Origin of the sequence: Porcipelethomonas sp. (assembly GCF_051893655.1) — a bacterium.
GTDB lineage: Bacteria > Bacillota > Clostridia > Oscillospirales > Ruminococcaceae > Porcipelethomonas.
On record NZ_JBJFHN010000078.1, the window covers coordinates 1 to 44,970 of the forward strand.

Annotated in this window: 30 protein-coding genes and 1 pseudogene; 24 read left to right on the forward strand and 7 right to left on the reverse strand. The window is 37.6% G+C overall.

What is annotated here, in order from left to right; genetic code table 11:
* The 5 genes from ACI4WO_RS04550 to ACI4WO_RS04570 form a co-directional block, all read right to left on the reverse strand.
* A partial coding sequence (locus ACI4WO_RS04550) for a sensor histidine kinase (protein WP_439806375.1) occupies positions 1-1,122 on the reverse strand: 1,122 nt, incomplete at its 3' end.
* The gene (locus tag ACI4WO_RS04555) at positions 1,109-1,777 is read right to left on the reverse strand and encodes a response regulator transcription factor (protein ID WP_439806376.1); all 669 of its coding nucleotides are present in this window, start codon (positions 1,775-1,777) and stop codon (positions 1,109-1,111) included. The genes ACI4WO_RS04550 and ACI4WO_RS04555, both read right to left, overlap by 14 nt.
* 36 nt (positions 1,778-1,813) lie before the next feature.
* Positions 1,814-2,581 (reverse strand): ABC transporter ATP-binding protein, encoded by a 768-nt coding sequence (locus ACI4WO_RS04560; RefSeq protein WP_439806377.1) that lies wholly within the window; start codon positions 2,579-2,581, stop codon positions 1,814-1,816.
* Between the two features lie 11 nt (positions 2,582-2,592).
* On the reverse strand, positions 2,593-4,962 hold the full coding sequence (locus tag ACI4WO_RS04565; protein WP_439806378.1) for an ABC transporter permease: 2,370 nt from the start codon (positions 4,960-4,962) through the stop codon (positions 2,593-2,595).
* Between the two features lie 198 nt (positions 4,963-5,160).
* Positions 5,161-5,784, reverse strand: a complete 624-nt coding sequence (locus ACI4WO_RS04570) for a TetR/AcrR family transcriptional regulator (protein WP_439806379.1) — start codon at positions 5,782-5,784, stop codon at positions 5,161-5,163.
* Between the two features lie 161 nt (positions 5,785-5,945).
* Here ACI4WO_RS04570 and ACI4WO_RS04575 point away from each other — a divergent pair, with 161 nt between their 5' ends.
* From ACI4WO_RS04575 to bsh, 9 genes and pseudogenes are all read left to right on the forward strand, one after another.
* The gene (locus ACI4WO_RS04575) at positions 5,946-6,908 is read left to right on the forward strand and encodes an alpha/beta hydrolase (protein WP_439806380.1); all 963 of its coding nucleotides are present in this window, start codon (positions 5,946-5,948) and stop codon (positions 6,906-6,908) included.
* 22 nt (positions 6,909-6,930) lie between these two features.
* Positions 6,931-8,340, forward strand: coding sequence for a condensation domain-containing protein (locus tag ACI4WO_RS04580; protein ID WP_439806381.1), 1,410 nt, complete (start codon positions 6,931-6,933; stop codon positions 8,338-8,340).
* 13 nt (positions 8,341-8,353) lie between these two features.
* Complete coding sequence (locus ACI4WO_RS04585) at positions 8,354-8,581, forward strand: acyl carrier protein (protein ID WP_439806382.1); 228 nt, start codon at positions 8,354-8,356, stop codon at positions 8,579-8,581.
* Positions 8,582-8,591: 10 nt separating this feature from the next.
* Positions 8,592-10,142 (forward strand): AMP-binding protein, encoded by a 1,551-nt coding sequence (locus ACI4WO_RS04590; protein ID WP_439806383.1) that lies wholly within the window; start codon positions 8,592-8,594, stop codon positions 10,140-10,142.
* Between the two features lie 17 nt (positions 10,143-10,159).
* The gene (locus ACI4WO_RS04595; protein ID WP_439806384.1) at positions 10,160-10,522 is read left to right on the forward strand and encodes an SCP2 sterol-binding domain-containing protein; all 363 of its coding nucleotides are present in this window, start codon (positions 10,160-10,162) and stop codon (positions 10,520-10,522) included.
* Between the two features lie 166 nt (positions 10,523-10,688).
* Positions 10,689-11,390 (forward strand): annotated as a pseudogene (locus tag ACI4WO_RS04600) (amino acid ABC transporter substrate-binding protein); the annotation flags it as partial.
* A gap of 129 nt (positions 11,391-11,519) precedes the next feature.
* Positions 11,520-12,170, forward strand: a complete 651-nt coding sequence (locus tag ACI4WO_RS04605; RefSeq protein WP_439806403.1) for an amino acid ABC transporter permease — start codon at positions 11,520-11,522, stop codon at positions 12,168-12,170.
* Between the two features lie 13 nt (positions 12,171-12,183).
* Positions 12,184-12,945: an amino acid ABC transporter ATP-binding protein gene (locus ACI4WO_RS04610; RefSeq protein ID WP_439806385.1), complete on the forward strand. Its 762-nt coding sequence runs from the start codon at positions 12,184-12,186 to the stop codon at positions 12,943-12,945.
* 75 nt (positions 12,946-13,020) lie between these two features.
* Positions 13,021-13,998: a choloylglycine hydrolase gene (bsh, locus tag ACI4WO_RS04615; RefSeq protein ID WP_439806386.1), complete on the forward strand. Its 978-nt coding sequence runs from the start codon at positions 13,021-13,023 to the stop codon at positions 13,996-13,998.
* A 96-nt stretch (positions 13,999-14,094) separates the two neighbouring features.
* On the opposite strand, the gene ACI4WO_RS04620 is transcribed toward bsh, so the two are convergent.
* Positions 14,095-15,228 carry a suppressor of fused domain protein gene (locus tag ACI4WO_RS04620; RefSeq protein WP_439806387.1) on the reverse strand — a complete coding sequence of 378 codons (1,134 nt, stop codon included), beginning with the start codon at positions 15,226-15,228 and terminating at the stop codon, positions 14,095-14,097.
* Positions 15,229-15,488: 260 nt separating this feature from the next.
* Between ACI4WO_RS04620 and rpoB the strand changes: the two genes are divergently transcribed.
* Positions 15,489-19,268, forward strand: coding sequence for a DNA-directed RNA polymerase subunit beta (gene rpoB / locus ACI4WO_RS04625; RefSeq protein WP_439806388.1), 3,780 nt, complete (start codon positions 15,489-15,491; stop codon positions 19,266-19,268).
* 61 nt (positions 19,269-19,329) lie between these two features.
* Entirely contained in the window at positions 19,330-23,061 is a 3,732-nt protein-coding gene (gene rpoC / locus ACI4WO_RS04630) for a DNA-directed RNA polymerase subunit beta' (RefSeq protein WP_439806389.1), read from the forward strand.
* A 288-nt stretch (positions 23,062-23,349) separates the two neighbouring features.
* Here the strand turns inward: rpoC and ACI4WO_RS04635 are convergent, their stop codons facing one another.
* Positions 23,350-24,165: a glycosyltransferase gene (locus ACI4WO_RS04635; RefSeq protein ID WP_439806390.1), complete on the reverse strand. Its 816-nt coding sequence runs from the start codon at positions 24,163-24,165 to the stop codon at positions 23,350-23,352.
* Between the two features lie 218 nt (positions 24,166-24,383).
* Between ACI4WO_RS04635 and ACI4WO_RS04640 the strand changes: the two genes are divergently transcribed.
* From ACI4WO_RS04640 to ACI4WO_RS04700, 13 genes are all read left to right on the forward strand, one after another.
* Positions 24,384-25,181 carry a glycosyltransferase gene (locus ACI4WO_RS04640; RefSeq protein WP_439806391.1) on the forward strand — a complete coding sequence of 266 codons (798 nt, stop codon included), beginning with the start codon at positions 24,384-24,386 and terminating at the stop codon, positions 25,179-25,181.
* A complete protein-coding gene (locus ACI4WO_RS04645) occupies positions 25,174-26,211 on the forward strand; it encodes a glycosyltransferase family 2 protein (RefSeq protein ID WP_439806392.1) in 1,038 nt (345 codons plus the stop codon). Before ACI4WO_RS04640 ends, ACI4WO_RS04645 begins: the two co-directional genes overlap by 8 nt.
* A gap of 13 nt (positions 26,212-26,224) precedes the next feature.
* Positions 26,225-28,060 (forward strand): hypothetical protein, encoded by a 1,836-nt coding sequence (locus ACI4WO_RS04650; RefSeq protein WP_439806393.1) that lies wholly within the window; start codon positions 26,225-26,227, stop codon positions 28,058-28,060.
* Positions 28,057-30,381 (forward strand): polysaccharide pyruvyl transferase family protein, encoded by a 2,325-nt coding sequence (locus ACI4WO_RS04655; RefSeq protein WP_439806394.1) that lies wholly within the window; start codon positions 28,057-28,059, stop codon positions 30,379-30,381. The genes ACI4WO_RS04650 and ACI4WO_RS04655 overlap by 4 nt, the downstream gene beginning before the upstream one ends.
* Entirely contained in the window at positions 30,381-31,481 is a 1,101-nt protein-coding gene (glf, locus tag ACI4WO_RS04660) for a UDP-galactopyranose mutase (protein WP_439806404.1), read from the forward strand. Before ACI4WO_RS04655 ends, glf begins: the two co-directional genes overlap by 1 nt.
* A gap of 357 nt (positions 31,482-31,838) precedes the next feature.
* Positions 31,839-36,035, forward strand: coding sequence for a carboxypeptidase regulatory-like domain-containing protein (locus tag ACI4WO_RS04665; protein ID WP_439806395.1), 4,197 nt, complete (start codon positions 31,839-31,841; stop codon positions 36,033-36,035).
* A 432-nt stretch (positions 36,036-36,467) separates the two neighbouring features.
* On the forward strand, positions 36,468-38,750 hold the full coding sequence (locus tag ACI4WO_RS04670) for a glycoside hydrolase family 44 protein (protein ID WP_439806396.1): 2,283 nt from the start codon (positions 36,468-36,470) through the stop codon (positions 38,748-38,750).
* Between the two features lie 77 nt (positions 38,751-38,827).
* The gene (locus tag ACI4WO_RS04675; RefSeq protein ID WP_439806397.1) at positions 38,828-39,511 is read left to right on the forward strand and encodes a response regulator transcription factor; all 684 of its coding nucleotides are present in this window, start codon (positions 38,828-38,830) and stop codon (positions 39,509-39,511) included.
* Entirely contained in the window at positions 39,504-41,195 is a 1,692-nt protein-coding gene (locus ACI4WO_RS04680; protein ID WP_439806398.1) for a sensor histidine kinase, read from the forward strand. The genes ACI4WO_RS04675 and ACI4WO_RS04680 overlap by 8 nt, the downstream gene beginning before the upstream one ends.
* A gap of 128 nt (positions 41,196-41,323) precedes the next feature.
* On the forward strand, positions 41,324-42,085 hold the full coding sequence (locus tag ACI4WO_RS04685) for a helix-turn-helix transcriptional regulator (RefSeq protein WP_439806399.1): 762 nt from the start codon (positions 41,324-41,326) through the stop codon (positions 42,083-42,085).
* A 328-nt stretch (positions 42,086-42,413) separates the two neighbouring features.
* Entirely contained in the window at positions 42,414-42,674 is a 261-nt protein-coding gene (locus tag ACI4WO_RS04690) for a PqqD family protein (protein WP_439806400.1), read from the forward strand.
* Positions 42,667-43,098 carry a S24/S26 family peptidase gene (locus ACI4WO_RS04695; protein ID WP_439806401.1) on the forward strand — a complete coding sequence of 144 codons (432 nt, stop codon included), beginning with the start codon at positions 42,667-42,669 and terminating at the stop codon, positions 43,096-43,098. The genes ACI4WO_RS04690 and ACI4WO_RS04695 overlap by 8 nt, the downstream gene beginning before the upstream one ends.
* On the forward strand, positions 43,095-44,795 hold the full coding sequence (locus tag ACI4WO_RS04700) for an ABC transporter ATP-binding protein (RefSeq protein WP_439806402.1): 1,701 nt from the start codon (positions 43,095-43,097) through the stop codon (positions 44,793-44,795). Before ACI4WO_RS04695 ends, ACI4WO_RS04700 begins: the two co-directional genes overlap by 4 nt.
* Positions 44,796-44,970: the final 175 nt, after the last annotated feature.

The window sequence follows — 44,970 nt, forward strand, 5'->3', positions numbered from 1 at the left end:
GCTGCCTTTTTCGTTTTCAGCATTTTCACCTCTCCAGAAACTTTCAAAAATGTGGGGCAGTTCGTTTGTGGAAAGGGTACAGCCGCTGTTTCTGACAGTAATAAGCAAACTGCCGTCCTCTTCAGAAAATTGCAGCCTTATGCTTTTTCCGTCACCATATTTAATCGCATTTTCTATTACATTCTGCAAAACCTCAACACTTCGCTCAAGGTCGCCGAACAATATACAGTCCGTATAGTTTTCAACGTTAAAATATGTCTTTATCAGCGAAAGCTTTTCGCTGTAATATGCGTTGATTTTACTGATAAGTTCTGATAAATAAAACTCATCATTGCTGACATCAAGACATAGAAAATCCTCCCTTGATGCAGTAATGATCTGTGAAACATAGCTTTCTATCTCATCAGCTTTGATATTGATGCTTTCAGCAATTTCAATCTGTTTCTCTCTGTCATCATATAGTCCCTTTGAAAGTGCCTTTGCATAAAGCTTTATGGCGGACAGCGGCGTTTTAATATCATGTGACAGGGATAAAAGCAGCATTTTCTTATCTCGCTGCAAATCAAGTTCACGCTGCTTCTGCTGTTCCATATTTTCACGAAGCAGGTCAACTCCCCAGATAAAATTGCCAAAAAAGCGGCTTTTATTTTCTTTTATCGGAGGCGTAAGATTACCTTTTGACAGTTCGTAAGGAACATTTGTCAGCTTTTCAAAAGGTGACAGAATCTTTATTCGTATAAATATCAGAACTCCTGTAATTACTGCAGACATAATACCCAGAATTATATTTACCATAAGTATCACGCCGTTTTTATCAGGCTTTCTATCCGCTCTGTAGTCGAAACGATAAAGCTCATCGTTTATTTCACGTACTACATAATTACTGTCGGTATCATAAAATCTGTTGCTGTATTTTTCAATATGCGTGACGTATTCGCAGTCTGACATGTCCATACTGTCAAAGCCGTTCTGTTCAATTTCAAATGCAAGTCTGTTTATCTCCACACGATAGGGTCTGCCGCAGTTTGTATGATCCAAAGAGGTAAGTAACAGATTGGCTCCCGCAAAAATCAGTATTATCGTTGCAATTACAGCAGCAAATATCTTGTTAAACGCTTTCATATTTGTAGCCTATGCCCCACACAGTCAGAATTTTTCGTGGATTTTTCGGATCATCTTCAATTTTCTTACGAAGCCATTTGATATGTACTGTTAGGGTCTGCTGTTCCGAAAAGCTGTCACTGCCCCAGATCTGATTGAAAATATATTCCTTGCTCAGAACCCTGCCCTTGTTTTCCACAAGAAGCACAAGCAGGTCGAATTCCTTTGAGGTCATGTCAAGGAGCATATCCTTTTTATACACCCTGCGGGTGATTTTATTTATGCGGATATCGCCGTCGATAAATTCGTCAACAGCATATCGTCGCTTGAAAATGCCGCCTATCTTTGCAAGCATGATGTCAATGTCATATGGCTTTTCAATGTAATCGTCCGCACCAAGAACAAGTCCGTTCAGCTTGTCCTCCTTTTCAGTTTTTGCACTTACAATAAGAATAGGTGTGTTGCTTTCCTCACGTATCTTTCTGCACACCGCAAAGCCGCCAATACCCGGCAGCATAATATCCAGTACAATAAGCCTTGCGCCGTACTTTTCATACAGCGACAAGGCTTTTTCACCGCTTTCCGCAACAGATACTGTATAATTTTCCGCACGGAGAAAATCACACAGTAATCCGCTCAGTTCCTTGTTGTCTTCCACGATCAGAATATCGGTCATAACAGATCCTTTCCAAGATGTGACCGCTGATAATACTTACCACCCAAGTTCCAGCAGCCAGTTGTTCAGCGCCCGTTCACGCTCTCTTATCTGAGAGCCATTTTCATACTTATCTAAATTATACTCTCCTTTTATGTTTCCGTCAACTATGTAAAGCACTCTTGTACATTTGGCCGCAACCTTTACGTCGTGGGTAACAAGCATAATCGTTGTACCCTCACTGTTGAGCTTTGCAATCTCCTCCATTACCTCATCGGAGGAAGTGCGGTTTAATGCTCCCGTCGGCTCATCTGCGAAGATTATCTTTGGTCGGTTTATCATGCTGCGGCAGATGCAGGCACGCTGAAGCTGTCCGCCGGAGACTTCATTGATGTCATTGTCGGCAATGTCGATAATGCCTAGTTTGCGCATAAGCTCCTGACCATGCTGTGCTGTTTCCCTGCGGCTCTCCGTATTCTTTTTCGACTGGCAGGCAGGAAGAATAATATTGTCCAGTACGGTCAGATTTTTCAGCATATACATCTGCTGAAAGATAAATCCCATTTCGTCAAGCCGGAGACTTGCAAGTTCCTTTTCATTCATTCCGGCAATGTTTTTTCCGCAGAAGTCCACTTCGCCGGCAGTAATACTGTCCATTCCAGAAACTGCATAGAGCAGCGTAGACTTGCCTGAACCCGAAGGTCCCATTATGGCGACCATTTCCCCCTCCGAAACGGTGAAATTTATATTTTTCAGAATGTTATTCTGTCGCTTGTTTACTATATATGTTTTGCAAAGATCCTTTACTTCAAGAATTTTTTCCATTTTGTTTCCTCCTATTCAATGTTGGAAATATCCGATGATTTTATTGTTTTTGTATACAGTGCAGTAAAGAATGTACCAAGAAGTATTGCCGCTGTTATAAAAACTGGATATATCACAAATATCTCTAAAGGTCTGATTTCATATTCTACTCCGTTAATGGCGCCCATCATTGAAAATACAGGGTCTATACAGAGTTTCGTCAAAGGTATATTTACCAGCAGAGAAATTACAGCAGCTATAATGCCTGCAACTGCAAACCTGAGTATATGTATCATAATAACTGAACGGCTTTTTATTCCCGTAGCTTTCATAAGTGCAATTTCAGATTTTTCCTTTGTGATGAACGAGCGTTCCATAAGTATGCCTATCATTGCGGTGATTATAAGGGATAAAACAAGCACCATATTTTTTACGTTACTTACAATATCCGCAGCACCTGTTGAATCTTTTACAAATTCCTCAGTATTGAATACCTTTTCTGTATCAAAAATCTCTTTTAGCTTTTCTTTCCTTATTTCTATTTCAGCCTTGTCAGGATTGTCGTCAAAATCTATCTGGAAAGAAAATGCGCTTGAAATCTCATAATCAGGTATGCTTACACTTTCGTGAAGTCTGCCGCTTTCGCCTAACTGACACATACTTTGAAAAAATGCGGTTACAATATATGTTTTCTCCTCTCCGTCAATACCTATTTGAACTTCATCACCGATCTCTGCACCAAGCTTTTCGGCAAGCTGTTTTGTAAGTGCAATTTCATTTTCGTATTTTGGCGCAGTACCTTCGCTGTATGTATAATCACTTGCCTTTGTACTTTTGCATTGCTGAAAAGTAGTATTAACTTTTTTATTGCCTTTAGTAACCGGCAGTATAAACATCCGTTCGATCGTAACTTCTCCCGGCATATTATTTTCCGCAAGGATAGTTTCTATATCGTCAAATACTTCCTCAAAGGTTTTGCTTTTACCTATTACCTCAATGATACGTGAGGTGTTTGTATAATACAGATCACTTTTCTGTGTTCCGAAAAGGAACAGAAGCTTTTCACTGTTTAAGGTGTTGGCTGTGTTTGCAAGAATCATTACAAGCAGCATACATATTGTAAATACAACAGTAATTACAGAAAACTGTTTCGGACTGCTTACAACATCATTAACAGCCATAAATACCGTAGAATTCAATCTGCTTTTTCCAAGATTCAGAAAATTTTTTCTTGAAAACCTTTCACCAGTCTGACCGTTTCTTACTGCATCAATGGGTGAAAGTTTTTTAATTTTTCTTGTACAGTTCCAGCAGAAAAGCATTATTACAAACACAACAGCAATGGCGCATAATATGCCTGTAAGCATGGAATTATCGTTACTTAAAACCATATTCTCACTTACATCTGAAAGCAGCATCTTTCCGAAAGGAATATTTGCAAAATATCCGATAAATGCTCCGACTACAGAAATGCTAAAATATTTCACAAGATAAAGCATGCGTATGTAATCATTTCGTATGCCCAGTGCTTTCATTACTCCTATTTCTCTGAATTCTTCGCTGATAGTAAAATTAATTGTAAATTTAAGCACCACAAAAGATACAAGTATAAGACATACACTTACAATAAGCAAAAGTCCTGCAACGATCATATTCATTACATAAGTCATTTTTATTGTGGACTTTGTTCCGCTGAAAAGAATATTTTCGGCATTAGCCATAGTTTTTTCCAGAGAGGAAATATCGCTTGAATTTACATAATATGCTTCTCCAAAAAGACCTTCGCTGATATTTTCATAAGAATAAAGCTTGCGGTAATCTTTATCATTAAGAATGCAGCGAGGGTTGCTCATCATATCACTGCCAAGAAAAGCATCCTTTGCAATTCCTGCATATTCAAGGTCAAGCGTGGTATTTCCAAAACTGATACAAATTTTATCCCCCACTTCTTTTGAAATATCCTTGGCAAGGGGCCCCGATAAATATACTTTGCCTTCCGGAACATTTTTTATTACGTTATCCTTGCTGTCAAAATAATTGAGTTTTGCTTCGCTAATTGACATAATAATTGCCATATTTGAAAAATCAGAAATTTTTTCTCCTTTTTCATCGGTAAAATTATCCGAATAACCGCAAAGAAATTTTTCACTCTTAATTTCTGAAACAGACTTTTCTTCTTCCAGAACAGACTTAATGTTATTAGTTTCATCTGTGCTGTTTGCAATTATATAATAATCCGTCATACCAGCTTTTTCAAAATAATTATCCAGTCCGCTTACAACAGTGATAATATTATTCACACTGCTTGCCATGAACATCGCCGCCATAGTAATAAAAATCAACAGAATGACATTCATGGTCTTTTTTCGTTTAAGGTCTTTTTTGAGTATTCGCAGATACATTTTTATACCCCTTTCATTGTTGTAATTCCATTGTAGCATTAAAATTATTAAATAATCCTTAAATCTGATCTCAGGGAAAAGGAATGTAAAAACTGTAAGATGTTATTCCAATCCAGGGAGAAACTCTGTGACAATGAACTTTTGAAGTGTGATTATGCATATAAAAAAGGAGGTTTTGTAAAAAACCTCCTTTCAGCATCAAGAACTACTGCTCATATTATATAGAAAATCAAAACTTCCGGGTTCAGTTTTCAGGCAGACTTCTAATACTCCGGCGAATATTTTCAGCTTGTTTTTCATGCTTACACTGTCCTCAGGAAAACTGTTGTCATCCAATAAAAAAGTCAGGACAGCCACAATAATTTCAGCACTTTCTTTGGGCGTATCAGTTTTTATAGAACCTTCCTTGATGCCCTGCTGTAAAAGTTCAGTAAGTATAGGAGATACCTCCTGTATTGCAAAATATTTCATTTTATTATGAAGCAGTATATCATTATTCAGATGAAGGGTTACAATCAGATTTTTTTCATTGTCCTTAAAATCTTTTTTTATTATACTTTGAAATAGTTTCTGGATTTTTTCAAGAGCCGGTACTTCCGACTGGGATTTGACACTTTCAATATATTCATGAACAGCCCGTCTGTAACTGCGTTCAATGACTGCATAAAGAATTTCATCCTTGCTTTTAAAGTAATAATATATACTGCCTTTTCCGATTCCGGCTTTTTTCGCAATAGTATTAACGGATATGTCCTTGTATGGTACAGAAGACATCAGCTGTTCCATTGCGTCAAAAATTAATTCCTTTTTATCACTTTTCATAGGATACACACTACCTCTGCGTACTTTTTTTCAATTATATCACAAACTTGCACCTTTGACAATAAAAATTTTTTCAAATACTTGACCGCCGGTCGAATTTATGTTAAAATTATTATAAACCAATTTCGACCGTTGGTCGAAAAAACAGAAGGAGCGGTCAGATGAAATCATTATTAGTCGCAGCCGGAATTGCCGGAGGTATTGCCGCAGCAGGTTGTGCAGCAGCAGTCGGGGCAGCAACGCTGTTTAAACGTGTTATACCCAGACAGGATGAAGTCAGAGTAGATCTGAACGAAATGGCAGATATGGCAAAGTGGGAGGAATATAAAAAAATCATTCACCCAAATAAAGAATGGCTTATGCAGAGAAATATGGAGGAAGTAACAATCAGATCCAGAGATGGCCTGACCTTGCATGGATATTATTTTGCATCAGACAATCCGACGGATAAGCTTGTTATAGCATTTCACGGCTATACCAGCTGCGGACTGAATGACTGCTCATCCATATCGGCTTTTTTATTAAAACAGGGCTTTGATTGTCTTATAGTAGATAATCGTTCCCACGGCAAAAGCGATGGAAAATATATCGGTTTCGGAATACTTGACCGGTATGACTGTATGTCATGGATAAAATATGTAAATAATCGGTTTGAAGGAAAAAAACAGATTTTGCTTTTTGGAATTTCAATGGGTGGAGCAACTGTCCTTATGGCTTCCGGATTTCCTGATCTGCCTGATAACGTAAAAGCAGTTATTGCAGACTGTGCTTTCACTTCTCCATATGATGTATTTGCACATATTTTAAAAAGAGACTATAAAATGCTGCCGTTTCCGGTAATGAATATAAATGACGCTTTATGCCGCAGAAAGGCAGGCTATGGATTTAAGGATTATTCTACGCTTACTGCCATGCAGACTAATAAATGCCCGACGCTGTTTATTCATGGAAAGGATGATAATTTTGTTCCTACATGGATGAGCGAAAAGAATTATGAAGTGTGTGCAGCACCTAAAGAGCTGCTGATTGTGGAAAATGCTGGACATGCGGCAAGTTATTATGAGAACGTTCCTCTGTACGAAAAAAAGGTATCGGAATTTTTAGGCAAATATATGTCAGAATGATGTTGATCGAAAGGAAATCCATATGAAAGAATTTACTGTTAATGGTGCAAGTTTAAAATGCTATCCCCTTACAGCAGCACAGAGAATGCATAATTATACTATCAAGTATTGTCCCTGCCATCAGGTACTGAACATAGGAACAGGTCTGTATGTTCAGCAGGATGTGGACTTTAAGCTTCTGAAAGAGGCAATTTATCAGGCATATGAACGGTTTGACTCAATGCGTCTGCGTTTTATCAAAGATGAAGACGGCACTGTTTATCAGTATGTTATGCCGTTTGAAGAAAGAGAAATTGGTTTCTGTGATTTTTCAAAGTGGAATGAAGAAACTGCACATAATGAAATGAGGAAATGGACAGCAGAACCTTTTGAACGTTACAATTCGCCTATGAATAAAGTGGTTATGGTAAAGCTTCCGGGAGGATATAACGGTATTTATCTTAAGGTTGATCACATGACAATGGATTCCAGTTCCATTATTGCTTTTGACCGTGATGTGCTGGAGCTTTATTGTGCAAAAAAATACGGTACTGAAATGCCTAAACCGACTCAGTCATACATAAAGGCAGTAGAACGGGATCTGACTTATGAAGCAGATTCGGATGCACGTAAGAGAGACGAAGAGTTCTGGATGAATGAACTGTCCAGAGATGAACCTATGTATACTGACTTTACCGGAATGGGCAGACTTCTTACTCAGCGCAGGGAAAACGGAAATCCGAATCAAAGAAGTGCAGTAATAACATCAAAAAGTCTTGAAGCGGCAATTTCCGTATATCACCTTGAAGCGGAGCCGTCTGAACGACTGATGAAATTCTGCCTTGATAATAATGTGCCTATGGCAAGCCTTTTGCTTATGGGACTGAGGACAGTTCTGTCACAGTTCAACAACAATGAAAAGGATGTATCAGTAAAGACCAATGTTGCCAGACGAGGTACTTTGCTGGAAAAACGTTCAGGAGGTACACGAATACATTTCTTCCCTTTGCGTACTATTTTAGAGCCTGAAATGACTTTCCTTGACGGAATACGTGTTATCCAGACTGAACAGAACCGAATTTTCCGTCATGCAAATTTTGATCCTATAGAGCTTACCATGCGCCGTTCAAAGCACTGGAAGCTTGCTCCCGGTGCAAGCTATGAAAGTATAAGCCTTACATATCAGCCGCTGACGCTAAGACAAAGAGATACCACTCTTCCGGATATAGACTATAAAAGCTACTGGTATTCAAACGGTGTTGCCGCACAGCCTCTTTATCTTACAGTTATGCATCGTGTGGAGGATAACGGACTGAATTTCAATTTTGAATATAAAAAGGATGTCGTTACCGCACAGGAAATGGAGTGTCTTTATTATTACCTTTGCCGTGTTCTGTTCCGTGGAATTGAAGATAAGGACCGTACAATAGGTGAAATTCTTGAAATGATTTAAAGGAGAATCTGAAATGTTTGAACAGTTAAAAGAGCTTATCTGCAATTATGTTGACGTGAATCCGGATGATATTACTCCGGAATCAAGATTTATTGAGGATCTGGGCTTTAATTCATTTGATTTTATGAGCCTTTTGGGAGAGGTTGAAGAAACAATGAATGTTCAGGTCGATGATCAGGAGATAATTAATCTTCATACAGTGGAAGAAGCGGTTAAATATCTGGAATCAATCAGGAAGTGAGGGACAGCTAATGGATAAAAGCTCAGTTAAAACTCTGCTGGATTTAATAAAACAGTCAAGTAATGAATATAATGATAAAATATTTTTAAAAGAGAAAAACGGAAAGGAAATTAATGAAAAATCATTTTCCTGCTTTTATGAAGACAGTCTTCGTGTATGTGCATTTCTGAACGGAATCTCAAATGACGGAAAGCTTCATGCAGCAGTTATCGGTCCCACAAGCTATGCTTATCTTGTAAGCTATTTTGGTACGGTAATTGGAGGCAATGTAATTGTTCCCCTTGATGCTCAGCTTGCCTGTGATGATATATGCGAACTGCTTAACAGGTCTGATTCGTCTGTATTTTTCTATGATTATCGTTATGAACCAATGCTTCCTGTAATCAGAGCTTCATGTCCCGGAGTAAATACGTTTATATCTTTGCAGCAGACTGAAACCTGCGAAAATTCAATTTCCTCTATACTTGAGAATTTTTCACCTGAGGAAATTCCGCCGGTTTCACCGGAATCACTGGCAGCAATTGTATACACTTCCGGTACTACCGGAAAAAGCAAAGGTGTTATGCTGTCACATGGAAATCTTATTGATAACACTATGTGTCAGGATAATGAAAGCTCTCCGGAGGATACTCTTCTTACCGTTTTGCCTGTTCACCATGTTTACTGCTTTACGTGTGATATTCTGCTGTCCCTCAGGTATGGCGCAACAGTATGCGTAAATGATTCAATGATGCGTATTTCTCAGAATCTTAAACTGTTTCAGCCGACTCTTATACTGCTTGTTCCAATGATTGCGGAAACTATTTATAAACAGATCATGGCGGCGGCAAATGCCAAAAAGGATATACCGCCTGCGGCTATTGCAAAGGCAGTATTCGGCGGAAGACTTAAAGGAATTTACAGCGGAGGTGCTTATCTAAGCCCGGAACTTATTAAGGAATATAAGGCTTTTGGAATCCCAATGGCTCAGGGATACGGCATGACAGAGTGTTCACCGAGAATTTCTACCGGCACTCTTGACAGTGAAAGCTGCGGAGATGTAGGTGCAATTGTAAACGGATGTGAAGTTAAAATTCAGGATGGAGAAATAATGGTAAAAAGTCCGTCGGTTATGATGGGGTATTACAAGGACACTGAAGCTACATCAGAAGCTCTGACAGAGGACGGATGGCTTCATACCGGAGATTTAGGTTATGTTGATGAACAGCGCCGTATTTTCATTACTGGACGAAAGAAAAATCTTATTATTTTAAGCAATGGGGAAAATGTATCTCCTGAGGAGCTTGAAAATAGATTTGCATTAGTAAATATGGTATCTGAGGTACTTGTATATGCCGAGGACGGAGTTATTACAGCAGAAATATATCCGAATAATGATATATGTGCTGAAATGAATACAGAAGAAATCGGTAAAGAGCTTAATGATGAAATTCAGCGTATCAATCAGACTTTGCCGTCTTCCAAAACTATCCGCAGACTGCGTATACGTGATAAGGAATTTGAAAAGACTACATCTAAGAAAATAATTCGCCGACAGTCAGACAAAGGTGTTATTGTTTAAGAAAGGACTTTTATATTATGACTTATGAAGAAGTTTTTAGTAAATCAAAAGAGATTATAATGAACAGTGATGTAAGCGGCATTGACAGCAATCTTGCTATTGAAATTGATATTGTCGGAGAAGGCAGCGGTGCGTTTTATATTGAACTGAAAAATGGTGTTTTGTCTGTTGAACCGTATGAATATTATGACAGGGACTGTAAATTTATAGTAACTGCTGAAAATTTTTTAAAGCTTGCAGATGGCTCTCTTGATTCAGTTTCTGCATTTATGACAGGCAAACTTAAGGTTGAGGGAAATATGGAAAAAGCTTTGGAATTCAAAAAAATTGCTGATTCTGTTAAGAATAATAAGAATAAGAAAAAAAGAAGAAAAGCTTAACTGACAAGAAAGCCGAATTGAGTTGCCGGACAATTTAACTGTCCGGCAGCTTTTTTATAATCTGATTGTAATATTGTCTTGAAAAGTCAGGGCTTATTTGATATAATTAATTTATCAATTCACAAGGAGCATGAAATTAATGAAAAGACATAAGAAGCATTTTATTATGCTGATCGCAGCGGCGTTGCTTTGTACTTTTGTACTTGCGGCTCTGACCGGATGTTCTTCCAAAGAAAATGAAGATTTTATTGTAGGATTTGACGCTGAGTTCCCTCCATATGGTTATAAGGATGAAAGCGGAGAATATGTAGGGTTCGACTTAGACCTTGCAGAAGAGGTTTGTAACCGCAGAGGCTGGAATCTGAAAAAACAGCCTATTGACTGGAATTCAAAAGACATGGAACTTAAAACCGGTTCTATTGACTGTATCTGGAATGGTTTTACCATGAACGGAAGAGAAGATAAATATACATGGAGTACACCATACATAGACAATTCTCAGGTTGTTATTGTGAAAACTGATTCAGGAATTGAAAAACTGGAAGATCTGTCCGGAAAGATAGTTGCCGTCCAGACAGACAGTTCCGCACTTGCGGCACTTACTGGTGATGATGCTTCTGAGGAGAATGTAAAGCTTTGCCAGTCATTTGCAGAACTTCAGCAGGTAAGCGATTATAACAGTGCTTTTTTGAATCTTGAGTCAGGTGCGGTAGATGCTATTTGCATGGATATCGGCGTAGCAGCTTATGAAATAGAATCAAGGGGAGGCGGATTTAACGTTCTTGATGAACATATTTCATCTGAAGAATATGGTATTGGATTTTTAAAAGGAAATACTGAGCTTCGTGATATGGTTCAGGAAACTCTGATACAGATGCTTGAGGACGGTACATTTAATGAGATTGCGCAGAAGTGGAATCTTCAGTCAAGTGTCTGTCTTTCTGCTGAAGATGAGGTTATGGATAATGACGCAGATTATAACAATGAATCACTGGCAATGAAAATCTGGAGTATAACAAAACAGATTTCTGTCGGATTTTTATCTACACTTGCAATTTTTGTTCTGACGCTTATTTTTTCGCTGCCGCTGGGACTTCTTATTGCAGCAGGAAGAATGTCAAAATTTGCACCTCTCAGATGGATTGTTAAACTGTACATATCCGTTGTGAGAGGAACTCCGCTGATGCTTCAGCTGCTTGTAGTATTTTTCGGGCCACATTTTATTCTGGGAATAAATACTCCTCCGGGATATCGCTTTTATGCAGTGATTATAGGATTTACACTTAATTATGCCGCATACTTTGCTGAAATTTACCGTTCGGGAATTCAGGCAGTTAATAAAGGTCAATATGAAGCATGCACAGTTTTGGGATACAGCAGAATGCAGCAGTTTTTCAAAATAGTGTTCCCCCAGATGGTAAAAAATATTATTCCGTCTGTAACAAATGAAGTTATTACCCTCGTAAAGGATACTTCACTGGCATTTGCTTTGTCTTATACAGAAATGTTTACTCTGGCAAAACAGGTTGCTGCTGCTGAAGCAACAATAATTCCATTATTTGTGGCAGGAGTTTTCTATTACATCTTTAACTTTATTGTTGCATTTATTATGGAAAAAATTGAAAAGAAAATGAATTATTTCAGATAAAGGGGGAATAAACATGAATTTACTTGAAGTCACAAACTTAAAAAAGAGCTTTGGAGAACTGGAAGTACTTAAGAATATAAGTTTTTCAGTGTCAGAAAGCGAAGTTATTTCAATAATCGGTCCTTCCGGTTCCGGAAAATCAACATTGCTGCGCTGTCTGACTATGCTGGAAACAATTGACGGCGGAAGCATGACTTACTGCGGTGAGCAGGCAGTAAATGACGAAAGCGGTGTGCCGGTATATGCTGATAAGGCGGTGCTTAAAAGAATACGCAGTTATTTCGGACTGGTTTTCCAGAACTTTAATCTTTTTCCTCATTATTCTGTTATGAAAAATATAACTGATGCTCCTGTTCATGTACAGAAAAGGAATAAGGAAGAGGTATATAATGAGGCAAAAATTCTTCTGAAAAAAATGGGGCTGGAAGATAAAGGGGACTGCTATCCATATCAGCTTTCAGGAGGACAGCAACAGCGTGTTGCTATTGCGAGAGCTCTTGCAATGAAACCCAGAATGCTTTTTTTTGATGAGCCGACATCTGCACTTGATCCGGAACTTACAGCAGAAATACTTAAGGTTTTACGGGAACTGGCAGCAGAAAAAATGACAATGGTTATAGTAACACATGAAATTGATTTTGCAAAAAGTGTGTCTGAACAGGTTATTTTTATGGATGGCGGTTTAATAGTTGAAAAGGGAAAACCAGAGGACGTTATTGATAATCCGTCTAATGACAGAACAAAAGCTTTTTTGAAAAAGATGATTGAAAAATAAAGAGAATTAAATTTGGAATATTTAAAGAATTTATGGTTCAGAATATTGTAAATTATAAAAAGGAGAATTAAAGAAATGTGTACAAGTATAGCTATGAAGACCAGGGATTTTTACTTTGGCCGTAATATGGATCTGGATTATGGTTTCGGAGAACATGTTGTTATAACTCCGAGAAATTATCCTTTTGAATTCAGAAAGGCAGGTATGCTGAAACATCATTATGCGATGATCGGTATGGCATCAGTTGCGGATAATTATCCGTTGTATGCAGAGGCTGTAAATGAGAAGGGACTTTGCATGGCAGGACTTAATTTCCCTGAAAACGCATATTATCCTCATGAAGAAAACTGCAGTAAACAAAATGTATCACCCTTTGAACTGATACCATGGCTGTTAGGAAAATGTGCTTGTGTGGAAGAAGTCAGAAAGCTTCTTGCTATTACTCATGTAATTGCAATACCATTTAGTGAAAAATTACCGCTGGCTACTCTTCACTGGCATATTGCCGATAAAAATGAATCTATTGTTCTTGAAGTCACAAAGAGCGGAATGCATATTTATGATAATCCTGTCCATGTAATGACAAATGATCCGACGTTTGATTTTCACATGACTAATCTCAGCCAGTACCTGAATCTTAATGTAGAGCTTCAGGAAAATTGTTTTTATAAATCAGCCGGAGTAAAGCCTTTCGGAAAAGGTCTGGGAAGTTTTGGCCTTCCGGGAGACTTCTCGTCAGCATCCCGTTTTGTAAAATCGGCTTATCTGCTCCTCAATTCAAACTGTAAGGATGATGAGGACAGCAGCGTTTCTCAGTTCTTTCATCTTCTGGATTCTGTGGCAGTTGTAAACGGCAGTATTATTACCAGTCCGGACAAATGTTACCTGACAACTTATTCATGCTGTGCAAATGCCGATAAGGGGATTTACTATTATAAAACTTATGATAACAATCAGCTGACTGCTGTAAATATGAATCATGAAAATCTGGATTCTGATTGTCTGAAAGAATTTGCAATGGTTAAATCTCAGCAGGTGTCGTGGGAAAACTGATTTGACATCTGTTATCTTTTTCAAAATACTTTTTAGATAAGCTGAAACCCCCGGTTTTCTGACCGGGGGTTATATATTAAAAAATTACTTTTTTTATCATACTTCGCTTCTGATTTTACAGAATTCCGTAAAATAATGGTCAATATACACTTTCATACCTTTATAAAATGTCTCATCATAGGGAATGAACAGATACGCCTCGTCCTGAAATTCCTCGGAATTGTAGCGTTCCTCACCGAAATATCGCAGGGCATAGTCATCTACATCTGCCGGATAGCACGGACCGTCATCATGGGAATGGTCATAATAGTACGCTGCAAACTGTCTGCCAGTTTCATTGAAGATCGTACGGTACAGCATTCCGGAAAATTCATCCCGGATAAGTTCCCGGAGATCCACTCTGCCATCCTTTGACCTGACAGAATTCACAGCATCTTCGAAATCTTCCAGAAACTGATCACTCATGAGATCATGCTCAATGCACCAGCGCAGGTAAATTGCCATGTGATTATATCCCGTGATCTCGTCCAGAGGCAAATTTTTTTCTCGTATGGAGCCTGCATGCCAGTCCTCACAGTCCATAATGTCCGTACATACATTACAGCGTCGGATATCCAGAACATGTCCCACAGCTCCAGCCATGAGATCCAGAAGAGGGTCTGTGCCGTATTTAATCTTAAATGACATTTCCTCAGCATAAATAGGGAATACCTGATAGAAGTTTACCTGTTCTCCATCAGGAAGCTCGCACACGCAAGCGTCTTCTGCATAGGCACCAGGACTGAGCAGCAGGGCTGCACACAGTTTAGTATTTTCCGCAAATGGTTTCTGATTGTCAATGGAATGCCCCCAGCCTAACCAGGTTTCGCATTCGATGGGTAACCGTGCCAGACTTTTCAGCAGACGAATCACCCAATAATCTTTTTCATCCTCGCTGTCCAGTTTCCAGTCAGGCGGCAGGCAGATGAGCATTTCTGCCCGTTCCAGTCCCTCTTCTGCCAGTTCTTCAGGTACATCCATACGGTGTGCACCCATGCCCTGAGTTACAAGAGTGATCCAGTTCCTTTCTGGCGTAGGTGGTATGATACAGATATCCACATGGATATCCGGGGAAAAAATCTCGTGGAATACTTGTGTATATTCTCCGAAATATTGTTCGATATGGTTGTCTAATGCGTCCAGTTCTTCTTCAGTGTACGTTTCCGGCGCAAATTCTTGTTCTTGTTCCATATGATGTCATCTCCTTATGTAATAAAAGTTGCTCGTGCTTGCTTTTTTATAAAAAATGTCTTGACAAATGCGGTAAAATGCATTATAATAATAAAATGTATCAATATGACTGGAAAAATTTCTTGACAGAATAGTATAACACATAATCAGCTGGTATGTCAAGAGACTTTTAGAAAAAGCGGAAATTAATTTACGTGTGCAGTCAGACGACTGCAAAAGGAAGTTATTCCGCCGGTAAAAAATAAGGAGGTCTTAAGCCTATGGTGAATGTCAAGCCGCAGCAGCTTGGAAAGAATGTCAGAATGAGCTTTGGAAAAATTAATGAAGCTCTTGAAATTCCGAATCTTATCGAGGTGCAGAAAAATTCCTATCAGTGGTTTAAGGATGAGGGACTCAAAGAGGTTTTCCGTGATGTTTCCGCAATAACCGATTATAACGGAAATCTCGTTTTGAATTTTGTCGATTATAAAATTGATGATACCCCGAAATATTCCATTGAAGAGTGCAAGGAAAGAGATGTTACCTATGCCGCTCCGCTGAGAGTTACAGCAACTCTATGGAACAAGGAAACGGGTGATGTAAAGGAAAGCGAAATCTTCATGGGTGATTTCCCGCTTATGACTGAAAGCGGAACCTTTATTATCAACGGTGCAGAGCGTGTTATTGTTTCACAGCTTGTACGTTCTCCGGGTGTTTATTACTCATTTGAAAAGGATAAGACAGGTAAGGACTTGTTTAAGGCTACAGTTATTCCTAACAGAGGTGCATGGCTTGAGTATGAAATGGATTCAAGCGATGTTGTTTATGTAAGAATAGACAAGAACAGAAAAATTCCGCTGACAACTTTTATAAGAGCTATCGGTGTGGGATCTGATGAAGAAATTTTCGACCTTTTCGGTCAGGATGACAGACTGGCTCAGACAATTCTTCAGAAGGACGGTACTAAAAACAATTCTGACGCTCTTATTGACGTATATAAAAAGCTCAGACCTGGCGAACCGCCGACAGTAGAAAGTGCGGTCGCACATCTTAATAATCTTTTCTTTGACGCTAAAAGATATGACCTTGCAAGATTCGGACGCTATAAATTCAACAAAAAGCTTGGCATAGGTTCACGCCTTTCCGGTCATATTCTTTCAAGACCAGTTGTTAATCCTCTGACTGGTGAAATTATGGCAGACGCAGGTGATAAGCTGACCTTTGATAAGGCAATGGAAATTGAACAGGCAGGCGTTTATGAAGCTTATCTTACTGTTGAAGCAAAAGAATATTTTGTTACTGAAACAGGCGAAAATGCAATCAGAATGGTTGAAAAGGAAGTTAAGGTTATCGGTAACGGAATGGTCGATATCAGCGGTTATGTTGATTTTGACGCTGCACAGTACGGCATTAATGAAAAGGTTTCCTTTAAGGTTCTGAAAGATATTCTTGAAACTTCTGCTGATGCTGAAGAAATTGAAGAAAATGTCAAAAAGAGAGTTGATGAACTCGTTCCGAAGCACATCATTCTTGATGATATTTATGCAACAATAAGCTATTTCCTGAACCTCTGCGAGGGCGTGGGAACAGTTGATGATATTGACCATCTTGGAAACAGACGTATCCGTTCCGTAGGCGAACTGCTTCAGAACCAGTTCAGAATCGGATTTGCCAGAATGGAGAGAGTTGTAAAGGAAAGAATGAATTTACAGTCTCAGGATATGGAAACTATTACTCCTCAGGCTCTGGTTAACATAAGACCTATTACAGCAGCTATCAAGGAATTCTTCGGTTCGTCCCCACTGTCACAGTTCATGGATCAGAATAATCCTCTGGCTGAACTTACTCATAAAAGACGTCTTTCAGCACTGGGTCCGGGCGGTCTTTCAAGAGACAGAGCCGGATTTGAAGTCCGTGACGTTCATTACAGCCATTACGGAAGAATGTGTCCTATTGAAACTCCTGAAGGTCCTAACATCGGTCTGATTTCGTATCTTGCTACGTTTGCAAGAATCAATGAGTATGGCTTCATTGAAGCTCCTTACCGTAAAGTGGACAAGGAAACAGGCGTGGTTACTAATGAAGTAGTTTACATGACGGCTGATGTTGAGGATAACTTCATTGTCGCTCAGGCGAATGAACCTCTTACAGAAGACGGAAAATTTGCAAGAGCTAAGGTTAATGCACGTTACCGTGACAAGATTCTTGAATGCGAGCGTGAACTTATCGACTATATGGACGTTTCTCCTAAAATGGTTGTATCTGTTGCTACTGCAATGATTCCGTTTCTGGAAAACGATGACGCAAACAGAGCACTTATGGGTGCAAACATGCAGAGACAGGCAGTGCCTCTTCTGAAAACAGAAAGACCGTATGTCGGTACAGGTATGGAATATAAGGCGGCTGTTGATTCAGGCGTATGCATACTGGCAAAACAGGATGGTGTTGTTTCTTCAGTAAGTGCTGATGAAATTATTATCAAGGACGAAGTCGGTCTTGAATACAGATATAAGCTTACAAAATTCAAACGTTCCAACCAGGGAACATGTATAAATCAAAGACCTATTGTAGACCGCGGTGAAAAGGTTGTAAAGGGTCAGGTTATTGCAGACGGTCCTGCAACAGCTGACGGTGAGGTTGCACTGGGTAAAAATGCCCTGATCGGGTTTATGACCTGGGAAGGTTACAATTACGAGGACGCTGTACTTCTTAATGAAAATCTCGTAAAAAATGACGTATTTACTTCTATTCATATCGAAGAATATGAAATTGAATGCCGTGATACAAAGCTGGGTCCCGAGGAAATCACAAGAGATATTCCAAACGTCGGTGATGACGCTCTGAAGGATCTTGATGAAAACGGTATTATAAGAATCGGTGCTGAAGTTCACGCCGGAGATATCCTTGTAGGAAAGGTTACACCAAAGGGTGAAACTGAGCTTACTGCTGAAGAAAGACTTTTAAGAGCTATTTTCGGTGAAAAGGCAAGAGAAGTAAGAGATAATTCTCTTAAGGTTCCTCACGGTGAATCAGGTATCATTGTTGACGTTAAGGTGTTTACAAGGGAAAACTGCGACGAACTTAGTCCGGGTGTAAATATGCTGGTTCGCTGCTATATCGCTCAGAAGAGAAAAATTTCTGTTGGTGATAAAATGGCAGGACGTCACGGAAACAAGGGTGTCGTTTCAAGAATACTGCCTCAGGAGGATATGCCGTTCCTGCCGGATGGAACACCACTTGATATCGTGCTTAACCCTCTGGGCGTACCTTCACGTATGAATATCGGTCAGGTGCTTGAGGTTCATCTTGGCATGGCTGCAAAGGCTCTTGGCTGGCACGTTATGACTCCTGTATTTGACGGGGCTCACGAAGATGACATCAGAGCATGCTTCAGAGCAGCCGGAATGGACGAAGACGGAAAGACAGTTCTTTATGACGGACGTACCGGTGAACAGTTTGACAACCGTGTAACTGTCGGATATATGTACTATCTTAAACTGCATCACCTCGTTGATGATAAGATTCATGCACGTTCAGTAGGCCCTTATTCTCTGGTTACTCAGCAGCCTCTGGGCGGTAAGGCTCAGTTTGGCGGACAGAGATTCGGAGAAATGGAAGTATGGGCACTGGAAGCTTATGGTGCTGCATATACTCTTCAGGAAATACTGACTGTTAAATCTGACGATACAGTAGGACGTGTAAACACATATGAAGCAATTGTAAAGGGACAGAATGTACCGAAACCGGGAATTCCGGAATCATTTAAGGTTCTTATCAAGGAACTTCAGTCACTTTGCCTTGATGTCAGAGTACTTGATGAAAACCAGAATGAAATTGATCTTAAACAGTCCTTTGATGATGATGATATTCTGCCTCAGCCAGTTTCGTTTGCAGATGAAAACGCTGACGCCGATGCATATAACGATTCGGATATGGAAGACGCCGGCTTTACTCTGGAAGAAAACGAAGATGATGATGACGATGTTTTAGAAGATCTTGATGATCCGGATTCTGATGATATGTTCAGCTTTGATATGTCTATGGACGATGATGAAATCTGATTTCCGCCCGCCGGAAATTTACCGGCCGACGGCATCGTGATACCGACTAGGAGGTAACGGTTTGGAATTTAATACTTTTGATTCAATAAAAATCGGTCTTGCATCACCTGAGCAGATAAGAAGCTGGTCATACGGTGCTGTTGAAAGACCTGAGACTATAAATTACAGAACCCAGAAGCCTGAAAGAGACGGTCTGTTCTGTGAAAGAATTTTTGGACCTACGAAGGACTGGGAATGCCACTGCGGAAAATTCAAGAAAATCCGTTTTAAGGGTAAAATCTGCGACCGCTGCGGCGTTGAGGTTACACGTGCAAAGGTAAGACGTGAGAGAATGGGACACATCGAGCTTGCTGCTCCGGTTTCTCATATATGGTATTTTAAGGGTACTCCGTCCAGAATCGGTCAGGTGCTTGAAATATCACAGAAGCGTCTGGAAGAAATACTTTACTTTACTAAATATATTGTTCTTGATCCGGGAAATACTGGTGAACTTGTAAAAAAACAGCTCCTTTCCGAAAAGGAATATCTTGATGCAAGAGAAAAATACGGAGACGAGTTTGTTGCTGAAATGGGTGCGGAGGCAATACAGAAACTGCTTCAGGAATATGATCCAGACAGATATGATGTATTTAAAAACAGACTTATAAATTCCGGAAAGGTATCTTTAGGAGGCAAAAAGGTTGAATGCACACACTCTCCGCTGACCTGCGACTGTGAAGAGTGCAAGGCCTTTGCAGAAGTTGATACTGAATGGAGAAATAATCTTGAGGTTGTGTCCGATGATCTTAAAGAAGAACTTAAAGGACTGCCGTCAGGACAGAAGAAAATCAAGCTTTTAAAAAGACTTGAAATTATTGAAGCTTTCAGACTCTCAGGCAACAAACCTGAATGGATGGTTCTTAATGTAATTCCGGTTATTCCGCCGGATCTTCGTCCTATGGTTATGCTCGACGGCGGACGTTATGCAACATCCGACCTGAATGATCTGTACAGACGTGTTATCAACAGAAACAACCGTCTTAAAAGAATGCTTGAACTGGACGCTCCGGATATAATTATAAGAAATGAAAAGAGAATGCTTCAGGAAGCTGTAGACGCTCTTATTGATAACGGACGCCACGGAAGACCTGTTACAGGTCCTAACAACAGAGCACTGAAATCTCTTTCAGATATGCTTAAGGGTAAACAGGGACGTTTCCGTCAGAACCTTCTTGGTAAGCGTGTTGACTATTCAGGACGTTCTGTTATCGTAGTAGGACCTGAACTGAAAATGTACCAGTGCGGTCTTCCGAAAGAAATGGCTCTTGAACTTTTCAAGCCCTTTGTTCTTAAAAGACTTGTTGATACAAAGGTGATTGCAAATATAAAGAGTGCGAGAAAAATGGTTGACAGAGCATCAACAGAGGTCTGGGACGCTCTTGAAAATGTTATCAAGGATCATCCGGTAATGTTAAACCGTGCGCCTACACTGCACAGACTCGGTATTCAGGCTTTTGAACCGATTCTCGTTGAGGGACGTGCAATCAAGCTTCATCCTCTGGTTTGTACAGCGTTCAATGCCGATTTCGACGGTGACCAGATGGCTGTTCACCTTCCGCTTTCTGCTGAGGCACAGGCAGAAGCAAGATTTCTTATGCTTGCTGCAAACAACCTGTTAAAGCCTTCAGACGGCTGCCCTGTTGCCGTTCCTTCCCAGGATATGGTACTTGGCTCTTATTATCTTACTATGCAGAAAGAGGGAGAAAAGGGCGAAGGCAAAGTATTCAGAGATGTCAATGAAGCACTTATGGCATATAATGAACATGATGTTTCTCTGCATGCTGCAATAAAGGTAAGAATTACAAAGGATATCGGTGATAAAAAAGTATCAAAAATCATTGACTGTACAGTAGGCCGACTGATCTTTAACGAAAATATTCCTCAGAATCTGGGATATGTTGACAGAACAAATTCTGATAAGCAGTTTGATCTGGAGATATCATTCCTTGTAGGTAAAAAACAGCTTTCTGATATTATTGAAAGATGTATCAGAATCCACGGTACAACAACAACTTCTGAGGTACTTGATAAAATCAAAGCTTTGGGATTTAAATATTCTACAAAAGCTGCTATTACTGTTGCTGTCTGCGATGCTACAATTCCTCCGCAGAAGAAGGAAATACTTGCTGAAGCAGATAAGAAAATTGAAGTTATCACAAACCAGTATGAATATGGTTATATTTCATCAGAAGAAAAATCCAAAAAAGTTATTGATGTATGGAACAAGGCAACTGATGATGTAACAACAGCTCTGAAAAACGGACTTGACAAATACAATCCTATTTTCATGATGGCTGATTCAGGTGCCCGTGGTAGTATTAACCAGATAAGACAGCTTGCAGGTATGCGCGGACTTATTGCGAACACATCAGGTACTACCATTGAAATTCCGATCAGAGCCAATTACCGTGAAGGTCTTAACATTCTGGAATACTTCATTTCATCAAGAGGCGCCAGAAAGGGTCTTGCTGATACGGCTCTTCGTACTGCTGACTCTGGTTATCTTACAAGACGTCTTGTTGATGTTTCACAGGATGTTATTATCAGTGAGCATGACTGTCATGCAACAGACGGTATTGAAGTTTATGAAATCAAAAACGGAAATGAAATGATTGAACCGCTGGCTGAAAGACTGGTGGGAAGATATCTTGTTGAAGATCTGAGAGATGAAACAACCGGCGACATTATAATGTCAAAGGATAAGCTTATGACTGCCGCTGATGCAAAGAAAGTCTGCGATTCCGGAGTTGAAAGAATCAAAATCCGTTCTGTTCTGCATTGTAAATCCAAACACGGCGTATGCGCAAAATGTTACGGTGCAAACCTTGCAAACGGAAATCTTGTGGCTGTCGGTGAGGCTGTCGGAATTATTTCTGCACAGTCAATCGGTGAACCGGGTACACAGCTTACAATGAGAACATTCCATACAGGTGGTATTGCGTCTGCTGAAGATATTACACAGGGTCTTCCACGTGTCGAGGAACTGTTTGAGGCAAGACGTCCGAAAAATGCAGCTATTCTGTCAAAAATTGACGGTGTGGTTCATATTGAAGAAATCAAGACCACAAGAAATGTTATTGTCACAAATCAGGAAACAAATGAAACTGAAACTTATATGGTTCCTTACAACTTCAAGATAAGAGTTAAGGAAAATGAAGTTATTGAAAAGGGTACCAAGCTGACGGAAGGTAACGTTTATCCGGCTGATATTCTTAATATTCTGGGGGTTCAGGCTGTTCAGAACTATATCATTCATGAAGTTCAGAAGGTTTATCGTCTGCAGGGTGTTGATATCAATGATAAGCATATCGAAGTTATTGTACGCCAGATGCTCAGGAAAGTCAAGATTGCAGAGTCAGGCAGCAGTTATCTGCTTCCGGGTGCTTTGGTTGACAAGAAGGAAATTGAAGAAGTTAACAGTTCAATCAAAGCAAGAATCGAAAATGGTGAAGAAAATCTTGAGTATGTTACAGTTCTTCCTGTACTTCAGGGTATCACAAAGGCAGCTTCAAGCTCTGACAGCTTTCTGTCTGCGGCTTCCTTCCAGGAAACAACAAAGGCTCTTACAGATGCTGCTATCAGAGGTAAGAGCGATAAGCTTCTCGGTCTTAAGGAAAATGTTATTATCGGTAAGCTTATTCCGGCAGGAACAGGTATGGATATTTATAATAAAGTACAGATCGTCAGAAACGAAAATAATACGGAACAGCATTCAGCAGTTCCGTCACCGGCAACAATTATGCCTGATATCTGATAGATACAGATGAAACAGGTAAAACAAAGTGTTATCTGTTTGCAGTTGGTCGTGTCTGATGACCAGAAATAATATAAAACGGGTATTCTCAAATGAATACCCGTTTAAGTTTATCGAAAAAGTCCAGTGAAAACTGGACTTTTTATTTTTTATGATATTTTGATACAGCAGCTGTTTGGTATGCCATCTATGGTTATACTTTCTAAACCTGAACATAAATATAATTATCATTAAAATCAATGGGGTATACATAATAGGAATCAGTTCAGCTTGCCGCTGTTCACTTTTTTATTTTCTGAGTATGTAACGATAAACAGTTTCGGTAAACTTGACCGGCATCAGAAACATAAAAAACTGCATAGCAGCAGGAATTAGAAAATCCAGAAAATTGCAATAGCCTTTTTTATAATTGCTCCATCTTACTTTTAAAAAACTGCTGGTGTTTTTCCAGTTACGGCGGCGGTTATAGTTGTCTTGAGTTGTACGGTACTCAACAAGAATTTCAGGAATATTGACTGCCTTTACACCATTGGCAAGCATGCGGCATATAAATTCATAATCCTCACATCGGCTCAAATTTTTATATCCTCCTATTTCATCGGCACAGGATTTTTTAAAAGCGAGCGTGGGATTATTAATAGGATTTCTTCTTTTGGAATATTTTAAAATTTCATTATAAAAAAGCGGCACCTTTTTTACTGATATTTCTTTTCCTGTGCTGCTGTCAAATTCACTTATGTAACCTCCGCATATTCCCACAGATGCATCTTCTTCAAACACCTTAATCTGTTTTTCACAGCGATAAGGTTTTGCAATATCGTCAGAATCCATTTTGATTATCAATTCATTTCTGCATTTTTTTATTCCATAGTTTGAAGCATAAGCAGTGCCATAATTTTTATCAAGATACAGCGCTCTGAATATGTCGGGGTATTTTAGCTTGTATGCCTGTATGACAGAGTACATTTCAGCAGTAAGTCCGCCGTCACACACCAAAACAATATCATCTGATAAGATGGTTTGTGTAAACATACTTTCAAGACATTGTTCAAGATATAATGGATTTTCTTCACGGTAAGTCAGAATCAGTACGCTGTAATTCATGGCGTTTTCCTCTCATTGCTCAGAATTTATTAATAGAATTATATCATACAACTGTTATAGCAATATATTTTTTGTGTTAAATTATGATAAAATTTAGTTGTTTGTAAACTTTAGTTTCAGTTTAATTTAAATTTATGTTAAATATTTATTTAACTCCTTGTTAATATTCAGGCAGTGTGATATAATTTTTAAAACGAAAATTTCAGGGGAAAATAAGAATGGCAGATTTTGAAATTCTTCTTTCATGCATGAATCTTAAAGATGATATTATTATGCGCTCCAACATATGTTCTGATACGATTATAATTAATCAGTGCGGACAGGAAAAGAGTCTTCATTATAAGCATGGAGATAAAACTATACGTATTTTTTCAGTTAAGGAAAGGGGACTGACTAAAAGCCGGAATATGGCAATAAGAATGTCAGAAGGGGATATATGTCTTCTTTGCGATGATGATGAGTACTTTTATGAGAATTATGAAAAAGAAATTATTCATGCTTATCATGAACTTGATAATGCAGACCTTATAGCATTCAAAACCGCAAATATTCCGGAAAAGTTTAAAGGTAAAATAAAGAAACTCAACAGATTTGATATAATGAAAATCAGTTCATGGCAAATTTCATTTAAACGAAAAAAAATAATAGATTCAGGGGTTTGGTTTGATGAAAATATGGGTGCCGGTACCGGAAACGGTGCTGAGGAGGAATTTAAGTTTTTGTCAGACTGTCTTGATGCAGGATTAAAAATATATTATTATCCTCTGGAAATTGCAGATGTAAAGCAGACGGAGTCAACCTGGTTCAAAGGCTATAATAAAGAATTTTTTGTAAATAGGGGAGTAACTACAAGGTATATTATGGGAATGGTTCCGGCTTTTTTTTACGGAATGTATTATGTTCTTTTTAAAAGAAAACAGTTTAAAAATGAAATATCAGCTGCAAAGGCATTTTTATACATATGTACTGGTATTAAGGAGAACAGGCTAAAAAAAGGAAAGACTAAAAATGAATAAAGTTTTATCTGTAATTATTCCATCATATAACAGCAGAAAGTGGCTGAAAAAATGTCTGAATTCATTTGTATGCAATGTTATAAATGATATAGAGGTTATTGTAGTAAATGACGGTTCAGATGACGGCAGTGAGAACATTGCGATGGAGTTTATAAATAAGTATCCGGGGTCGTTTAGTCTTAAAAACAAGGAAAACGGCGGGCATGGTTCAGCAATTAATGAGGGTGTCAGACTTGCATCGGGAAAATATATAAAAGTAATTGACGCAGATGACTGGATAAATACGCAAAGTCTGCCGGCATTTATAAATGCTCTTAAAAATATGAATACTGATACAGTTCTAACACATTACCGCACCATAAATGAAACTGATGGAGCAGTAAAGTGTTGGCGAACCTATCCGCAGAAATTCGGGATAGCATATACGCTTGACAGTATCATGTCAGACTGGAAAAGCTTTGACAGAGGACTTACATTTCACGGTATAACGTACAACCGGGAGTTTTACATGAAAAATTCTATAAAGCTTTCCGAACATATTTTTTATGAGGATCATGAATACGCTGCAATTCCATGTTGTTTTTCCGAAGGTGTTGTTCCGCTGGATCTTTTTATATATGAATATCGTATCGGTGATAGCCTACAGAGTGTTTCGTCAGATAATCAGGTCAGAAGAATTTCACATATCAAAGCAGTGCTTGAAAGACTTGTAAAGGAAAGAAGCATACTTGATAAATACAGTGCTGACAGCGGAAACATAAAATATTATAATGCAAAAATTTATCATCTTTTGCTGAGCTTTTTACTTACTTCCCTTGTATATGACAGTGATAAGCGGGGGGGAAGAAAATATGCGGCAGAATATATGAATTATATGAAGGAATCTTGCCCGGATGTTTATAATTCCGCAGTGAACCATTACCGGATTATGAAGGTTATGAATTATCTGCATATAAGTGAAAAAACATACAGGAAAATTCTTGATTCAGCAATATATAATAAATTTAGGAATAATCATGATTTTTTATGAACAGGAGAAAATAATGAGTCAGACAGATGTTAAAATTCAGAATTTAGTTTTACCCTATGATATTGACGCTAATTTGCAGAACTATCACGAATTAACAGTAAAAGGAAGAAATGCAAGTAATATGCCGCTGGGCTATGATCCGGAAAAAAAGTGTCATATTATGGGGAAATATGGTTTTGCAAATTTTATGACATATTTTAACTGCTTACAGATAACCCGTTGGAAAACATATACAAATGCACAATCATTCAGACTGCATCTTGTTGTAAGAGGAAAATTATCTGTTGAGCTTTATGATATTTTCAGAATTTCTTCCAATTTTAATCTCAGACTTACGAAAGCAGAAGTACATACAGTTCAGGAAATGTCTGAAATTACTATAGATATTCCTGAAAGCAGAAATCCGCTTTTCGGATTCTGTATTACTGCACTTGAAAACTTAGAAATATATGGCGGATGGTATTCGGCATTAACTGAAGAAAATGCAGTTCATGATGTCAGGATCTCTCTTGTTACAACAACATTTAAAAAACAGGATTTTATAAAGAATAATATTAAAATACTTAAAGAGTGTGTTTTGAATAACAGTGAGCTGAAAGACAATATTTTTGTGCATATAATTGACAATGAACGTGCCCTCGACCCTGACCAATTGAATTGTGAGAGATTAAAGGTTTATCCTAACAGCAATACAGGCGGTGCGGGAGGTTTTACAAGAGGTATGATAGAGGCACTTTCTCTTGAAAAAGAACCAACTCATATTCTTCTTATGGATGATGATGTGATGATCATAGCGGAGAGTATTTTCCGGACTTTTTATCTTCTGAGAATTTTAAAGGATGAATTCAGCGGACGTTTTTTAAGCGGAGCAATGTTTGATTATGATATAAGAGAAAGGCAGTATGAGGATATCGGTTATGTTCATAAAAAGGATGCTTCTTACGGGCCTCTTAAACCACATCTTGACATGCGTCTGCTTTCAAATATAATCACAAATGAATTTGTATCTCAGGAAAATCTTGAAAATGCTTATGCAGGATGGTGGTATTGCTGTATTCCTTCAAAGAAAATAAAAGAAAACGGACTGCCTCTTCCTGTATTTGTAAGAGGCGACGATGTTGAATTCAGTCTGAGAAACAAAGCAGAATTTCTTACTCTTAATGGGATTTGTATATGGCATGTGGGTTTTGCAGGAAAATTCAATGCTGCAATGGAGCTTTACCAGGTTCACAGAAACAGCTTTATTATTGCAGCAGCAAGCGGAATATGCACAGATATAAGTTTTATAGACCGTATTCGTACACTTTTCTGGCACAACCTGACTGAATTTGCATACAGCAATGCGGAGCAGCTGCTTGATTCTGTGGAGGATTTTCTTAAAGGCCCGGACTTCCTTGAGAATTTAAACGGAGAACAGTCACTGAAGGAACATTCTGCAAAAAACGAAAAACTATGTCCAGTTTCTTTAATTGAAGGATACAATCCATCTCAGGATCCTTACGAATATAAAAAATTAAATATAATTCAGAAGATGATATATGTTGTTACTATAAATGGTCATCTTCTTCCGGGATTTTTTCTCAGGAACACGCCGGCTGTAATCGCCTTTGACTGGTTTTTTGTACCGGGTAAAAACTTTATGCATAAAAAGCTTATTGCCGTAAATAAGAATGACAATACCGGATGTCTGAGAACCATTTCAAGAAAAAAATGCTTTGAGCTTTTAAAGCGTTATTGTAAAGTTATGAAGAGCTACAAAAGAAATCACATTAAAATAGAAAAACAGTACAGAGAAAAGTTTTCTGAAATGACATCTGAAAAATTCTGGAGGAATTATCTTGGAATATGAAAATTAAATCCATATTGAAAAATATAAAAAACGGACATGCTGCTTCTGAGTTTTCAGAGGAAAAAAATCCGGCAGATAAGTTAAAAAATGATGATCTGAAAACTATAGAATGTCTGAAAAGAGAATATTGTTCCGGCTGCGGTGCTTGTTTTAATGTTTGCTCGTTTTCAGCTATTTCTATGAAGTATGATGACGAGGGGTTTTTATCTCCGGTTGTTGACTATAATAAATGCTCAGAGTGCGGATTGTGCCGAAAAATATGTCCCTCACTTGATCCGGTTTATAAAAATAATCCAAAGCCTGAATGTTATGCGGCTTATACTGATGAACCTGTCAGGGAAAACAGTTCATCAGGAGGTATATTTACTCTTGCTGCTGAGGAAATATTAAATGCCGGAGGAAGAGTCTGCGGTGCAGCTATGACAGACAGTTTTGTCGTAAGGCATATAATTATTGATTCTGCAAATCAGCTTGATATACTGAGAAAATCAAAATATGTCCAGAGTGATACCGGAAACGTTTATTCACAGATAAAAAAGCTTCTTAAAGAAAATATACCGGTACTTTTCTGCGGATGTCCATGTCAGGTTGCCGGTCTTTATGCCGCACTGCAGAACACACCGACAGACAGGCTTTATACAATTGACCTTATGTGTCATGGAAGTCCTTCGCCGGGAGTGTTTCAAAAATACATAGACAGTTGTTATGACCGCAGCCAGCTTGAATTTATAGGATTTCGTGAAAAGGATTATTTCGGCTGGTCCACGGAAATGACAGTGAAATACAAAGACGGAAGTATAAAAAGAGCCTCACGCCTTACTGACCCGTATTATAAAGCCTTTTTGCCATGTCTTTCCACGAGGGAATACTGCGGTAACTGTGAATTTTCAAAGCTTCCGAGACAGGGCGATATCACCCTTGCGGATTTCTGGGGTGTTGAAAGATTTAATAAGAAACTTACCGATGGGAAAGGAACTTCAATTGTTTCTGTAAACAGTCAGGCTGGAAAGGAACTGTTTGATAAAATAAAAAAACGTCTTGCAGTATGCAGTGAAATACCGATTGAGCATGTACTGTCAAATGGACAGCCTTTCAATAAAACCTTTAAATCACATCCGGCAAGAAAAATGTATTTTGAGTATATAAAAAACGGAGCGTCACTTGAAAAAGCTTATGATTATGCAGTAAACAGAAAGTTTGATGCTGCGATTTACGGAGTCTGGTTCGGCTGCAACTATGGAAGCGTTGCTACATATTATGCCCTGCATGAAATAGTACGTTCGTTTGGTCTGAACATTATTATGATAGATAAACCTATGATAAATGAAAATGATCCGGAACATGGCGATACTCATTCCAGACGTTTTGCAAAAGAGCATTATGAAATCAGCAGAATTTACAGTCTGAGGGAGCTTAAAACTTTAAACAGGCATGTTGACACATTTATCATGGGTTCAGATCAGGTCTGGAACAGAGGAATAAGCCGTCCTTTCGGAATGTCATATTACTTTGACTTTGTTGATGACAGCAAAAAGAAGATTTCCTATGCGGCATCTTTCGGACATGACAGGGATTTTTCTGCTCCGGGAGAGAGAACAGCTATTTCTGAGTACATGAAAAAATTTGACGGGATTTCAGTTCGGGAAAAAAGCGGTGTTGATATCTGCCGTGATGTTTATGACGTTGAGGCAGTGCAGGTTCTTGACGCAGTGTTTGCTGCCGACCGCAGAATTTTTGATGAGCTTGCAGATAACTCACAGGCAGCCTGTTCAACAGTTAAAAAGAACTACATTGCGGCATACATTCTTGACCCTACTCCTGAAAAGCGGGAAGCACTTCTTTATGCAGCAGAATATCTGAATTGTGAACTTGTTGTTATGCTTGACGGAGTTCCATGGAAGTTTGAAGAAAACAAAAAAAGAATGAATCTTGATAAAAATGTTGTTGAAAATCTTACGACTGAAAGCTGGCTGTATTACATAAAAAACAGCAGTTTTGTAATTACAGATTCATGTCATGGACTGAGTTTTGCGATTATATATAAAAAACCATTTATCGGGATAGCAAATTCAAGAAGGGGCAGTTCAAGATTTGATTCACTTCTTGATACTTTTGATCTTAAAGAACATTATGTTACAGATGCATCTCATATCAAAGAGAATCCTTTGCTTTTTGAAGTGCCTGATTACAGGGCGGCAGACATTATTCTTGAAAGAGAAAGAAAAAAGTCACTTGACTGGCTTAAAAAAGCAATTTTCAGTCCGAAAAAAATCAACAGTGACTGTGTATATCCCATTTATGATACAAGATTGGAGAAATAATTATGAAATATAATTATCTTATTGCAGGTGCCGGACTTTTTGGTTCTGTTTTTGCACATGAAGCTATGAAGAAAGGAAAGAAATGTCTTGTTATAGATAAACGTTCCCATATAGGAGGAAATGTTTATACTGAAAACCAGGACGGAATAAATGTTCATGTTTATGGTGCGCATATATTCCATACCTCTGATAAAGAAGTATGGGATTACATAAATCAGTTTGCTGAATTCAACAATTACATTAATTCTCCGGTTGCATATTACAAGGGTGAGCTTTATAATCTGCCGTTTAACATGAATACATTTTACCAGCTTTGGGGAGTCAGAACTCCTGAGGAAGCAAAACAGAAAATTAAGGAGCAGACATCAGAATATCATAATATGAATCCTTCAAATCTTGAGGAACATGCATTATCCCTTGCCGGCAGGGATATCTATGAAAAACTTATCAAAGGATATACTGAAAAGCAATGGGGGAGAAACTGTACAGAATTAGCAGCTTTTATTATCAAACGTCTGCCATTTCGCTTTACATTTAACAATAATTATTTTAACGATCATTATCAGGGAATACCTGTTGGCGGATATACACAGATAATCAGCAGAATGCTTGATGGTGCTGACATTATGACAAATACAGATTATTTTGACTTTATAGAAAAAAATCCGGACATTGCAGAAAATATTGTTTTTACCGGAATGATTGACGAATTCTATAATTACAGATTCGGCGCATTGCAGTACAGATCCCTGAAATTTGAAACACAGAGAATTGAAACTGAAAATTTTCAGGGGAATGCAGTGATTAATTATACTGAAAAAGAAATACCATACACACGAATTATTGAACATAAGCACTTTGAAGGCTGCGACAGTAAATTTACGGTTATCTCAAAAGAATATCCCTGTGAGTGGAAACCCGGTGCTGAGCCTTATTACCCGGTAAACAATGAGGAAAACAACCGGATTTATGAGAAATACAGAAAACTTGCAGACAAGGAAAAAAACGTTATTTTCGGCGGACGCCTGGGACAGTATAAATATTATGATATGGATAAAGTAATCAGATCAGCTCTTGATATAACCGATGGGATAGATTGAATAAAAAGTATAACCATAGCAGTAGGAATTCTGCTATGGTTTTTTATTTTACCTGTCTGTTTGGTTTATACTAATACGTAAATTCATAAAACATAATTTAAATTTTGCTAAATCATGCTTTTGATTTTTACATTGAAAATATAAAATAAAATTATAAAGGTTTATTTTATGAGGTGATATCAATGAGAAAAGGCAGTGCTGGGAATATAGTAATAAAGCCTGATGAGACTTTTAAATTTTAGGAAATCATAGTATATAAACTAAAAAATATAACAATAATTTAACGTAAGTTTGAAGATGATTTAATAAACATATGATATAATGTAATAGTAAAAAAATGTAAAAACAGGAGGATTTATGAAAAAGTTATTATCAATTTTTCTTTCAGCTGTAATGTCGGTAAGCATTATAACATCTGCTGTTCCGGTTGGAGCTGAGGAGAGTGTGAACCAGTCTGAAAACGCATATGCAAGCAGTGAATCAAACATCAGAAGCACCAATTCTTTCGGAAGTCTTCTGACAGATGCACTCGATGAAGAAACAGAAGAACAGTTGAAGGGAAACGGCTACAAGGTAACATCCGTAGAAGTTGACACAAGTACAAATGAAGCTTTTGTTGAATTTGAAGCTTTAAAAAATTGTACACTTGTTGTAGCTGTTTTTAATGAGGAAGGTACTCAGCTGGTCGCTTCAGGCAGCAAGGAAGTAACTAATCAGGAACTGGAAACAACAGTAACAATTGAAGGAACTCTTCCGCAGTATTTTTATCTGAAAGCATTTCTTGTTGAAAATACTACAATGCGTCCTTTGAGTGTTGAGTATGATTCGCCGAATTACACACAGGAAATGCAGGAGTTTTTCGCAAAGACAACAGATGATTTTGAGCTGGAAAACGTACTGAATCTTGACGATGACAAGACAAACAACTTTGCCGTATATAAGGACAGCGTAATTAAAATTCCGCTGGTCGAGGGAGTAAATACTGTAAAGTCTGCTGATGATGAAAACGGTGTGTATGTAATTGAAAATGCTGACAGCAATTTTACCGGACTTAAAAAAGGTGATATTTTTGCGTATAATTACGGAGAAAATCAGCTGATTATTGCTAAGGTTGATTCAATTGAAGTAAACGGTACAACAGTTACTATCGACGGTGCGGAAACATCGCTTGATGAAATATTTGATTTTGTCAAGATTGATGAAGAAGCAGGTCTTGAAGAAGCCACATATGATGATTCAAAATTAGGAGAAGGGGTAACCTTTGAGGGATTTACAGAAGATTCAGAGGCAGAAAATGAAGAACAGCAGAATCAGGAAAGGGCAATTGCTGATTATAATGAAAAAGGTTCTGTTGGACTTTCCTTTAAATTAAGCGGAAATTATAAGATAAAGAAAGTAGGAGAAGTACAATTATCAGGTAAGGTAGAAGCTAAATTTGAAGTAAGCCTTAAAGTTTACATAACATGGTCATATCAGTATTTTGAATTCAAGAAAAGTGATGTAAATACATTTACAGGTTCGTTAACAATAAAAGATAAAACCGAAGATGCTGAAATGTTCGGTGAACCGCTTGAAAAGGAATTTGCACTGGGTGGTGTTAATATTCCTATTGTAGCGTGCATTAATGTAGGTGTTGAACCTAAATTTATTGTAGAAGCATCTGCAAGTGTTACATGGTCGCAGAAAATTACCAATACAGACGGATTTTCATGGGATAGTGATGACGGCTGGTCTGATCTGTCATCAGGTCCGAAAGGTGAGGGTACTCTTAAAATAGAAGGTTCACTGTTTGTGGGCATTGAAGCAGAAGTTAATGTAAATATTATAAGTCCCAAGGTTGCCAAGGCAGGTTTAAAACCCAGAGCCGGACTTGAATTTAAGGGAACGCTTACGCTTATCAAAACAGGTGATAAATCTACAAGTGAAAAACATGAATGTAAGTTATGTGTAGACGGTGATGTTAATGCAAAAGCACGGCTTAATGTTGAACTTAAATTTTTAGACGGCGCTATTAAAGCGGAAGCTACTATTGTTGAGTTTACCCGAAAAACAGGAGATTTTTATTACTCATTTGACTACGCAGAATTTGGCTTTGGCGAATGCCCGCATAAAGCTTATCTTGTAGATGTAAATGTAAAGGATGAAGCTGGAAAAGCAGTTTCAGGAGCAACCGTATCAGTTAATACAGCAAATATTGACAGCGTAGATACGGACAGTAAGGGTAATGCAAAATTCTATGTTCCGGAAGGTTCATATACAGTTTCGGCAGACAAGGATGAGTATATTACAGACAGTCAGAAAATAAATATTGCTAAAACCAAAAAGACTGTTAATCTTACTCTTGGAAGTAAGGATTATAAAATGACCGTGCTTGTAAAGGATCAGGACGGAAAAGCTGTTTCAGGAGCTGAAGTATCAGCTGTTATGGTAAAAGACAAAAACGGCGACAAGGTAACTTCCGGGAAAGAACAGATTCTTAAAACAAACAGCTCAGGAAAGGCAGTATTTGACGTTTCGAGCGGAACATATTCAGTTTCTGCAATTGATAAAACAAAAGGTGCTGCATCAAAGAGTGTATTAATTAACGGAAAAAATGCAGAAATAATTATGATGCTTTCAAGCAATATTCAGAACGTGACAGTAAAGGATGAGGATGGAAACCTGATTCAGGATGTTTCGCTGACAGTAAAGACGCTGACTGATGAAAACGGAACAGCAGTTCCAAACGGAGATGAAATTATTGTAAAAACCGATGAAGATGGAAAAGCAGAATTTTCAGTCGGAAATGGTAAATACAGAATAACGGCAAAGAAAACAGGCTTTAAATCCAAGTCTCAGAGCATCACAGTTCAGGATAATTCAAATGAAATTGAATTTACTCTTGAAAAGAGTTCATCAGGTACGCTTAAAGATATAGTTTCTGTAAGCGCAGGTGTTAACCATTATGCTGCCATCGACAAGGATGGAAATCTCTGGATGTGGGGTGACAATTCTTATGGTCAGCTGGGTGACGGTACAACAACAAGCAGTGACAAGCCGATAAAAATTCTTGAAAATGTTGCGCAGGTAAGCTTGGGATATAATTACAGCGGAGCAGTTACAGAAGACGGAAGTCTTTATATGTGGGGACAGAATAATGAAGGTCAGATTGGAGATGGTTCAAAAACTAATTGTTTAACTCCTAAAAAAATAATGACAGGTATGAAAAGTGTAATTTCTAACAAGTGTGGATGGTATTCAACGAATCTCCATGCTTATACAATGGCTATTACAAAAGACGGAACACTTTTAACATGGGGTGATAATACAATTGGTCAGTTGGGAGATGGCACAAGCATTGACAGATTAACTCCAACAGCTGTTATGAATAATGTTAAGCATGCGGACATTTGCTTGCAGAGTATGGCTATAACAAATGACGGAAGTCTTTATACATGGGGAAATAATGCCTGGGGACAGCTTGGAAATGGTCAGTCAGGTGGAGATGGCACCTATAATGATGGTATTGATAGTAACGTTCCTGTAAAAATCCTTGATAATGTTATATCATCGTCAATGGCTTCATGGACAGGAAGTGCTGTAACAGCTGACGGCAGTCTGTATCTTTGGGGTACAAGTAATGGTATTCAGAACAGTGCAACTCCAAAAGTGTATACAAATGGTATGAAATATGTTTCTATAAATGGTGGTACAAGTATATCTGAATATGGTGCTGCAATAACAACAGACGGAAATCTGTGCTTATTCGGATCAGGATATAAATATGATGATGTACTGAGTGATGTTGTTGATGTAAGTTGTGGTACTAACATGGGTCTTGCTGTAACAGAAGACGGAACGCTTTATTCATGGAGCAGAGGAAGCAGTACACCTGAAATTTTCGGAGCAGATGAAGAAGACACAAATACTACAAACACTAATAATACTGTTAGCAACCAGACCAGAGACGTAATTTCAGAAGATGATTCTACAGGTGCAGATCCAGCCGGAAATACTTCAGCAAGCGGCGGACAGAATAACTCAACCAGAGCAATTGAATCAAGAGCCGCAGCTTCTGAAAAAACAGCTGAATTTACTGACCTTATTCCGGGAGAAGTTTACAATGTATATCATGTAAGAACAAGAATTCTTGCAAATCCATGCGGTTCAGGAAATCTGCTTTACATTAATCAGATTACAGCAGATGAAAATGGGAATATCAGTGTTACATATACTCCGAAAGAAGAGTTTATAACAACAGAAGTTTTCGTAGTCGGAGCAACATGCAGTCATGAGTATGACGAGACAGGAATATGTACACTTTGCGGTGAAGAATGCAGTCATGAATATGATTTGAGTCAGGGTGAATGTACCATATGCCATAAGGAATATGACTTGCGCGGAGACGCAAATATGGACGGAAAGGTTGATGTAAGAGACGCAGCATTTATTGCTCGTAAGCTTGCAGAACAAAAAACAGATGAAATTCCGTTCCTGGGTGATTTTAATGCGGATATTATTATAAATGTCCGTGATGCAGCAGCAATTGCAAGATACCTTGCAAAAAAATCTTAAATCATCTTATACACATTATGAATATGGTCTTGATATTGATATAATCAAAGCCGCATCATACTCACTTCAAAATGAGAGCGATGCGGCTTTCCTTTTTATTTTATATTCCAAAACATATTACTAATATCATAATACTCAAATTAAAATAAACGGTTGTCCGTATTTTGCTAACGAAATTTTATATAAAAAATCTCAAGGAAATTTCAAGGTTTTAGTGATATACTATAAAATAAGGAAATGAAAATAAAAGTTTCTTTTGAATTTGTAAACACTGTGTAAATGGTGTTTACTAACAACAGGTTTTGATAAGTATTTTTACGGTAAACTTGCTCTTATCGTAAAAATGCTGAGGACCTGTCCTGATTTCAGATGATTTATTCTGAATCAAATATTGACGAAAAATTAAACAGTATTTAAAGGGGGATCACTAAAATGCATTTGCATCGTAAATTTGCCGGACTTATTGCAGGTATTATGTCAATAGCATGTATTGTACAGCCTGTTTCAGTAATTGCAGAAGATTCTGCTGAAAGTTACAGCATGAATGTTTCTGTTAATCTGTCTGGTGAAAAGAAAAAAATAAGTCCATATATTTATGGTATCAATCAATATGGAAATACAAACAATTATAAAAATGTAACTGTACATGCTGCAAGACAGGGCGGAAATCGCTATACAGGCTATAACTGGGAAACAAACTGGTCTAATGCGGGTGAAGACTGGATAAACAGCTCAGATACAAATATCGGTGATATTTCAAATGGTCCTGGGTATGCAGCCAGAAAGCTTTCGGAAGAATGTGAACAATATAATATTCCATATAAAATTACAACATTGCAGATGGCTGGATATGTTGCTGCTGACAAACTCGGAGAAGTAACAACTGCTGCACCTTCAGACAGATGGCTGAGTGTTGATTTCCGGAAAAATGCAGAGCTTCTTCTGGAACCGGATTTGACCGACAACACAGTTTATATGGATGAATATGTAAATTATCTTGTTGAAAATCTGGGAGACTCTACAACATCAACAGGTATTCAGGGCTATAGCCTTGATAATGAACCGTTTTTGTGGAACGATACTCATCCGTATAACCATCCTGAAGAGTGTACGGCTGATGAGCTTATTGAAAAATCTGTAGAGCTTGCAAAAGTAGTAAAAGAAATAGATCCAAATGCTGAAGTTTACGGACCAGCACTCTGGGGCATGCTTCCCTGTATTCAGGCTGGAACATCTACAGATTTTACAGATGCAAAGTGGGAAAGCATAAAAGGCAATTATAACTGGTATCTTGATTACTATCTTGAAAGTATGGCAAATGCCGAAAAAGAATCAGGTCAGAGACTGCTGGATGTTGTTGATGTTCATTATTATGCACAGGATTGCTCTACTGATGACGGAAAGCTTCAGGCTGCAAGAAGTCTTTATGATGAATCATATGTGGAAAATAGCTGGCTTCAGCCATACTATGGAAAATATTTTCCGCTTCTTCCAAATATACAAAAGTCAATAGATCAGTACTATCCAGGTACAAAAATTGCAATTTCTGAATATAATCTGGCTGATATTTCAAATGAAAAAACAACAGGTAAAAATGTGATTTCTGCTATTGCTGAATCAGAAGCACTGGGTGCTTTCGCTGAAAATAATGTTTATTTTGCAACATATTGGGGAACACTTCCTGAATGCCCTTATGTAGAATCTGCAATTAATCTTTATACAAACTATGACGGAAAGGGCTCAGATTTCGGTAATACTCTTGTTGAAACAAAAACAGATGATCTTTCAAAATCTGCTGCGTTTGCAGCTATTGATGACAATGATGATTCAACTGTTGGCGTAGTACTTTCCAACAAGAATAAAACAGCTTCTGAAAATGCTGTAATTACAATTGATGGTTCTTCATCTGATTATAAGAGTGCTGTGGTTTACGCTGTAGAACAGGATCACAGTGACATACGCATTATTAATGTACAGAATGATTTAAACGGAAACGAAATTGAAGTTACATTGCCTCCTCTTTCAGTTGCTCATGTTGTAATTTCCGATAAAGAAACTGACGCTAAAGTATATGAGGCTCCGGACATTACTGTAAAGGAAACTGTATATAATGTAAGCGATCTGTCTTTGTCGGAAGACGGTGCATATCTGATTCCTCTCGGTGATAAAGAACACCTGAAGGAATTTATATTCAGTGTAAACAGCTATTCAACAGAAGGTTCATCATATTACAGCGGAGGCGGCGGACTTTGCTTTTCTGAATTGTCACCTGTTGATGGAGGTGAAAATTTCTGGGGCTTTAAATCAGTGAATTTTTCCAATGGACAAAGTGAAATATCTGTACCTTTTGATGATGAATATACCAATGCTTCAAAGGAAGTTGTAAAGGCAGAGGTACTTGACGAAAATGCACAATGGCAGCCGGATTGGTGGAAATTTTCTGAAAAAGAAGGAAGTACCGGATCAGATGTTGTTGTAAATTATTCTACAGTTAAGCTCGTTTATGAATATGACAACTCCCAGTCAGCAGATAAAATTAAAGGGGATGTCAATAATGATGGAAAAATTGATGTGAGCGATATTGTTGCTCTTTCAAAGTGGCTTCGCAAGATAGATACAGAAATTGATCTGGAACTTTCAGATTTGAATTCTGACGGTAAATATAATATTATAGATCTTATTGAGTTAAAGAGAATTCTTATTAATCAAAAATAAATATTAAAAAACACGTCTGAATCAGGCGTGTTTTTTCTTGAAATATATGTTATAATAAATTCCGGGATGTGATGGCTATGCGTATATTAATTGTTGAAGATGAGAGAAATCTTAATATGGTTTTATCTGAAATGCTTACTATGGAAGGATATTATGTTGATTCTTCTTATGATGGAATTGATGGACTTGACAATGCTTTGTCAGGGATTTATGATATTATTATTTTGGATATAATGCTTCCGAAGAAAAATGGTATAGAAGTGCTTTCAGAGATACGAAAAAACAATATAAATACACCTGTTTTAATGCTTACAGCAAGATCTGAAATTGAAGATAAAATATCAGGTCTCGATAACGGAGCGGATGATTATCTTACAAAACCCTTTAATTCAAAAGAACTTCTGGCAAGAATCCGTGCATTATTAAGACGCAGGGAAAAAGTTTTTATTGATGAAAATTTAAAATTTGCAGATATTACTATTGATAAATCCACTCATGAAATGTACAAAAATGAACAGAAAGTAAAGCTTACCAAAAAAGAATATGATATAATGGAACTTTTGATTTTAAATAAAGGCAAAGTTGTTGCAAAAGAAGATTTAACAGTAAAAATATGGGGCTATAATACAGATATAGAATATAATTCTATTGAGGTATATATATCATTTCTCAGGAAGAAACTCAGAGCAATAGATTCAGATGTTTGCATTAACACAATACGCAGTCTGGGGTATATTATAAAGGAGCAAAAGGATGTATAAGGAAATCAGACATCTCAGAAAAAAATTTTTTATTCTTTCTGCATTGATATCATTTGTTGTGATTTTTGTAATGCTTATGTCTCTTAATCTTTTGATGAAAGCATCATATCAGAACGAATTTAAAACAGCTGAAGATATGGTAAATCAAATAGCTTTTTCTAATGCACCCGAAATTGATTCAGAATTGATATTTTTAAAGGATATGCAAATGAATGATAACGGCGATCATATTGTTATGCGTAATCCATGTACAATAAAAAGTGTCACATTAAACGGTGAAATCAGCTGCAGTGATAAAAATGCCGATTGGTATTGTGCAGGGGGCGGACTGTTTTTTGAACTTCTTGACAACTCCGGAAATATGAAATTTATTCATAAAGAGTATAAATTCAATCAGGGAAATACTAAAATTATAATTGACTTTACAGATAATTCTGATTTTTTATGTGAAGGCAAACCAGCTCAAACAGATATAACAAAGGTTTCAGACAAATGCTTTTATATTTCCACTGTTTGGTGGGCAGTCTCGAGCAATATGGAAAAGGAAAATACGGATAATGTAAAATTAACAATTGACAGTATTGAAATACAATATCAGGAAAATACGTCAGCAGCGTCTTCTGTAAATTATAAGGCATTAAATCGAAACTTTAATGAAATAAATCTGACGGGTATAACGCAGATTTTAAATAACTTCAGCTGCTTTTATATAGTTACTGATAAGGATAACAATCTTGTAGAAATCAACAATGGTAATCTTGCTGAAACAATTTCACAAGAATATGCAAAAGATATTATTCAGGATAATAATGCTGTTTTAAAATTTGGTAATACAAAATACAGGCATTTTGTTACGAATACAGATAAACTTAAAATACATGCATTTATAAATAATACACAAGCAGAAAAAAATAGCCATCTGCTGTTATTAATGTCAGTATTATCAGGAGGCACTGTATTTATCCTGGTACTTATATTAATTTATTTTGTATCCGGTAAAGCAATAAAGCCTGTTAGTGAAAGTTATGAAAAACAGAAGGAATTTATCTCCAATGCCAGTCACGAGCTTAAAATGCCTATTACAGTAATTTCTGCTACAACTGAGCTTATGGAAAAGAAAAACGGTTCGGACAGACTTTTAAATTGTATTCAGATCCAATCACAGAAAATGAGCAGACTTGTTAATGAAATGCTTGACCTTACAAGACTTTCCGGAGATGATAAACTTACCATTAATTTTCAGACGTTTGATATAAGCCGTACTATTCAGAATACTGTTTTATATTTTGAAAGTGTAGCATTTGAAGAGAAAAAAGAAATTCTTTCAGATATTCAGGAAAATTTAAGCTTTAAGGGAAATCAAACTAAAATTGAAGAACTTGTTGGTATTTTGCTTGATAATGCAATTAAATATTCTGATGAACAGGCTCAGATAAAGATCAGTTTGTATTCTAAAAATGATGTAATTATATTAATTTGTGAAAATCCCTGTAGGAACTTTAATAAAGATGATATTCCTTATTTGTTTGACAGATTTTATCGTGCTGATAAATCTCATTCCGGAGAAAAAGAAGGGTTTGGACTTGGTCTTTCAATCGCAAAAGAAATAGTATCTCTTCATAAAGGAACTATAAATACTGAATATAAAAATAATGTAGTAATATTTAATATTAAATTTAAGTGACACTATCTGTAAAAAAATTCTTTAAGGCATGATACAGTACGTCCAGAACTTCAAAATACTTTTAATTTAAAGTTTTCTATTGAAGTTTATCCGGGAATATGGTAAAATATATTCGGGAGGGTGGATAAATGAACTATGAAACAGAAATAAAAATTGCTGAAAGTTTATTTTCACAGCGTGAAGAAAATTTTGGAAATGACTCGTTTGACCGTGAAATAGCTTTTTATGAAAGTATCTGTTCGGGAGATATTGCTCTGGTCAAAATGCTTGTTACCCCGCTTGGCGGTAAAGGTTACGGAATACTCAGCAAGGACAGTCTGCAAAATCTTAAATATCACTTTGCCATTTCTGCGGCATTGATCGCAAGATTCTGCGTTAAAAGCGGTATGACTCCCGAAACGGCATATCAGCTGAGTGATTATTACATTATGAAAGCTGATGAAAGTAATACGCAGGAAGAAATACACGATATACATATGGAAATGCTTGAAAGCTATACATTAAAAATGAGAAGCATAAGAAACAGTAAAACCTATTCAAAGCCAATAGCAAAAGCTATTGATTATGTAGGTGATCATCTTCACAGCAGGATACTTATTGAAGATGTTGCCGATTATCTTCAGTTGAGTATGGGATATCTTTCAAGAATGTTTAAATCTGAAACAGGAATATCATTCAGTGATTATGTTAACAGCAAGAAGATTGAAGCAGCTTCAACACTTATTCGCTTTTCTGATTACTCTGATCTTGAAATAAGTAATTTACTTTCTTTCAGCTCACATAGCTATTTTATAAAAGTATTCAGGAAATATACGGGAATGACTCCTAAAGAATATAAGAAAAGTTTTCAGATTCCTGACTTAAAACCGAATCCTCAAAAACCGCTGTAAAATCAGCGGTTTTCTTTTTGTATCATTAATTTACTATTTTTGTAAAGATGAATCAGGCAACCTTCTTGATCATGGCTGCCTGATCTTTTATCTGAATAAATATCCGGATTATACAGTGCTCAGGAAAATTTATTGTAATACTGACACTTTTTACAATATTCAGTATAATTAAAAAAATATCAAATTTAATTTTCTGTTCCGGACGGAGAAATATATGCTTCAGTATTCATGGGCAGAAGCTGGAAACCACACATAAAATAGGCATTGATAAAAACATTGAAATATGGTATAATTGCAGGTATATAAATGATCTGAAAGGAAATTGAAAATGAAACTTAAAGAAGGATTTATAACACATCAAACGGGTGATGAACAGATAATGGTGTCTGCCGGAAATACTAAGTTTAACGGACTTGTCCGCAGCAACAGCACAGCAGCGTTTATTGTAGACTGCCTTAAAAGCGATACAACTGAAAATGAAATTGTGTCAAAAATGCTTAAAAAATATGACGCTCCGGAAGAAGTATTATCTTCGGATGTGAAAAAGATTATTGATAAGCTTCGCAGTATTGGTGCTATTGATGAATAAGTCCACTTTTGAAGATGAAATTCAGCGGACGGGCAGACTTATTTATACCAATGTTGGGGACAGTATGATGCCCCTGATTCGTCAGGGAAAAGATCTGGTAATAATAGAAAAGGCTGTCGGAAGACTTAAAAAATACGATGTGCCTCTTTATAAGCGTGACAGTGGGCAGTATGTTCTTCATCGGATTCTCAAAGTCCGGGAGGACGGCTACGTTATCTGCGGTGACAATCGCTGGCAGAAAGAGTACGGCATAACTGACCGGAATATTATCGGAGTGCTGACAGGTATTGTCCGTGACGGAAAGACTATTTCTGTGAACGATAAAAAATATCGGATATATGTTCATTTGTGGTGTGACTTTTTTCCTGTCCGGGCATTTATTTTACATGCAAAGAATTTTTTGAAGAGGCGGTTAAAAAAATGAAAAATTCAAGCTTGAAATGGCTTAATTCCGTCACGGGAAAAAAGAAAATTTATATTGTGATTTTGCTGATTGTTCAGGCCGCACTTGGAATAAGCTCGGTTTTTTATGCCCTTTTGCTGAGAAATATAATCGACTTCGCTGTGGACAAAAACCGTACTGGGTTTATAGCTTTTCTGATACTTCTGATTGCACTTGTAGCAGTGCAGATCGCTTTGCGTGCGGTTGTGAGATTTCTTGAGGAGTACTCTAAAAGTACCTTTGAAAATCTGCTGAAAGGACGTCTTTTCGGTAATTTACTGAAAAAAGACTACGCTTCGGTAACGGCAGTTCATTCGGGGGAATGGCTTAACAGATTAACATCAGATACGGTTGTTACGGCAACAGGACTTGTGGAGATTATTCCCGGAATAGCAGGGATGGCAGTGAAAATGATTGGTGCTCTGGCAATGATCCTTGCTTTAGAATATAAATTCGCATTTATACTTGTTCCCTGTGGATTTTTACTTATTCTGCTGACCTATGCATTTCGCAGAACTCTGAAACGCCTTCATAAGAATATTCAGGAAAAAGATGGCGTATTGCGTACTTTTATGCAGGAAAGACTGGGAAGCATGATGATTGTCCGTACATTTTCTGCTGAACAGCAGGTTGAAGAGGAAGCAGAACAGAAAATGTCTGACCATAAGACTGCAAGAATGAGACGCAATCACTTTTCCAATATCTGTAACATTGGTTTTTCAACGGCTATGAATGGAATGTATCTGCTTGGGTTAGGCTATTGCGGCTATGGAATTATGATTGGTACTATAAGCTATGGAACGCTTATGGCAATATTACAGCTTATAAGCCAGATACAGTCGCCGTTTGCAAATATTACAGGCTATCTGCCTAAATTTTATGCTATGACAGCCAGTGCTGAACGTTTAATGGAAATAGAAAAATATGCGGACAGCTGTCCGACAGTTGCCAGAAGCAGTGGGGAAATAAAGGATTACTATAACTGTGATTTCAGTCTGATAGGCTTTTCAAACGCTGGATTTACTTATCAGCCAATTGACAATGATAAAAATAATATGCCGGTTGTTCTGAAAAATATTACGATTTCAATTTGTAAGGGTGATTATGCCGCTTTTACAGGACATTCCGGATGCGGTAAGTCTACGCTGTTAAAGCTTATAATGTGCCTGTATCCTCTGGATGAGGGAGAGCGATATCTGCTCAGTTCTGATAATGAAAAAATACCTTTGACAAGACGGTGGCAGAAGCTTTTTGCCTATGTTCCTCAGGGAAATCATCTCATGAGCGGAAGTATCCGGGAAGTGGTGGCGTTTGCTGACAAGGATAAAATGTATGATGAGGAGAAAATACACAGAGCTTTAAAAATTGCCTGTGCAGATGATTTTGTATATGAACTTGAAAACGGTGCTGATACGATTCTTGGCGAGCGTGGACAGGGACTTTCAGAGGGACAAATGCAGAGAATAGCAATTGCAAGAGCAATTTTTTCGGATAATCCTATACTTCTGCTTGATGAAGCTACAAGCTCTCTTGATGAGGATACTGAACGAAAACTCCTTGAAAATCTTCGCAAAATGACTGATAAAACAGTGCTGATTGTAACACACAGACCGGCAGCACTTGAAATTTGTGACAGAATTATTGAATTTGGTGAAAATGGAATTGAAATAAAAAAGTAGATAGGATATTTTACTTTTTTACAGAATATTACATAAAAGTACAAAATAATGTATAAAATGTTGTAAAATTAAATATAAAATTGTGCTTTTTTGTTTAAAACATAGAAACCGAAAAAAGTAGTTGACAAGAGGGAGATAAGGTGATATAATAATAAAGCTGTCGAACGAGAGAGAG

Bases quoted from the DNA above. Each gene is read 5' to 3' on its own strand.
- ACI4WO_RS04640 (WP_439806391.1), top strand. From the start codon at position 24,384: ATGGCAGATTTTGAAATTCTTCTTTCATGCATGAATCTTAAAGATGAT.
- ACI4WO_RS04570 (WP_439806379.1), bottom strand. From the start codon at position 5,784: ATGAAAAGTGATAAAAAGGAATTAATTTTTGACGCAATGGAACAGCTG.
- bsh (WP_439806386.1), top strand. From the start codon at position 13,021: ATGTGTACAAGTATAGCTATGAAGACCAGGGATTTTTACTTTGGCCGT.
- ACI4WO_RS04695 (WP_439806401.1), top strand. From the start codon at position 42,667: ATGAATAAGTCCACTTTTGAAGATGAAATTCAGCGGACGGGCAGACTT.
- ACI4WO_RS04670 (WP_439806396.1), top strand. From the start codon at position 36,468: ATGCATTTGCATCGTAAATTTGCCGGACTTATTGCAGGTATTATGTCA.
- ACI4WO_RS04555 (WP_439806376.1), bottom strand. From the start codon at position 1,777: ATGACCGATATTCTGATCGTGGAAGACAACAAGGAACTGAGCGGATTA.
- ACI4WO_RS04635 (WP_439806390.1), bottom strand. From the start codon at position 24,165: ATGAATTACAGCGTACTGATTCTGACTTACCGTGAAGAAAATCCATTA.
- ACI4WO_RS04575 (WP_439806380.1), top strand. From the start codon at position 5,946: ATGAAATCATTATTAGTCGCAGCCGGAATTGCCGGAGGTATTGCCGCA.
- ACI4WO_RS04650 (WP_439806393.1), top strand. From the start codon at position 26,225: ATGAGTCAGACAGATGTTAAAATTCAGAATTTAGTTTTACCCTATGAT.
- ACI4WO_RS04560 (WP_439806377.1), bottom strand. From the start codon at position 2,581: ATGGAAAAAATTCTTGAAGTAAAGGATCTTTGCAAAACATATATAGTA.
- ACI4WO_RS04700 (WP_439806402.1), top strand. From the start codon at position 43,095: ATGAAAAATTCAAGCTTGAAATGGCTTAATTCCGTCACGGGAAAAAAG.
- ACI4WO_RS04610 (WP_439806385.1), top strand. From the start codon at position 12,184: ATGAATTTACTTGAAGTCACAAACTTAAAAAAGAGCTTTGGAGAACTG.
- ACI4WO_RS04665 (WP_439806395.1), top strand. From the start codon at position 31,839: ATGAAAAAGTTATTATCAATTTTTCTTTCAGCTGTAATGTCGGTAAGC.
- ACI4WO_RS04590 (WP_439806383.1), top strand. From the start codon at position 8,592: ATGGATAAAAGCTCAGTTAAAACTCTGCTGGATTTAATAAAACAGTCA.
- ACI4WO_RS04620 (WP_439806387.1), bottom strand. From the start codon at position 15,228: ATGGAACAAGAACAAGAATTTGCGCCGGAAACGTACACTGAAGAAGAA.
- ACI4WO_RS04645 (WP_439806392.1), top strand. From the start codon at position 25,174: ATGAATAAAGTTTTATCTGTAATTATTCCATCATATAACAGCAGAAAG.
- ACI4WO_RS04585 (WP_439806382.1), top strand. From the start codon at position 8,354: ATGTTTGAACAGTTAAAAGAGCTTATCTGCAATTATGTTGACGTGAAT.
- ACI4WO_RS04605 (WP_439806403.1), top strand. From the start codon at position 11,520: ATGAAAATCTGGAGTATAACAAAACAGATTTCTGTCGGATTTTTATCT.
- ACI4WO_RS04655 (WP_439806394.1), top strand. From the start codon at position 28,057: ATGAAAATTAAATCCATATTGAAAAATATAAAAAACGGACATGCTGCT.
- ACI4WO_RS04690 (WP_439806400.1), top strand. From the start codon at position 42,414: ATGAAACTTAAAGAAGGATTTATAACACATCAAACGGGTGATGAACAG.
- ACI4WO_RS04680 (WP_439806398.1), top strand. From the start codon at position 39,504: ATGTATAAGGAAATCAGACATCTCAGAAAAAAATTTTTTATTCTTTCT.
- ACI4WO_RS04675 (WP_439806397.1), top strand. From the start codon at position 38,828: ATGCGTATATTAATTGTTGAAGATGAGAGAAATCTTAATATGGTTTTA.
- rpoB (WP_439806388.1), top strand. From the start codon at position 15,489: ATGGTGAATGTCAAGCCGCAGCAGCTTGGAAAGAATGTCAGAATGAGC.
- ACI4WO_RS04685 (WP_439806399.1), top strand. From the start codon at position 41,324: ATGAACTATGAAACAGAAATAAAAATTGCTGAAAGTTTATTTTCACAG.
- ACI4WO_RS04565 (WP_439806378.1), bottom strand. From the start codon at position 4,962: ATGTATCTGCGAATACTCAAAAAAGACCTTAAACGAAAAAAGACCATG.
- ACI4WO_RS04580 (WP_439806381.1), top strand. From the start codon at position 6,931: ATGAAAGAATTTACTGTTAATGGTGCAAGTTTAAAATGCTATCCCCTT.
- ACI4WO_RS04595 (WP_439806384.1), top strand. From the start codon at position 10,160: ATGACTTATGAAGAAGTTTTTAGTAAATCAAAAGAGATTATAATGAAC.